The sequence below is a fragment of the Bacillus sp. DB-2 genome (assembly GCF_003315125.1).
Lineage (GTDB): Bacteria > Bacillota > Bacilli > Bacillales > Bacillaceae_G > Bacillus_A > Bacillus_A mycoides.
In genome coordinates this window covers 173,015-229,438 of sequence record NZ_QNRN01000004.1, presented here as the reverse complement: position 1 = coordinate 229,438, position 56,424 = coordinate 173,015, and the positions used below count along the sequence as shown (strand labels likewise).

Below are 56,424 nucleotides of genomic sequence, written 5' to 3'. Positions count from 1 at the left end.
ATATAAATTAAATTGTGACAATTATAAAGTTAGCATTCTCCATTTCTATTATTTAATTTAACAAATTTAATAATAGTAAGGTGACTTTTCTATATTTAATATAAGTATTTGATGGGGTATGCTCATAAAAAGTGTCATTTTCTATATATCCATGTAGCATTTAGCACTTGTATTGCGAAATATTTTGACATAAGTTAATTTAAATATTAGGTACAGAAACATTTTAAGGAAAAGAGTCAGTATAAAAGTACCCTGAAAAATGTTTCACCCTAAAAACGTTTTTCCTCAAGAGATTTTCTCAGGAGCACTAAAGGTTTTTAATTTGTTTCTGTGCCTTATTAGATAAAAATAATATAATAAGTTGTTTAAAAAAAGTGAAAAATTCCCCCATTATAAAATGAATTCATATCACTTAACGTCCGTATGTTCTAGTTAAAGTAGGAATTTAAAGAAAAAGAAAGGGAAAGGGCTAGCTCTAGTTATAATTAGTGCAATAAATAGGGGGCTACTCAAATTTTTTTGTTTGATTTGGTAGGAGTAATATTTACGTTTGTTGGACTAGGTGTATTAAAGTGCATACCCTTTTTGATTCAACCGATGAGGCGCTAATCAAGGGTTTAATCATCTAGAATTTAGAAAGGTTAAATATGAAACTGAATTTTCTGCTAAATTAGTAGAGACTAAAACAATCCCCTTAAATTGAACTATTCACTACTTAACGTCCTGATAGATTGTTTGAAGTGTTAGTAGGAAAATATAAAAATAAAAAAGGATATTCTACTCTTCTTTTATGTATATAAAACAAAGTGTAAGGTAAGTTCCAGATCCAAAGTGTTTTATTTAATATTCATTCAATCTCATGCGTACTACTTTTATTTTCTTAAGAGCATGTATTTGCGTGGATGCTCTTAAGAAAATAAAATGCCTAAAAAAATAAGTATAAACATACATTTTAAAAATTGATATATCGTATATTATAAAAAACTCCTTGTTCTTCAAATAACGAACAATACAATGTGAATGAAACTCTCAGCAGAATTTACATATAGAATTCACCTTAACTCAAAAATCCACATTTTATGCAAAATTATACTTGCTGCTATAGAAGGGTGGGGGTTAACATGACCAAAACTTGGTGTAGGTTCGTATTCCTTGTAAAATAAGTGATTCTTTACTGTTTTCTCTAGTTGTATCTATTAATGATTCATCAGGTTTCCTTCCAGTGGAAGGGACATAAGTTGTTACTACCCTTGGAAATATATTAATAAACACCCATTCAAATTTGTCGATATTTCTATTTCCAAATTCTAATGTTTCAATTGGCTTAATTGTATTTTCTCTATCAAAAAATTTTATTATGTAAAACCTTTTTGAGAGGTCACTACTATGTTCAATAGTCCAAATTAAATTTTCCATTTTCTTGATTTGCAACAAGTCCATTTCCAAAAATCCTTTCATACATAAATATAGCGAATGTTCCTATTCTATACTATATATTTTGAAATTTAAATAGTTATCTTATACGATAGGATAAAAAGAAGTTAATACTTTAAAATTTATCTTAGAAAAGGACACACCTACGCATACATATGCTATAGGTGTGTCCTTTTTTAGTTGTTTATAAGTTTCCTACAGAGTTATTGAAGTAACGTTTCAACAGTGTCTCCATAGTGAAGTGAGATTCATTATATAAGATTCATTTAAACCGTATATTAAGTTCATATGAATCGCATATTGGAATTGTACAATATGAGTGTAAGGCGTTTCTGGAATTATATTATTTTAAAAATATAAACTTCAATATACCAAAAAATAAGAATATTAAACCGTAATAATTTTAGAATATACTTCTAATTAAAAGACGTGCGGAAATGCACGGATAATAAAGGAGAATTTCTTATGACAATGTATAAAGGTGAAATGAAAAAGAGTGTAATAACTGAAGAGGATGTAGATATGTTAAAAATAATGGCACATCCAATTCGATTGCAAATTATAAACGAGTTAATTCAGTATAAAAAATGTAATGTTACACAATTGACGGAGCTTTTAAAAATTCCACAATCTATTGTCTCCCAACATTTATCGAAAATGAGAGGCAAGGTGCTAAAGGCTGAAAGAAAAGGCTTAGAGATGTACAATTATATTACTAATTTAAAGGCGAGTCAGATTGTAGGGATTTTAGGTTTGTAAATAAACAAAACTTCACACATATCATTATAAGTAAAGCACAGAATAATCCCCCCACAAATAAGTGGGGGATTTCTTTTATGACAAAATATCAGTTTTTTTGAGGAGTGTCACGATAGTCACCATGTTCTAATGTGTTAGTATATGAAAAATTTTGAAAGTGCTAAAATGCTTGATATTATTCACTAGAAGTTATGTCGCAAAAATCTTTTAATTTCATCAAAAGCTAAGTGACGATGACCAGCCTGACAATGTTGTTCACCACCAGTTTTCTTAGTGAAAACTACAGAAGTGATGGAGGCTGCATTACATAGCTCCGATTCGATTTGCGGTAATCGGCTAATTGGAACGTACTGATCGTCTTCACCAGCCAGGAGCAATACTTCTTGATTTATGAACTGACCGATTCCTGCCATCGTATGTTTTTCAAAGTTTTTAAGTAAGTTAAATGGCGTTTTTTCACCTGTATTTTCCATACCTTTTTTAACTTTCCAGTTCAGGTCGATGCTGGTGGCCATCATTTGTTTAAACATGGTATTAATTTTGTCAGCTTCATTAGTAGTCAGAAGCGTGGTCAATTTATTCCAGATATTATCCGGCATGCGCATCTTGAGTGCATCAAGGCCACTATAAAAAATATTAAAGGCGATGACTTTGTCGATTCGTTTTTCAAAAGCGGCGGCACGCATTGCCAAGTAGCCGCCCCAAGAAGCTCCGAGAATACTAACACGGTCAAGTTTGAAATAGTCAATGACTGTGGAAACGGGCTTCTCCCAGTTGTGGATGAATTTTAAGCCGTTTTTCAGTGCTGTTCCTTGTCCAGGTCCATCAAAAACTATAATATTATAATTGATTCCTATGAGGTAGTTCATCATCTTCATCATTTCCTCCATGTAGGAATCGTAGCCTCCAAAGAAAAGTAGTGTATTACATGCGCCTGGTGTCATGAATTTGATTGCAGGAAGATAGGAATCTTCATAAGGAATTTGATAGGTTTCATACTCAAAGTCATGAAAGCCCTTATAAAAAGTTTCACGGTATTTTTGGTACACTTTTTCTTTTTTTGGATCGGATGATTCCATATAAAACTCGGCAGCCTGATAATAAACCGAAGCCAGATCGAAGTCTTTCTGATGCTCCCGCATTGCTGCATATTCTATCCAAGTGTTATACCAGCTGTCCGTGTCTGTAAGTCTTGGGATGATGGCTTGCAAATCCTGATTTGCCCGCTCATCGTCTTGATAGAAATCGTTGAAAAAACGGTTAATTTGCAAATTGAACTGTTCGTTGTTTACATACTGTTTAAACATAAAATCCCTCCTTATATTTGACTACAAGGTAAGGATAAGAGAAGTATATTAAAGAAACAACAAGCAGGAAAGGGTAAGAAGTACGAAATCGAACCATAAGGATATAAATGGTTTGATAAGCAACTTTGGGAAGGAGATTGATTATTAATGGGAGAGGATGTTCGCGTTTATAAAACGAAGAAAAATATTTCTAATACACTTATTACCCTCTTGAACGAAAAAGAGTTTGGGCGAATTACAACTAAAGATATTTGCATACATGCTATGGTGAGTAAGTCCACATTTTACAGCCATTTTGCAGATAAATATGATCTTTTGGAAAAATTAGTGCAAAATTATGTCTGCTGGTTCAAGGAAGAAATTGAATTTCGTTTCGCATTAATAGAGAATGGAAATGTGGCTCAAGCTATTAATATGATAACCGATAAGATCTCAGCGCGAAAAAAAGAGGTTGCAACTTTACTCCATGTACGTGTTCCCTCAGCGGATTTACGTTTAGAATTAGAATCCATTTTATATAATGCCTGCTATTCCTATTTGAAAGAGCAGCAGGTTGAAGTAAGTGTGCCGATTGACTTTGTAGCTCAGTTGTATACAGCAAACGCAATGGTGTCAATTAATTGGTCGCTGAGCAACGATAAAAATCCAGATGTGGTTAAACTAATTGATAATATGCAGGGATATGTTTTTGATCTGATTTTGTCAGGTGGCGAGAGAATGTAATAAATCATGAAACCTGCTTAATAATGTAGTTATCGTGTGGGGTGTGGTTGTAAAAAATTAAGTAATCGATATTTGGATTTTTTGTGAATCTTTATTGTTTTTTTATAAACTCCTTACTACATAATGTTACAAAATAGAATTAATTTGCTTAATTTAGCCCCATATCAGGTTAATAAATAAACTAAATGTGTTTATGTTATTGAACTATTAATATATTAGTAGGTGATTTGTTCGTTTATCCCTATATTGCTATTATATTAGCGTAAACAATATATTGGGGGGACAAGTATGAATTTGAAATTAACATCTAAGTTAGAAAGATTAAGAAAAAGTAAAAAAGGAATTGGTGCTTGTGTTTTAGCTGCAGGGGTGACGGCAATTACAATGATTCCTCAAAGTGCATATGCACATGGGTTTGTTGAAAAGCCGAGTAGTCGTGCTGCTTTATGTAGTCAGAATTATGGAGCATTAAATTTAAATTGTGGAAATGTAATGTACGAACCTCAAAGTCTAGAAGCACCTAAAGGATTCCCAGATGGTGGACCGATTGATGGGAAAATTGCTTCGGCAGGAGGATTGTTTGGAGGGATTCTTGATCAACAAACATCAAATCGCTGGTTCAAAAACACAATAAAGGGGGGAGCAAATACATTTACATGGAAATACACAGCGGCACATTCTACAAGTAAATGGCATTATTACATTACAAAAAAGGGATGGGATCCTAATAAACCATTAACACGTGCTGAATTAGAACCAATTGGAACTGTGAATCATGACGGTTCGGCAGCATCAAATAATTTAACACATACAATTAATGTACCAACTGATCGCAATGGTTATCATGTTATTTTAGCTGTATGGGATGTAGCAGATACGTCAAATGCGTTTTATAACGTAATTGATGTGAATTTAGTAAATAATGAAACTCCCGACACAGTAGCTCCAAGTCAACCAACGGGATTAAATGCGTCTAAAGTTTCTGCCAATAGTGTTGAACTAACATGGAAGGCCTCTACTGATAATATAGGCGTAAAAGAATATCAAGTGTTACGTAATGGAGAAGTAATTGGTACGGTACCAGGTACAACTTTTACTGATAAAAAATTAAAAGCAAATACGGAATATACCTATACAATAAAGGCATTAGACGCTGCTGGAAACATATCAAAAGAAAGTGAAAAACTAAAGGCTAAGACAACAAATGAAATTCCAGATAAAGAGGCTCCGACTCAACCAAAAGGATTACATAGTATGGGTACAACAGCGACAACTGTTGATTTGATGTGGAGTCCGTCTGAAGATAATGTAGGTGTTGACCATTATGTTGTATATAGAGAAAACGCAGGGGTTATGAATAAAATTGGGACAACGGATAATACATCCTTTGTGGATAAAAATTTAAAGGCAAATACATCGTACAAATATGTAGTGACAGCGGTTGATTTAGCTAGAAATGAGTCTAGTAGAAGTGATGTTTTAACTGTAGCAACAAAACTAGAGGGGTCTACTTATGAAAAATGGGATGCAAGAAAAGCATACAATAAAGGTGATAAAGTAGTACATGAGGGAAAAGTGTATGAAGCGGTTCAAAGTTATCAAGGGAACGGCGATCCAAATTGGATTTTTGCACTATCGCTTTGGAAGCCAGTTTTAAATAAATGATAAGTGGAAAAGGGTAGTTATCACTTATTCTATGTGCAATACCGGAACAGGGGTGCAATTGTTACTCTTCATCCCAATATATACGAAATGAAATTATTAAAGAACCCCAATGGTATTCCATCAAAAAGGAATTCCATTGGGTTCTTTATTTTTTAATTTGTAATAGCGTATATTTTCACTGTAAATTTGTTAGTGGCACCAAGTGGGCTTGCAATATAATATTTAGTATTCGTATAAGCTTCAGTCCTAGATCCATGTGAAATATTTTTCCAACGAGTAGAATCTGTACCTAGGGAAACGTCAATCATTACATTGAAAGAGATAGAAGAAGGATGATCTTTTTCTGAAGGTTCAATAATCCATTTTAATTCCTTAGTACCTACAGGTAAACTATCAATTTTAAAGTTTTGACTGGATCGATTTTGTTGTCCGGATAAAGGGCTAGATTCGGATGAAGTTTGCGAAATTAATATTTCTTTTTCATTCGAATGTATACCATTTAATTTAATGATACTATCAATTAAACCTGGACCAGGAAAATCAGCTGCGATAATACCAGAATGTTTAATTCCACCTTGTTGCAAGAGTTCGGTCCCAAGTGTATTCATTCCACCATAAAATACTTGACCATTTATATCACGAGGGAAATCTTCCCACGCATTAGTTGTAGCTTTTTGAATCATCTTGGGGTTACTATCAGTATTTCTGCTCTCTTTACCACTTGCAACAAACCAAGGATAAACATTATTTAATAATGCAGCAGCACCACCTGTGCCACTAAAATGGTTAAGATAGATTTTATCATTGTTAAAATTATTATTTGCATTTTGAAGGTGGGTTCTCACCGCATTCCATTTTTCATACATTCCGTCTGGTCCGTTTTCAATTTCAAATGTATCTTGTATATTTAAGCTATCGTAATTAATACCATATTGCTGAGAGGCTGTAAAGTTTTGTAAGATTACAATTTTTCCTCGGATGTCTCCTAGAGTAGGATTATTTCTTTTTGAAGTTGGTACAGAACTCGGATCCCAAAAATAGGAAGAATTAAGGTCTTTGTATTTATTAAGTATTTCCTCGAATGATAGTGAGCCACTTTCAGGAGTAGTTTCTTCTTTTAAGCGCATTAAAATTGTTTCTGTAGGATGATCTTTTAAAAATTGAATTGCCTCTTTTAATACATCTTCAAACATTGCTTTTTGATTTACAATCCCATGGTACATTGCAAAAGAATCTTTTACACGTTTAACACGCATATCTACATATCGAATTCCGGAATTTAATTGTTGTGGTAGACTCATAGTTTGATTTCTTGTCAAATTTTCATCAAGAAAACTTGCTCCATGTAAAGCCATTGTACCGTGAGTCCCTGGAATAGATATTTCACTCAATTTTGTTGAATCTGCTACTTTCGACATCCATGCTGGGTTTTGATAGCCTATATTGGATTCATAGGAATAACCTGGATGACTATCAGCAAAAATAGTAGATGGTGTACTTAAACTTGCTAGTGTGAAACAAGTAAGGATACTAATTTTAAAAAAATTCCTCATTTTTATTTTGTTCATTTTATCTCTCCTGACTTTTAAACAATAGATATAATAAAACAAGATGATTTTTTACTACATCTATTGTTTTCATTCTTAAAGTAATGAATTTTTGTGTTTGAAAAAATCAAAATAGGGTAGGAAGTTATTTGAGATTTTAATAGTTTGTTGTAATAAATTGTATCTAATAGTCAAACGGATTCTTAAAGAATTGAAGCATAGATAGGTAAAAAACAAACTTTCCGCTGTACTGTATACAAACAAAACAGAAGTCTTAAAAAAGACTTCTATTTTGTGACATATAATGAATGATAAGGTGGTTAACAAATCAAGATAATGTGACTGAGTGGTAAAAATCTATTTATAGCTGTTTCAGAATTTCTTATAACAAGGCTACTTAGGAAAAGTGGATCTCTACAATGCTAATAAAAATTTAAAAATTCTATTCATTAAAACTTAAACTAACTACAGTTGCGATAGATTGGGCTGCATGTTCCCAGCTTCCATCTATAACTTTCCCAATTTGTTGACCAAGTGCATTTAAATCATTTGGATTTACTGGAATCCCATTATACGCAGCAAGAATTGATAAAAGTGGAGCAGCAAATGGTGTCCAACCACCTCTATCAATATTAAATACAGGCTTATCTATTACCTTTCCATCTTGCACTGTAAACTCATAATAAAATTGATCATCTGGACGAAAACTTAAATGATGAGAAATTTGTCCCTTAACATATGTTTTACCGCCACCTAAATTTACTACTTCAATTGGTTTTACATTAAATTCATGCTCAAATACTTTAATTTTTTTAACTTCTGGACCATTTAAGGCAGCTTTAACTGCTGTTTCCAGATTATTTTGTGCGAATGGTTGAATACTCATTTGTGCCTCTTTTTGTTGGATAGGAGCCTCTTTTTCTGCAGCAAACACCGATGTAGTCGGTAGTGCACCTGTAGCTAATGTAGCTGCAAGTGCTGTCGTCATCATGATTTTTCTTTTCATCTTCATAGTTTTCTTCCTCCCTTAAAGTTATGATATATAATTTTTTAAAGACTGACATGGGACAATATTTTATTTCATAATGCACGCAAAAACTAGGTTAAGAATTATGTGAAATTATGTCAGGAAATTAAAGTTAATTATATATGCACTTACAATGATAGCTATCTACACATGTTTTTTCAATTTTCTAACAAATAGTACAGTAATACCTTTTCATAAGGCAATTTAGTGTTTCAATTCTCTCTTTGTACGTTTTAAACAAATTAAAATCGTAGTGGTAATAATATATTTGTAATCAAATGTCGTATATACTTCGAGAAAAGTACACAATATTTTTATAAAAAACTATAGGAATTATCATGATATAGTTATCAAACTAAGTAAGATAAATGTTAATATTATGAAAAAATTCCAGTGATCTGCTATAAAATTACTGAAAAATGAGCATGACATCATACACGCATGCGATTGAAAAATTTTATAAGTGGCGTATAAAACTATAACAAATACTACAAATCAATTAAAAAATTTCAGTTATTCTGAATGCGAAGGGCACGTAATATTTATTGTGAACTGTAGTACTGATCAAGATTTTAGGAGGAAATATGAACAAGAAGACTAAAAGAATCATATTAATTATTGGTATATTAGTAGGCATTAGTATCTTTTTATATTTACAAAACAATTTAATAAGTATAACTGAGGTTAAAATAACCTCTAGTAAAATTCCCTCTTCTTTTAAAGGATATAAAATACTACAAATTTCAGATTTACATAATAAAAAATTTGGTGATAATCAAGACGTTTTAATTCAAAAAGTAAAAAGCATAAATCCAGATATTATTACTATTACGGGTGATTTAATAGACAGTAAATCGTACGATGCAGAAATTAGTATGCAAGTAATACGAGAACTTGTAAAGGAATATCCGGTATATTTTGTGACAGGAAATCATGAAAAATGGTCAGGAAAATATAACAGTTTAGAAAAAAAATTAAAGAAACAGCATGTCACTGTTTTAAGAAATGAACATGTAATAATACAAAAGGGAGGACACGAAATAAACTTGTTAGGAATTGATGATCCGGAATTTAATACTGGAGATATTGATGAAGGAAGTATTGTAAAAGATGCAATTGTAAAAGCAAAAATTGAAACGCAGCCAGATAGGTATAATGTATTATTATCCCATAGGCCTGAATTTTTAGAAGAGTATGCTGAGGAGAAAGTAGATTTAGTGTTATCGGGTCATGCACATGGGGGACAAGTTCGGTTACCTTTTATCGGGGGATTAGTTGCTCCTAATCAAGGAATACTGCCAAAATATACAGCGGGTTTATATGAACAACAAAATACGTCTATGATAGTTAGTAGAGGATTAGGCAATAGTATCATTCCGCAAAGAGTTTTTAATAGACCTGAGATTGTAGTCGTACAGTTAAATTAATCTGTACGGCTTTTTTGTTCAGGTGAATAATTTAAAGGTAGTTTTTCTTGAGTACAAGTTTCCATTACAATTTTGTTAAAATTTTTCAAGGTTACATAAAGTAACAAAATTTGACCTATTGAGTTTGTTATAGTGTAAATAATCAAAAAACTTAAAAATTAGTCGAGTTAAAATAGTTATTATTAAGCAATATTAAAAATATAAAGGGGTGTACAAATGCATAAAGAATTTGAAATTGAAGAATATACGGCGATTGAGGAGCAAATTCATTATTATAGTACGTCTTTATTAGTAAGTCATCCTGAGCAAATTGTAAAGTATTTAGAAAAACGGTTGGAAAAGTATGCAGAAACGTTACAATATGCACATTTATATCCGGAAACGGTTATATTACCAATACAGCAAATAGTTATCGAATATTCTTTAGATGTTGCTAGAATTAGAAGGTATTTAAATTTAAAAACATAACAAAAATCGAATAATTTACAATGAAACAGAGTCGACTTTAAGAAAAGATATTCTAATGTCGACTCTGTTTCATTGATTTAGTAAATAACAGAAAAAAATATATTTGAAAAGTTTGACATATAATAATTCGAGAGTAAAATAAAAGTGAGTACTCACTCATTTTAAAGAAAAGGGGGATTTTTAGTGCAGCAACCTTCAATTATTTTACGAGATGTATCAAAAAGTTTTGGGAAAAAAGAAGTTTTGCATAACCTTTCGCTGCAAGTAGAAAAAGCAGACATTTTTGGCTTGGTTGGACCTTCCGGATCAGGGAAAACAACACTCATTAAAATGATTGCAGGTATTAATGAGTCAACTACAGGGGATGTAATTGTTTTTAATACAAACATGCCTAATCTAAATGAAATGAAAAGAATTGGTTATATGGCTCAGGCTGATGCATTATACGAAGAACTATCGGCATATGAAAATGCAGATTTTATTGCAACGATGTATGGGTTAAAAGGTAAGCGTAAGAAAGAGAGAATCGTAGAAGTTTTTGAACTTGTGCAATTATCAGAGCATATGAAAAAGCAAGTACAGCATTTTTCAGGTGGAATGAAAAAACGTTTATCATTGGCGATAGCACTCCTTCATGAACCAGAAATATTAATTTTAGATGAGCCAACAGTTGGGATAGATCCTCTACTTCGAAAATCGATTTGGGAGAAGTTTTATGACCTTAAAAAGAAAGGAACAACTATTATTGTAACAACGCACATTATGGATGAAGCTGAGTTTTGCGAACGTCTAGGGCTAATTAGAGAAGGGAATTTAGTTGCGATTGGCACACCGGAGGAATTGAAAAAACAAACATCTTCTGGACGAATTGAAGATGTCTTTATGTTAGAAGGAGTGATTGAATCATGAGAGTTAATGGTGTAGTCATCCGTATCATTCGTCAATTTTTTCGAGATAAGCGTTCTTTAGCAATGATGTTTGGGGCACCAATGTTATTACTTTGGTTATTATCGCTAGTATTTACACAAAAAGACTATATACCGCATATTGCTGTAGTCGATGTACCTGCTCCTATAGTAAAAGCAATGAAAAATCAAGAAGCATCAATTTATGAATATAGTAAAGACAAAGCAATTTCGGAATTAGAAAAGCAAAAGGTAGATGCAGTAATTCATTTAGAAAATGGAAAAATGAATCTTCTATTAGAAGGCAGTGATTCATCAAAAAACCGTGCGGTACTTCAAGTATTGCAAAAGAGTACAGAGAAGAATGATGTATCAATGATGAAGCCTGAAGTGGATTATTTACATGGCTCTAAAGACATTACGATGTTCGATGGGCTTGGTCCCGTATTAATTGGTTTCTTTACATTTTTCTTTGTATTTATATTGTCCGGAGTATCTTTTGTAAGAGAACGTTTAAGTGGTACATTAGAGAGATTATTGTCCACACCAGTGAGAAGATGGGAAATAGTTTTAGGATATATTATTGGTTTTGGAATCTTTGCATTTATACAATCTATTATAATTGTAAGTTTTTCAGTTTATATTTTAGATTTATATGTAGCTGGCTCAATATGGCTAACGCTACTTATAACATGTATGCTTTCTTTAACTGCACTAACATTAGGCACATTTTTATCGGCATACGCAAATAATGAATTTCAAATGATTCAATTTATACCGCTTGTTATCGTGCCACAAGTCTTCTTTTCTGGGTTGTTTCCAATGGAATCCATGAATACATGGTTACAAATGTTAGGTAAATTATTTCCACTCACATATGGTGCTGACGCTATGAGACAAGTAATGATTCGGAATCAAGGGTTTACAGAGATTGCATTAGATCTTACTGTATTACTACTTTTTTCACTATTATTTGCAGTAGGAAATGTATTTGCATTAAAGAAACATCGCAAAATATAATGATGATAAAAAGGAGCACAATAAATGAAGAAGGATTGGCTGGAAGAATTAGTTGCCGCAACGAATACTGATAAACGTAATGAACGTCAAATGCGTATATTAGAGGCAGCTGTTGATATGTTTGGAAAAAAAGGGTACGCCTCAACTTCAACGAGTGAAATTGCAAAGCGAGCTGGTGTAGCGGAAGGAACAATCTTCCGCTACTATAAAACGAAAAAAGATTTATTGTTTGCAGTCGTGATGCCGACCTTAACAAAGTTTGCTGCACCATTTTTCGTACAAGCCTTTGCAAAAGAAATATTTAAAACAGAGTATGAATCGTATGAAGTGCTTTTAAGAGTAATAATTCAAAATAGATTTGAATTTGCTAAAAAGCACTTTCCAATGATAAAAATATTAATTCAAGAAGTACCATTTCAGCCGGAACTAAAAAGTGAAATACAACAATTAATAGAAACAGAACTGCTTGTACATTTTAAAAAGCTGATTGCAAAGTTTCAAGAAGAAGGGGAAATTATTGAACTTCCGCCATCTTCCGTATTACGTCTTACTTTATCAGCTGTATTAGGGTTGCTCTTAACGAGGTTTTTATTATTACCGGAAGAGAAATGGGACGATGAAGTGGAAATTGAAAATACGATTCAATTTATATTGTATGGACTAACGCCACGGAGGTAATGTGATGCGACAATTTGCTAAACCGATAATTGTTGTAAGTAAATGTTTAGAATTTGATGCCTGTCGTTATAATGGAGAGATGGTTCCAGATTTAACAATTCGAAACTTGCAGCCATTTGTTACATTTATACCTGTATGTCCTGAAGTAGAAATTGGTTTAGGGACTCCTCGTGAAACGATACGTATTGTAGAAAAAAATGGTGCGAATATGCTTGTACAACCGTCAATACGAGAAGATGTAACTGAAAAAATGAATGAATTTTCAAATGCGTTTTTACAAACATTACCTGAAGTTGACGGTTTTATTTTGAAGAATCGTTCGCCAAGTTGCGGAACTCGTGATGTGAAAATCTATTCTGGTTTTGAAAAAGGGCCAGTAAAAGGAAAAGGAACTGGATTATTTGGTGGAGCAGTAATAAAAAAATTTTCGCATCTTCCAATTGAAGAAGAAGGTAGATTGTCGAATTTTATTATTAGAGAGCATTTCTTTACAAGATTGTTTACAATCGCGCATTACAAAATGATTAAACATACTAAAAACATAAAAGAACTCGTAGCGTTTCAATCAGATTATAAGTATTTATTTATGGCATATAATCAGATGAAACAAAAAGAATTAGGGCGTATTATTGCAAATCAAAAAAATGAAACAATGGAAGTCATATTTGATAAATATGAGAAGACTTTATATGAATTATTTATGCGCGCGCCTCGCTATACATCGAATGTAAATGTATGTGAGCACATTTTCGGATATTTTAAAACAAAGCTAAAAAAACAAGAAAAAGATCATTTTCTAGAACTGATACAAAAATATGCAGAAAAGAAAATACCACTTAGTAGTTTGCTTACAATTTTAAAATCATGGGCCATTCGATTTGATGAAAAGTATTTATTAAGACAAACATATTTTGAGCCATACCCTGAAGGGTTAGTAGAAATTTCTGATTCGGGAAAAGGTAGAGATTATTAAACAATAAATTACATAATTCGACACAAAACCTCCTATGTTGTTGTAGAACAATGTAGGAATTTTTTTGTGCATTGGTACAGAATCTGTTTTAAAATTAAGTTATGACAGAATTATAGCAATTATCTAACTAATATTCGTGTCTTTTAAGAAGTAATGTTTGTAGTAGAAACTCGCACGCTGTCGAAACTCAATATTCGATAAGGGGTGTGTAGCGGAATGGAATTTACTCTAACTCGCGAAAAACAAATGATTAAAGAAATGGTACGTGATTTTGCTGAAAAGGAAATCGCACCGAAAGCTGTATATTATGACAAAACTGCGGAATTTCCATATGAAACATTTCAAAAAATGGGCGAACTAGGATTATTAGGTATCCCATTCCCGGAAGAGTATGGAGGTTCAGGTGGCGATACGTTATCGTACGCGTTAGCTGTTGAAGAAATTGGTCGTGCTTGTGGTGGAACAGGTTTAAGCTATGCTGCAACAATTTCATTAGGTGCTTCTCCAATTTATTATTTCGGTACAGAAGAACAAAAACAGAAATTTTTAGTTCCAATGGCGTCAGGTAAAACGTTAGGTGCTTTCGGATTAACGGAGCCAAATGCTGGATCTGATGCAGGGGGCACACAAACGAAAGCAATTTTAGATGGCGATGAATATGTTATTAGTGGTGAAAAGTGCTGGATTACAAACGCAGAGTATGCAAATACAATTATTGTAACCGCTATCAACGGTTTTGAAGACAATGGTAAAAAACGTATTTCTGCATTTATCGTACCGACTACTAGTGAAGGATTAACGATTTCAAGCCCTTACGATAAGATGGGTGTTCGTGCTTCTAATACTTGTGAAATCGTACTTGATGGTGTACGTGTACCGAAAGAAAATATTCTTGGTGATGTAAATAAAGGATTTAAACAATTCTTATATACACTTGATGGAGGACGTATTTCAATTGCAGCATTAGCAGTAGGTATTGCACAATCTGCATTTGAACGTGCATTGCAATATGCGAAAGAACGTCAACAATTTGGAAAACCGATTTCTAATTTCCAAGCGATTCAATTTAAATTGGCTGATATGGCGACTGAAGTAGAATTAGCGCGTAATTTAGTACATAAAGCAGCTTGGTTAAAAGATAACGATAAACCTTTCGGTAAAGAAGCGGCTATGGCAAAGTTGTTTGCATCTGAAGCTGCAAGTCGTATAGCAAATCATGCAGTACAAATTCATGGTGGATATGGCTATATGCGTGAATATGAAGTTGAACGATATATTCGTGATGCAAAACTTTTAGAAATTGGTGAAGGAACTTCTGAAATTCAACGTCTCGTAATTGCAAGACATTTAGGATGTAGATAAAAAGGAGGAATCACTATGTTTCAAAAAATATTAATTGCTAATCGCGGGGAAATCGCAGTTCGCATTATGAAAACTTGTCAAAAACTTGGCATTCGTACCGTTGCTATTTATTCTGAGGCTGATGAAAATGCCCTTCATGTAAAATTGGCAAATGAAGCTTACTTAGTAGGCGGTCCACGTGTCCAAGAAAGCTATTTAAACCTTGAAAAAATTATTGAAATAGCTAAGAAGACAAATGCTGAAGCAATCCATCCGGGGTACGGATTATTATCAGAGAATCCATCTTTTCCGATTCGCTGTAAAGAAGAAGGAATCGTATTTATCGGTCCTTCAGAAGAAATCATTACTAAGATGGGAAGTAAAATTGAGTCACGTATAGCAATGCAAGCAGCAGATGTACCAGTAGTTCCAGGCATTACTACAAATATCGAAACTGCTGAAGAAGCAATTGAAATTGCAAAACAAATTGGTTATCCATTAATGCTTAAGGCATCCGCGGGCGGCGGAGGCATTGGAATGCAGTTGATGGAAACTGAGCAAACGCTCACCAAAGCATTTGAAAGTAATAAAACAAGAGCGCAAAATTTCTTTGGTAACGGAGAAATGTATTTAGAGCGCTATATAGCAGATGCACATCATATTGAAATTCAGCTTTTAGCAGATACACATGGTAATACAGTGTATTTATGGGAACGCGAATGTTCAGTGCAGCGCCGAAATCAAAAAGTAATTGAAGAAGCACCTTCACCATTTTTAGATGAGGGTACACGAAAGGCTATGGGAGAAGTTGCTGTACAAGCTGCTAAAGCACTTGGTTATACAAATGCAGGTACAGTTGAGTTTCTTGTAGATGATCAAAAGAACTTTTATTTCTTAGAAATGAATACGAGATTACAAGTAGAACATCCAGTTACAGAAGAAATTACTGGGTTAGACTTAGTTGAACAACAATTACTTATCGCATATGGTGAGAAGCTATCATTTACACAGGATGATGTAAAACGTAGTGGTCATGCCATTGAGGCTCGTATTTATGCAGAAGATCCGAAAACATTCTTCCCATCACCTGGGAAAATTACAGATTTAACGTTACCGACAAATATACGTATTGATCACTTTTTGGAGAATCAAGTAACGATTACACCTTTCTATGATCCAATGATTGCGAAAGTAATCGCTCATGGTGAAACTCGTGAAGAAGCGATTTCAAAATTAAAAATTGCTCTAGAAGAGTTAAAAGTAGAAGGTATTAAAACAAACACACCAATGTTACTGCAAGTACTCGGAGACGATGTGTTCAAAAGTGGTATTTATACAACGGGTTTTGTAGCGAAACAACTTGTTAAAAAATAAGAGTTATGAATATTAAGGGGGAAAAAATGATGACGAAAGTATATGCATCGATGGCAGGAAATGTTTGGAAGATTGTTGTAGGAGTAGGAGATACAGTAGAGGAAGAGCAGGATGTCGTCATTTTGGAATCTATGAAAATGGAAATTCCAATCGTTTCAGAAGAAGCCGGAACTGTTATGAAAATTAACGTACAAGAAGGCGATTTTGTAAATGAAGGAGATGTATTACTAGAAATTGAATAGGGAGATATAGGGGGAAGCGAATTGAAACTACCTAATTTTGCTGTCATTAAAGAAGTCGGGCCGCGTGATGGCTTACAGAATGAAAAAAAGATTGTTGGCACAAAAGATAAAGTAAAATGGATTCAACTACTTACAGAAGCGGGATTGTCGTACGTTGAAGTTTCCTCATTCGTTCACCCTAAATGGGTTCCTGCATTAGCAGATGCAAGTGATGTATTTTCTGAGCTAAAAAGGGATCCAAATGTTACATATGCAGCGCTTGTTCCGAATCAAAATGGTTTGGAACGAGCTTTTTTGCAAAATGTAGATGAGGTGAATGTTTTTTTATCAGCAAGTGAATCTCACAATAAAAGTAATATTAATAAATCTATTAAAGAAGCATTAGCTGTAATTGAAGATATAACAAAACAGGCAATATTCGGAGGTAAAAAGGTAAGAGGCTATGTTTCTACTGTATTTGGATGTCCTTATGAAGGGGATATAAGTGCCACAGCAGTTGACGAAATATGTAATCAACTATTTTCATACGGCATTTATGAAGTTTCTCTCGGTGACACGATTGGTGTAGCGAATCCATTACAAGTAGAACAAGTATTAGAACATCTATTAAAGAAGTATGATGCTTCGCAGTTTGCAATGCATTTTCATAATACGTATGGAATGGCTCTGGCGAATGTAGTTAAGTCTTTAGAATATGGTATTACAACGTTTGATAGTTCTTGTGGTGGACTCGGAGGATGTCCTTATGCACCAGGAGCATCGGGTAATGTTGCTACTGATGACTTAGTGCATATGCTCCATAAGCTGGGAGTCCAAACTAATATTGATGAAGAAAAGTTATTGAGAGCTAGTCAGTTTATTCAAAGTAAGTTAAATATCCAATTACCGAGTCATGTGTATAGAGCGCTTCAACATAAAACGATAAGTAGGTGAGAAGATGCTACAATTACAAAACATTTCAGTTGACTATGTTACACCGCACGTTGTAAAGATTTCGTTAAATCGTGAAAGACAAGCAAACTCATTATCCTTGGCATTATTAGAAGAATTACAAACTATATTAACTCAAATAAACGAAGAATCAAATACGCGCGTTGTTATTTTAACAGGGGATGGCGAAAAAGCATTTTGCGCTGGTGCTGATCTAAAAGAGCGTGCCAACATGAGTGAAGAACAAGTTCGCCATGCTGTGGGTATGATTCGTTCTACTATGGAGATGGTGGAACAATTACCACAACCAGTTATTGCTGCTATTAATGGAATCGCACTTGGTGGAGGTACTGAATTAAGCTTAGCTTGTGATTTTAGAATTGCTTCTGACACTGCAAGTCTAGGTCTCACTGAAACTTCCCTTGCAATTATACCTGGGGCGGGTGGTACTCAGCGCTTACCTAGATTAATTGGAGTTGGTAGAGCGAAAGAATTAATTTATACTGGAAGACGTATTTCGGCGCAAGAAGCGAAAGAGTATGGTTTAGTAGAATTCGTAGTACCAGCTGATTTACTAGAAGAGAAAGCAATTGAAATTGCAGATCGAATTGCTAATAATGGTCCAATTGCCGTTCGATTAGCAAAAGAAGCAATTTCAAATGGTATTCAAGTAGATTTACATACCGGCTTACAAATGGAAAAACAGGCGTATGAGGGCGTAATCGATACGAAAGATAGATTAGAAGGATTACAGGCATTCAAGGAAAAACGCAAACCAATGTATAAGGGGGAGTAAATATGTTAGATCAAAAACAACAATCTAATTCATTTGAAGAACGGGTTGAAACAATTAAGCAAGGCGGGGCACCGAAATATCATGAACAAAACAAAGCAAAAGGGAAACTTTTTGTTCGAGATCGTTTAGCTCTTTTATTCGATAATGGTGAATATGTGGAAGATGCATTATTTGCAAATTGTGAACAAACTGGATTACCAGCTGATGGTGTTGTAACTGCGACTGGTAAAATACATGGTCGTACTGCGTGCGTAATGGCAAATGATTCGACTGTAAAAGCTGGATCATGGGGAGCACGTACAGTTGAAAAGATTTTACGTATTCAAGAAACGGCTGAGAAATTACGTGTACCGTTATTTTATTTAGTTGACTCTGCTGGGGCACGTATTACAGATCAAGTTGAAATGTTCCCTGGACGCCGCGGTGCAGGAAGGATCTTTTATAACCAAGTGAAATTATCTGGTAAAGTGCCACAAATTTGTTTATTATTTGGACCTTCAGCGGCTGGTGGTGCGTATATTCCAGCATTTTGTGACGTTGTTATGATGGTTGAAGGAAATGCTTCTATGTATTTAGGGTCTCCGCGTATGGCTGAAATGGTTATCGGTGAGAAGGTAACTTTAGAAGAAATGGGCGGAGCACGTATGCATTGCTCAGTATCAGGATGCGGAGATGTTTTATGTAAAACAGAAGAAGATGCAATTACGCAAGCAAGACAATATATTTCTTATTTTCCAAGTAACTATTTAGAAAAGACTCCTTTGATTACACCTCAAGAACCGAAACAGTTCGATAAAACGTTAGAAGAAATCATTCCAGAAAATCAAAATGCTCCTTTCAATATGAAAGATCTCATTAACAGAATTATTGATGAAAGTTCTTTCTTTGAAGTGAAAAAATTATTTGCTCAAGAACTAATTACAGGTTTAGCGCGTATTGATGGTAAGCCAATTGGCATTATTGCAAATCAGCCGCGTATGAAGGGCGGCGTTTTATTCCACGATTCAGCTGATAAAGCAGCGAAGTTTATAAATTTATGCGATGCATACCATATCCCATTATTATTCCTTGCAGATGTACCTGGATTTATGATTGGTACAAAAGTAGAACGTGCCGGAATTATTCGTCACGGTGCAAAAATGATCTCTGCAATGAGTGAAGCAACTGTACCGAAAATTTCTATCGTCGTTCGAAAAGCATATGGAGCTGGCTTATATGCAATGGCAGGTCCAGCGTTTGAACCAGATTGCTGCTTAGCATTACCGACAGCTTCTATTGCAGTAATGGGTCCAGAAGCAGCAGTCAATGCTGTATATGCAAATAAAATTGCAGCTTTACCAGAAGAAGAGCGTGCAAGCTTTATTGCTGAAAAACGAGAAGAGTATAAGAAAGATATTGATATTTACCGTTTAGCATCAGAGATGGTGATCGATGGTATTGTTCATCCAAATAATTTACGTGAAGAGTTAAAAGGACGATTCGAAATGTATATGAGTAAATATCAAGTATTCACGGATCGTAAACATCCTGTATATCCAGTTTAAAAGCCCTATTTAGGGCTTTCTTGCTCAAAAAGTCAAGGAGGGGAAAACATTGAAACAAGCAGTTTGGTTTCCAACAGAAGAATATAAAGAAAAAACGCGTTTATTTGGTTGGATGAAATCATTAGGCTATGAAGATTACGAAGCTTTTTATAATAAGTCAATTGAAGAAACAGCATGGTTTTGGGGAGAAGCTGAGAGAGCAGTTGGCTATCAGTGGATGAAACCATATACAGAAGTGTTAGATTTAGAAAATGGTACACCGTTTGCACAGTGGTATACTGAGGGAACTTGTAACGTTGTAGAATCTGCTTTATCTCGCTGGCTTGCAGACGATAAAATGAAAACACAAGCAGCACTTATGTATGAAGGGGAAAACGGAACTTCAAAATCATTTACATATGAAGAGCTTGATAGCTGGGTAAGCCGTGTTGCCAACGGTTTGAAACATGCTGGTATTGAAAAAGGTGATCGTGTAACAATTTACATGCCAATGATTCCTGAAACAGTTGTTGCTATGTTAGCGGTAATGAAAATTGGAGCGATTATTTCACCAATATTCTCAGGTTTTGCTGCTGATGCAGTAATGACACGTGTACAAGCAGCTGGTTCAAAAATGATTATTACCGCAGATGGCTTTTCACGCCGTGGGAAAATTGTTTCATTAAAAGATGAAGTAGATAAAGCTTGTGAACATTGTCCAACTGTTGAAAAGGTGGTAATTGTTCGTCATGCAGGAAATGATTTTACACCGCATAATTATGATTTTTCATGGAGTACGTTAGAAAAAGAAAAACCATTTAGACATGCTGAAGAAATGAACAGTGATGATCCATTAATGCTTATATATACATCTGGAACGACTGGTAAGCCGAAGGGGACAGTACACACACATGCTGGTTTCCCGCTAAAATCTGCATTTGATGCAGGATTTGGAATGAATATAAAGCAAGGCGACCGCGTATTATGGGTAACTGATATGGGCTGGATGATGGGACCATTTTTACTATTCGGCTCTTTAATTAATGGCGCAACAATGGTTATGTACGAAGGTGTTCCAGACTTCCCAGAAGCAGATCGCTTATGGGAGACAGTTGATAAATATGAAATTACTCATCTCGGTATTTCGCCAACGTTAATCCGTGCATTAATGGCAAAAGGTGATGAATATGTAAATAAACATTCGCTCAAGAGTTTAGAAGTATTCGCATCAACAGGAGAACCTTGGAATCCAGACCCATGGATGTGGTTATTTAATACAGTTGGTAAAGGTAAAGTACCAATTTGTAACTATTCAGGTGGAACTGAAATTTCAGGTGGGATTTTCGGGAATGTCCTAATTAAGCCGATCGCACCGATTAGTTTTAACGCATCTTTACCAGGAATGGCAGCGGTTGTACTTGATGATCGAGGTAAACCAATTCGAGATGAAGTCGGAGAATTATGTTTAGAAAAACCTTGGGTAGGTATGACGAAAAGTTTCTGGGAAGATGATGAACGTTATGTAAACACATATTGGTCACGCTTTGAAAATAAATGGGTTCATGGTGACTGGGTCATTTATGACGGTGAACAATATATCATTACAGGCCGTTCAGATGATACGTTAAACATTGCTGGAAAACGTATTGGACCTGCTGAATATGAATCTATTCTTGTGAAACATAATAATGTAATAGAAGCAGCTGCAATTGGTGTACCTGACGATGTTAAAGGTGAGGTTTGTCATTGCTTTGTAGTATTACGAGACGGTGTAATATTTACAGCAGAATTAAAGAAAGAATTAATGAGTTTAGTAAATTCTCATATCGGAAAAGCATTATGTCCAAAAGATATTCATGTTGTAGAAGATTTACCAAAAACACGTAATTCTAAAGTAATGCGACGTGTTATTAAAGCAGCTTACTTAGGAAAAGAGTTAGGCGATTTATCGTCACTAGTAAATCCTGAAGTAGTACCCTTCATTCAAGGACTACAGTCTAGCAAACTATAACATTACGAATGAGCTCTATGTAAATAGAGCTTATTTTTAATGTTCACAAAAAGTAATGAATAAAAGGAGAAATCCCTGGGGGACAGGGATTCGATAAGGGAGATAATATTGTCGTTCGATGTCGAAATTTGGCGTATCCGACAAATTAATATTATCACGAATTTTCAGGAGATTGTGATAGTGGATGTGTCAAAAATGTGTACGTGTTTCATATAAAAACATTATTTAAATAGGAAAAGGGAAAAGAATTAAGTTCACTCGTTCTTAAGATTTTTCCCTTTTAAATTTACTGTTTGTTCGTTGTTCTATATACATCTGAAATTGGTAAATCTTCGCCATGTAAAGCTTGAGTACTGTCCTTTTTATTTGAATCATGTGCCTCCTGAGATGCTTCTTGCAGTTGTTCTTGGGCCTTACTAGGAGTATTCAGCGCATCTAATGACACAGGATCAAGTTGTTGACTTAATAAATCTTTTTTATCCATGTTATGTAGCTCCTTTTTGAACTTAGATATAAAAACGAAGTGCTTTTAAATAGTTACGTGGGTATTATGTATCTTTGAATGGAATTATATACACAAACTATATTGAGAATTTAACTAATAATAAAAAGTACTTGTGATGACAAGCTTAAGAAATATAAAGATCATTAGTCCTTAATAAAAGCGTTATTTTAGTAGGGCGCAGATTAAATAGGACCTGTTGTACGGAACAAGTCCTTTCAAAAAGGACAACAGATAATGAATGGGGGTTACTTGAACATTTCTATTAGTGGTAACTAGATCCCATTCGTTGGATGCTACGAAATTTCATTTGAAAGGAACATCCCAATGATAAGATGAGCACTGTAAATCTGTGCTCATCTTATCAGAAATTGCTTAGTCCTTAAAAATAAAACCGTTACGGACAATTCACAATGGTAATAGTGACGTTTGCCATTGTTCCAGGAGAATCAAGAAGTGAAGCAGTAACGGTTACTGTTCCAGGCCCATTAGCGGCTAGAAATACAGCGGTAAAGTTACCTGAAGCATTGGTAATGACAGCAAGAGGAACCATGAAAGCAAGAGAAGGGTTACTAAATGAAAAACTGACTACTACTCCTGGAGTAGGACTACCGTTTACTAATACTTGACCCGAAAAAAATAAAGTATTATTTCCTTGAGTGGATACACATGCTGTGGTTTCGTTAGAAGTCAAGGTAATAGATGCAGGCCCAGCAGGAAGATTAAATCCAGTTGGTCCAGTTGGTCCGGTTGGTCCGGTTGGTCCGGTTGGCCCAGTTGGTCCAGTAGAACCGGTAGGGAATTGAAAGGGTGGAACAGGTGGAAGTGTAGGTCCAATAGAACCCGGATTAAGTGCAGCAAAAGATAAAAACTCGTCCATTATATATCACCTCTAAAAATCGTATTACTAATAGTAAATGTAATGATAGAGCAAAGTGAAATGGACAAGTGGCTGTATTTTAATAAATTAAACAAAATAGTTATTTGATAGAAAGAGAGATTAGTATGATTACTTTAGAAATTAAATATAAAAAGGCGATTATCTTCATATCGCCTTTTGGATAATACAGTGTAATTTTATTCAGTTATTTGAAATATAGTTTCATTCGGTTTGGAAAATCCATACAGCTTCCTTGCGAATTTTAAAACTTCTTCTTCACTACCTGTTAAAACTTTAACATCATTTTTAAGGGTATGACCATCTTTCTTTAAAGAAGATAATTTTTGTTGCTCCGTATTAACCGTGATTTGTTTTTCTTTAATCATTTCTTGCTGGTTATTAAGAGAATATTGAAGGACAAAAATTATAGGTAATATAAAAACTAAAGTAGTTATAATACGGCGTCTTGTTTTTTTATTATTACCTTGTTTGGTGTTAACGTTCACTTGCTGTGAGGGTATCTTAGGATTTGATTGTTGTGATGATATTTTTGGGATGTTTCCCATTAAAATGCCTCCATTACTGATTGTAGAATTTAAATCGTTTAAAAGTATTATAAATGTTCAATGGGAATTTTAGAAGATATTTTAATATAGGTGAGTTTTGTAAAGTTTAAACAAAATCCTTATTTAAATAAAAGGAACCCCGATTGTCTGCGGGGCTCCTAAGGGTAATCGTCAAGTAATGACGTACTCGACTAGTTAACGATATCATGAATTTTTTGGTAAATATACTGGTAAATGCGCCCAAATTAATGAGAGCATTATTTGAAACAAAAACGCTATTTTAATAGGGTGGGGAATAATGATGATTCCATGGGACAAACGAGTAAACGTTTTATCAAGGTGATTATTTTATTAAAGAGGGGACAGTTTTAGAGGTTAGTGAAAGGGTGAATAAATTATTAGGTTGGCTTCGGTGCATGTTAGCTCCAAACTATGAAAAAGTGTACGGCGATAGTACATAGCGACTTCGGTTGATTCGGGTAGATGATAATGAAGAATGATATAAAAATTTCATTTCGTAGAGAAATATGTTGATTAAGGATGGGCATTGAATATGCCATGTTTGTATGAATAAAGAGCAGAATTTGGCCTATATAAAGGTGTTGGAATTGTTCTAAAGGGGATCTACATAATTGCATATCCTGAATCCTCCAAGAAAACAGACTTTGAATTAAGGGTTCTATCTACGCGTATAGCGCTCGCTATCATTGGCGCCTTGGCTTTATGGATGCTTATAGTAATCTATATAAAATAATTCTTTTCTAATAAGAAATATACTAAAATATGAGAAAATGCTGTAATAATAATTATACATTTAGTCCTACTGGAAGAACCAGTGGACATCAAACTAAAAAGGGCGTTGTTATATTGCTCTGTAGTTTGGTGTCCGCTTTTTTATTTTTTATTAACAAAATAGATTAGTGGTGTTTTTATAAATGACGCAATTTCGTTTTTAGTATATAAAAAGAAGGTTTAGTACAAGTGTTTGTTTTTTTGTTTTTATGCTTTCGTCTCGTACACTTTTAAGCTAGTGGACATACTTTACTAATAGAAAGGATTAGGGGGTGAGGTTTTGGGATCTCGATTTAACAATTGTAAAAAGAAGTGTACATGTAAACAGGATGATTGTTGGGAGATATTCGAAGAGTGTAAAAAGGAAAAGCATGAGAAATGTGATAATTCTTGTGTACAAGGAATTAGAGATGAGCTTAAGAAATTAATTAATCAAACAGTTCAAATTAACACAGAGGGACGTACTTATGTAGGTACGGTGTCGTCTGTAAGCTGTGATGTTGTTAAGCTTGCAGCTATTCCTGGATCAGTTGGAGTAATTATCTCCATTTGTAAAATTGAAGCAATTTTCCCGCCTGTTACAACGGTTACTGCTGAGTTTGATTTTAATGGTGTTGACGTAGCAAACAAAGCTTAATAATACTGTTTTTTGTAAAGTCATTCTTATGAATGGCTTTATTTTAATTTGTTATAAAAGGAGAATATATTCTTTATATAGAATTAAGTTTGAGTTTATAAATAATGATGTACGAAAGGAGAATGAGAGTGATTAGACTAGAGCACTTTAAAAGAACGGATTTTAAGCAATTAATAAATTGGATTAATTCCGAACAATTTTTAATACAGTGGTCAGGAAATGCATTTACATATCCTTTAAATGAACAGCAATTAGATAAATATATAGAAAGTGCAAATACACTCGCTTTCAAAGTAATAGATGAAAAGTCTGAAGAAGTAATTGGTCATATTTCACTTGGGCAAATAGATAATATAAATAAGTCTGCTAGAGTTGGAAAAGTGTTAGTTGGTAATACGAAAATGAGAGGGCGTTCAATAGGAAAACATATGATGAAAGCAGTACTTTGTATTGCTTTTGAAGAATTAAAACTACATAGGGTAACTCTTGGTGTTTATGATTTTAATACGTCGGCCATTTCATGTTATAAAAAAATAGGATTTGTAAAAGAAGGGTTATTAAGAGATTCAAAAAAAGTAGGAGAAACGTATTGGAATTTATGGGAAATGAGTATGTTAGAATATGAATGGAACAATAAATAACAATAATATTTTATAATTATATTATGTTAACAAAAGGGGTTTGGTGGGAAATAATGAATAAAAAAACTAAAATAATTTCAATCGCAGCTGTTTCAGGGGGAGGTAAAACTACAATTACAGAAAGATTAACTCGTGAGTTGAAAAACTCAAAGGCTCTATATTTTGATAGTTATAAATTTGATAACTGTCCCGCAGATATTTGTAAATGGATTGATGATGGAGCAAATTATGATGAATGGGTACTTACACCATTAATTCATGATATTCAGCATCTTATACGAGATGGTAATGTAGATTATATTATTGTAGATTATCCTTTTGCATACTTAAATAGTGAAATGCGACAATTCATTGATGTAACTATATTTATCGATACACCTTTAGATATCGCAATGGCTAGAGGAATTTTGCGAGATTTTAAAGAAGGTACAATGGACGAAATACATAATGATTTAAAGCATTATATAACATATGCTAGAAAAGCTTATTTGGAGGCGATTCATACTGTAAAGCCAAATTCAGATATTGTTTTGGATGGATCTTTACCTGTCGGTGAAATAATTGATCAAATTGTAGAGGAACTTAATCTGAGAGAAGTGATCGTCAATGATTAAATGTATAGAAGAATATGTGCAAGTTGATGACTTTAAAATATATACGAAAATATTCCAAGGAAAGAAGCTGCAGCCTGTTATTATAATGGAAGCAGGTTATGGTGATTATTCAAAGGCATGGGATCGTATTGCGGAAGGGCTGACGGAATATGGGAAGGTACTTACATATGATAGAGCTGGATTAGGAAAAAGCGGGAAGAGTTCCAAGCGGCGTATTAGTTCTGAAATGGTAAAAGAATTAAGAGCTTACTTAAAACAATTACAACTTAAGCCACCCTATATTTTTGTAGGACATTCCTTTGGGGGTATAAATATACGTTTATTTACAACTTTTTATCCTGAAGATACGATGGGAGTAGTTTTAGTTGATGCGACACCAGAAAATTATAAAGAAGATTTTTTGCCAATAATGTCTCCAGAATTTCAAGAAGCTTACTACAAACAATTTGTATATGAAAGTTCATATGAAGAGTTTATGTTTAGTCTAGGTGAAGCAGATCGACATTGTAAGTCAATGAGAGATATTCCACTTGTCGTGTTAGCTGCTGGAAAAAAAGATTTTTATTCAGCAGATGCACAACTGAAATGGTTACAATTGCAAGAAGAATTATTACAATTATCAACCAATAATAAATTTATTATTGCAGAAAATAGCGGTCACTATATTCAAAAAGATGAGCCACATTATGTAATAGATGCTGTTAAGCGGATCCTTGGGGTAGGGGAGAGATAAATGTGTACACTTTATTTCAATATAATTGGCAAGTAAGAGATGATTGGTTTAAGTGGTGTGAACAGCTTACAGAGGAGGAATTGCTTCGCAAACGTGTTGGAGGTGTTGGGAGTATTTTAGAAACAATTTTCCATATTGTAGATGTTGAGTATAGCTGGATTAGTGCGCTTCAAGAAAAAGAGGATAACGAACCACAGTTTAAAGGTTATCAATCAATCAAAAAAGTGAAAGCATTATCTGATTTATATAGACGAGAATTAGATAACTTTTTGCAGTCATGGTCTGGCGACTTCGAATCAAAAATATTGAAAGCTTCATGGACAGATAAATCATATAAATACGGTGAAGTTTTAAGGCATGTAATTGCACATGAAATTCATCATATTGGTCAGATATCTATATGGGCAAGAGAATTAAATCTTCAGCCCGTTTCAGCGAATTTAATTGGAAGAGGATTGTAGATTTAGAAACCGACTTGCAGTGTAAACGCAAGTCGGTTTTTATATATAAGAAGATTTCTTAATTAAAATCCTCGGCTTTTTTTTGACGTATATATAAAAACATTAAGATTGTAATGATGAAAAAGATCATAATCGTTTGTATGATTAAATTTTTAAACTGAAACAATATTGTCCAAGATGTAACAGCATCTTTAAAAGCTTGGAGTGCAGAGTACGAGGAAGGATCAAAACCGTACTGAAGTAACTTTTTTGTTTCAATAAAAGTACTGTTTTCATCACCGGCGTCTAATATTACTGAAATAAGTCTAGTATCTCCTCGTGTGGCTGTACTGACAAAACTATAATTACCATTAGTTGAAAAACTAGTTTGTAAGCCGTCAACACCTTGGAGTTTAATGTTTTTATTAAGGGAATATATCATTTTATTTGTATTGAAAACTTTTGAATCTTTGAAGGTAAATTGGTAAGAAGTTAGTTTCGTAACATTCAATACATCTGGAAAGTCTTTTACTAATTGTGTTGCTAGTTTAGCGACGTCTATCGATGTTGTAGTTGATTGTTTATTCGTATCGTTATTAATTCCAGTAGCATTTAGAAACGGGGATGGTTGTGATAACTTTAGTTGTTTTGCTTTGTCATTCATTAAAAGTGTAAAGTTATCTTCGTTTCCAGCAATGTGTTCTGCAAGGGCAAGTGCGGAACGATTATTCCCTGTCAAAAACAATGCATGAAGTAAATCACGAACCGTCGTTTTATCTTTCGAAGTTACTTGTATAGGACTCGTTTCTGCTCGGAAAACTTCGTTACTTATTTTTACTAATTCATCTAACTGTATTTTTCCTTCATTCAGTTGTTCCAGTGCGATATACTCTGTCATTAATTTAGATAAAGTAGCTGATTGTATAGGAGTTTCTTCATTTTTTTTATAAACAATCTCACCAGAATTAGTATCTATTAAAGTAGCTGATTTAGCTTGAATAATTGGACCATTTACATAAAGATAAAAATATAAAACGATAAGTGCAGTAATAAGAAAAGATAATAATAAAACTGTTATTTTTTTTAAGAATTGCATTAGCGATCCTCCTACTATTACATCAATAATATTATTGTAAAAAGGAATGCTTAATTAGGAAGAAAGAAAAGGTAAAGAATTTCTAAAGAATTTTAAGGAATTCTTTAATTTTGGATATTGATGGAATATAAAAGGTTCAATTTCTGATATGATAAAAAATTGAACCTATAAATATGTGGTATTAAGCTTTATAAGGGAGTAATTTTACAGTGAAAGTTGTTTTTTTATCATCGCTATATACTTCAATTGTTCCTTTATGCAATTCAACAATACTTTTTGCAATTGCTAATCCGAGCCCAGATCCACCAGTGTTTGTTGAACGTGATTTTTCAACACGATAAAAACGTTCAAAAATATGAGGTAAATCAGTACTAGGGATAGGTTGTCCGTAATTTGTTATATCAATTGTAATCATGTTATTGCTTTCGTAAGCGGTAATATCAATATGATCTCCATCATTTCCATAAGTAATAGCGTTTATGATTAGATTTTCAAACACACGTACTAATTTATCCCCATCAGCTAGTACCATTAGCTTTTGAGATGGGAAAGAAGGGCGACATTCAATATTAGCTTCTTGAAGCTGTATCCGAAATTGGACAGTTAATTGTCCAAGCAATTCTACAATATCAATGGGAGCAGAATATAAACTTAACTCTTTATTTTGAACGCGTGTATATTCAAACAAGTCATTCATTAATGCATTAAGACGAGTTACTTTATCGTAAATGACTTGAATATAGTAACGTAATTCTACTTCATCTCTATAATTATCATGATGGATTAAATTTACGTATCCAACTATAGATGTAAGAGGGGTTCGTAAATCATGTGATACATTTGTAATAAGTTCGCTTTTTGCTTGTTCTGCCTGTCTTTCTTCATCAATTGATACTTTTAATTGCTCAATAATTTGATTGACCCCAGTTGCCAGTTCTTCTAAATAATTATGGTGTACGATGGAAACTTTATGATTAAAGTTTCCACTTGCAATATACCGAATCTCTTCAATCATTTTTTTTATACAAGTTTCATAGTAAACCTTTCTTTCATGACGATAAAAAATGTATAAATAGGATGAGAAAATAGAAAATAAAAACAAATAAGATACAATCATCATCCATAAAGACTCTTTTAATCCAATATATTTTTCATGACCAAAAATTCTAATGAATTCTTTTCCTAGTTCGCTTAGAGTAAGTGAACTCTCAATTACACTCGTTACGAGGCGAAATATAATTAATTCGGTAATTGGTGTAAGAGTGATAGCTAATAAAAGCCAAAAAATAAGCTTCCACTTTGGTATATCTTTTAATATATCAAATGCTTCATTTCTCAATTTTATATCCTACTCCCCAAACCGTATGAATTAGTTTTTCACCATTCATTACGGTTTCAAGTTTATCGCGTAAATTACTAATATGGACCATTACCGTTTTATTAGAACCATAACCATCTTCATTCCAAACTCGTTCGAATATCTCTTCAGAGCTAAATACTCTTCCAGTATTACTCGCTAGTAAATATAAAATATCAAATTCGATAGAGGTGAGTTTAATATATTCTCCATTTACTTTAACAGTATGATTATGTTTATGTATTTCAACAGAACGAATACGAATAATACCATCTTCATTCTTTTGGGAAGTAGCATTTTGGAAAGAGGATCTTCGTAATAAAGCTTTCACTCTAGCCACTAATTCTAGTGGATTAAACGGTTTAATCATATAATCATCTGCGCCGGTCATAAGTCCTAAAATTTTATCCATATCTTCAGCCTTTGCACTAAGCATAAGGATAGGTACAGTATTATTTTCACGCACTTCTTGACAAACTTCCAATCCGTTTCGTTTTGGCATCATAATATCTAAAAGCATAAGGTCAACTTCATATGTACATATCATTTGTAATGCTTCATCACCATCATAAGCTTTATAAATGTTATAGCCTTCATTTCGTAAATAAACAGCCAGTAATTCTACAATATCTTTATCATCATCAATAATTAATATGTTTTTATTCATCATATAGTTCCTTTCCTTGCGAATCATCAATATTACTATAATATCAAACATTTATGTATTTTGTAGTAATGTTTCTACATTAAATTTCACGTAACGTATTAAAAAGGAATTAATACAATTATAACGAATACAAAATAAGAAGGATATTTAAATTTCATATTATATTGAAAGTTAGTTATAAGGGGGACTTGCTATGTTATATAATGATATATATTCATTTACTCCAACTGGAAAAATAGAAAATGATATTAAAGCTTTTCTATTAAAATACAATAAAGAATTTACATATAAACATTCAATTCGTGTGGCAAATGAGGCGAGAAAAATTGCGGGAATATTTTATGAAGATGAAGAAAAAGCAGCGATTGCAGGGTGTTTACATGATATTAGTGCAATCTTTCCGAACGAGGAGCGGATTGCAGTTGCTGAAAAATTTGGAATAGAAATATTACAAGAAGAACGAGAATTTCCAATGATTATTCATCAAAAATTATCGAGAGTAATTGCAAAAGAGATATTTAAAATAGAGGATGAAGAAGCTTTAAATGCTATCTGTTGCCACACTACTTTGCGTAAACATGCTACAAAGATGGATTTAGTACTATTTGTTGCTGATAAATTAGAATGGGATCAAATAGGGACACCTCCATATTTAATAAATGTAAAAAAAGCTTTAGGAAACTCTTTAGAACATGCTGCTTTTGTATATATTTCATATTTGTGGGAAAGAAAAGATACATTAAAAGTCATACACCCGTGGTTAGAAGAAGCATATTGGTATTTAAAAGAAATTGTAGAGTAGAAAGGGTATAAAAATGCAATTAAAAGAATATATGAATCAAACATTCCCAGGAGTTACATTAGTACCGTCCATATACTTTCAGTGGGAAAATCATCTTCATTTTGATTTTGGGAAAGATAAATATCAATTCAAAGAAGATGGTAACACGTATAATATGGAATATTTCACACAACTATATAGGTATAATAAAAGTCTATTTAAAGATATATTTTCAAAAGAAGATACCGTCTTTTTAGTCACAAATGTTTATCGATTTAAACAGGAAAATATAAAAAATGCGCAGAAAATAAATGTATACAATAGGTTTATTAAAAAGAGGGATTTAAAGTTTCATATAAGACAAGAAACATTCCCTTTTCTATTTGAAGATGAAGAAGCTGACTTATATTGTACATATCAATTTTCTTTACAATGTTTTGCAGAAGATATTAAATATGAACGGCTCATTGAAGCTGTTAATCATGAAGATTTCCCTGACCTACGTCCACGCTTAGGACGAAAAAAAGAAATTTCATATCCAGATGTATTTTTTATAAATGTAACAAAGGATATTATCATGTTTATTTATGGTGATAGAGGATGTGAAGTAATTGCGAAGAATAAAGAAAAGATACGGGATTTATATGAGAAGTATAAAGAGTGGATACCAGAATATGAACGAGAGAGTATAGATGACTTATTTACATGAAAATAGGAGGAAGTGAAGTGTGTAATGAAAAGGATCGCAATTGTATCTGCATGGGAACCAGAGCTTACGTATTTGCATCAACATTATCCAAGTGAGCGTGTAGAAAAAATAGCAGCTTGGGAATTTCATTTTCATTCTATTAATGAATTAGAAGTTATTTCAGTTGTAACTGGTGTCGGTAAAGTAAGTTGTGCTAGTTGTGTACAACTATTAATAAGTGAATTCCAACCAGACCAGTTATTTATGACAGGGATTTGCGGGAGTTTATCAGATAAGGTGAAAAATGGACACATCGTTGTAGCTCTTAATACTTTACAGCATGATGTTGCAGCGGCTGGTTCAGGAGAAGATAGTTTTAATCTATATGATGGTAGAACAGCACCTATTGAAACAACTAAATCACTCGTAAAACGAATGAAGAAATTACGTTCGTATGACCCGGTCCATTTTGGTACATTTCTATCTGGAGATCAACGTATTCGAAGTTCAGAAATGAGGTATTTACTTCATACTGTATACGGTGCTTTAGCTGTTGATCAAGAAGTGGCAGCATTTGCTTATGTATGTCATGTAAATAAAAAACCATTCCTATGTTTAAAAGCTGCCTCAGATCAAGCGAATGACAAAACGAAAGAAGAACAAAAGGTTTTTAAAATGTTAGCATGTGAACGAGCATGTGAGCATTTAATTACTTTTTTACGTGTTTATGAGATTACTGTAGTAAATAATAGATAGTTAGAGGGTTTTAATATTGGAAACTATAAATAAAATAGCAATTCTTGGTGCGAATGGTAAAGCTGGAAAATTCATCGTAAATCATGCGTTAGAAAAGGGATATCAAGCAAAAATATTAACGAGAACTTCTAAAAATATGACGATAACTAATGAAAATATAGAGACTATCAGTGGGGATGCCCGCGATTTTTCAGTCATACAGGAATTACTTCAAGGGTGTAAAGCTGTGATTAATGCGGTGGGTCAGCCGAAAAATGAACCTTATATTTTTAGCACAGTTACGAAGCATATTTTAAAAGTAATGAAGGAATATGAAATGAAGCGCTATATTCTTATTTCTGGAGGCTCCTTAAATGTAGAAGGAGATCAGAAGGGAATTGTAAATAAAATAGGGGCTAATTTGTTTCGATTATTTCTTTCAAAGATGATGAGGGATAAATATAAAGAATTGGAAATTATACAAAGTAGTGATGTAGATTGGACAATTGTTAGATTACCATTTGTTATAGAGGGAAATGACATTAAAAATATAAAAGAGAGTCTAGTAGATATGCCAGGAATGAAAATCCAAAATGGAGATATTGCACCGTTTGTTTTAAAACAAATAAATAGTAAGACATATGTAGCGAAATGTCCATTTATTTCAAATTAAGAGGTGAAATAACATTGATTACGTATTATGGAGAGCTTTGTACAAAAATATATGAAAGTGATAAATCAATTGCTGTTGGAAAAGAATTAGATTTCTATCTTTCGTTTGCAAAAGACAAAAACATGGCAGTGTTAGAACCGATGTGTGGAAATGGTAGAATGTTAATTCCCTTTATGCAAAATGGTGTGAATATAGAAGGGTTCGATATTTCGAAAGATATGCTTAACGTTTGTAAAGATAAAGCAGAAAAATTAAACTTAAAACCGGTTGTGTCACAAGGAAGAATAGAAGAATATCATAGTGATAAAAAATACGATCTTATTATGATTCCTATCGGTTCATTTTCACTTTTACCAAATAATTTAGTAGACGTTAGTCTTCAAAATATGAAAAATAACTTAAAGGAAAATGGAAAATTACTTCTTACAGTTGTACAAGGTGGAAGTGAGACAGAACAAATTTTAGATTGGATAGAGACAAATAGAAAAGAAATTAACAATGAATTAATTGTTGAGTATAGAAAAGTTTCATATGATAAGGCGCAAAAACTTTTAAATATTATACTGAAATATGAAATCATTCATGATGAGAAAATAGTAGAAACAGAGATTATGGATTTTCCTATAAGACTATATGATTTAAAAGAATTTGAAAATATACTTATTACTAATGGGTTTAGTCAAATTGTTGTTCATGAAATAAAAGATGGATATGGTGAAGGTAATTCATTTCATGTATTTGAATGCAGTTTATAACAAGTCAAAGCGGGGGATTATACTTATATGATTCAATACAAAAGATGTAGTGAAGTAAGTATAGATTTAGTGTATAAAGCTTTTAAGGATGGATTTTCAGATTACATTATTAAAATGGAAGTTTCAAAAGAAGATTTTATTAAAAGATTTTTTGGACCAGAAGGGAATATGCTAGAACACTCCTTTCTTGCTTTAGACAGTGACAAATGTGTTGGTGTAATACTTGGTGGTATTAAGGTATATGAAAGTATAAAAACAATGCGCTGCGGAACATTAGCTGTTCATCCAGAGTTTCGAGGCATTGGTGTAAGTCAAAATTTATTTGAGTTACATAAAGAAGAAGCGACACAAAATAAATGTAAGCAGCTTTTTCTTGAAGTTATTGTAGGAAACGATCGGGCGATTCATTTTTATAACAAATTAGGTTATGAAAAAGTATATGATCTTTCTTATTATAATTTAAATGATTTAACTAAAATAATGAATAAAGGTAATAAAAATATTGAAGTAAAACAATTAGAATTTCCAACATTTAAAGTTGAAATTCAGAAATGGTTAAACTTCCATATAAATTGGCAAAATGATATTGATTATATCGAAAAAACAAATCATACATTTTACGGTGCATATGTTGATAGTGATATAAAAGGCTCTGTATGTGTAAATGAACAAGGAAAAATTAGTTTTATTTTCATAGACAAAGACTATAGAAATATTGGTGTTGGGACGAAATTATTACAGGTAGCAAGTGAAGAATTAAAGTTATCAAGTTTATCAATTGGGTTTCCAAACAACAATTTACTGGAAGGGTTTTTAAAGAAATTTGGATTTGAAAAGAATTCTTTAGCGCAATATGAAATGTATTTATTGCTATAAAAGCGGAAGGAATTATTCTTTTCGCTTTTTATTTTGCACTATAAACGTTTTTGCTGTATGTGGGAGGATAAGTAAAAACAACAGAAGTTTTGTCACCTATCTTATTGAGCTAACTGGCACTTTAGTTGAAAAAGGAAAATATATGGTAAACATAGAATATATTAATACATTAAAAGATTTATGGGGTGAAAGTGATGGCAATTAAGCAAGACGAAATTAAAGTAGTAGTCGGAGCTGGAGTGTTTAATAATAATCCAGGTTGGGTTCAAACTCAAGAAGATGAACTTAATTTACTAGAGAATACCACTTGGGAAGAAAGATTTGAATACAATTCCATTTCAGCTATTTTAGCTGAGCATGTATGGGAACACCTTACGTTTGAAGAAGGTGTAAAAGCAGCTGAAATTTGTTATAAATTTTTAAAACCAGCAGGGCATATTCGGTGTGGTGTTCCTGATGCGTTTTTCCGAGATGAAGCATATCAAAATATAGTTCAAATAGGCGGGCCTGGTCCGAAAGATCACCCAGCAGCAAGTCATAAAATTGTTCATAATTATAAAACATTAACGAAAATGTTTGAAATTGCTGGATTTGAGGTAGTTTTACTTGAATATTGTGATGAAAATGGTCAATTTTATTACACAGAATGGGATGCGAATGACGGCGTTATTTTCCGTTCAAAAAGGTATGATTCTAGAAATCAAGGAGATAAACTAGGATTTCCATCTTTAATTGTTGATGCAATTAAACGTTAAGTCATTCAACTAAAGCAGGTGTTAGTTATATCAGTTCATTAGTCGCAAATGCGGCTTTTTTTATTTGTGCTGTAATCCTAAGTTTAACATGGAAGCAAACATACATAATAAGTGATTTTGAACATTACATAACTTGATTTGAATACTATATTAGCCCTTATTAACACCATTTATCTTAAAGGAAATTGCTTTTAAATATTTAATGGAAATATCATGTAAAATAAATAAATCAACGTTTTCTCATGTTGAATTTTTTTGTGGAAATGTTGAGGTACGCCTATTGTAATAAACATATGGAGAGAATATATAATAAATCAATGTTCAAATTACCAATCACACATTAAATTAATATTTCATTGCCATAGAGATTTCTTTTATACATAAATTCGTGTAAAATAAAATAAGAACATACATTCCGTATACAAGTAGGAGGCAATAAATATGTTGGCTGAAATAGAGAAACAAACTGACGGCTATATTGTGAAATTTGAACGTCAATTTTCTTATACAATAGAAGAAGTTTGGTCTGTTTTAACTGAAAACAGCAAGGTTAAAAAATGGATGTCTAATTTACAGATTGAAAACCTTAAAACAGGTGGAATTATAAAGTTCGACATGATGGATGGTTCATTTTTAAATATTGATATTTTGGAGTGCCAACTAAATTCAGTACTTGAATTCACATGGGATAAAGATCGTGTCCGATTTGAAATACATAAAGAGGAAAATGGTTCTCTTTTACTACTTAAAGAATACATTCATGAATTAACTGACCATACACCGAAAGATATAGCTGGTTGGCATATTTGTCTTGACCTTTTTTCTTCAGTTTTAGAAGGAGAAGAGAAGGTGTTTTCAAAAGATGAGTGGGAATATTGGTTTGATAATTATAATAAGGTTGATGAGTTGAAAGATTAGGGATTAAATTCATGGTATTTATTATATAATTATTATATTATAAAAATGATTTTGTGGAAAAATAAGAATAGAGGTTAATATGAAAGTAAATCAATTAATTGCTAATAACATAAATAAACTTGATACTGTTATTCCGTTTAATAAATCACTTGGTATTGCTGGTTTATCTGGATCTGGAAAAACAACTCTTTGTCAAACAATTGGTGAAGAATCAAAGAAGCGTCTAGTTTCCTTATTGCCAAAGGCTGAATATCAATATTTATTTCCTAATATTATGGAAACTAATTTTAGTGCCATTAAGATGGAGGAAATACCTTTAGTACTTTTTTTAGGGAAATCATCAATTTCTTCCAATCCGCGTTCGACGATTGGTACTCATACAGGTGTTTTTAAAGAGATTCGTGAAAAACTAGCGGAAGAATTTAATCTTTCTCCTGAAGTCTTTTCATTTAATAATCAATTAGGTTGGTGTGCTGGCTGTAAAGGGCGTGGTACTACTAAAAATATTGAGTGTAAAAAATGTAAGGGGAAACGTTATAGTGAAGAAGTTGAACAACGTACTATTGAGTTATTTGCTAAATCACATACAATTTCGGATATTAACGATTTAAGTGTTGAATCTATTCTTTCATTAGCAGAAGAATTAAATATTAGTGAAGCAAAACAACATATATTGCAAAATATTATCAATATGAACATTGGTTATTTAACATTAAATCGAATTATGGGTACGTTGTCAGGTGGAGAATTAACACGACTTTACTTAGCTGAATTCATGGCAGTTAGTGAAAATACTGTAATTATTATTGATGAGATTTCAGTTGGACTTGATAATGAAACATTGTTACAAATATTAGAAGAGATCAAGCAATTAGGGTGTAAAAATCAAATCTGGCTCATTGATCATTCAGATACAGTACTGGATACAACAGATGAGCAATTGTTCTTCGGACCTGGTAGCGGAAAATATGGTGGACAAATCGTGAAAGAATCACCAAGACCAAAACCAATACTATCGGAACGAAATTACGAAATGCCAACAGAATATTATACATTCCATGAATTATATTGCCGAAATATCCAAATGACTGAGTTTCAGATTCCTAAAAATAGACTTGTAACTGTTACGGGAGAGTCTGGATGCGGGAAATCTACACTTGTCAATGAGTGTTTAGCTACAGATTTCTTGAAACGATATCCAAAAGATAAACTAGTTATGGTAGGGCAAGATCGAAACCAATCGATTACAAGTCGATCAACTGTAGCAACTTTCCTAGATGTTAAAAAGAAACTGACAAAGTATAGTGAAGAAATTGATGATATTTTTGAGCGCTCAATTGAGGATATTATTGATGAAATTCCAAATGAAGATATTGCGTATAAACGCTTGAGCCTACTAATCAAAGTAGGACTGGGATATTTAACATTAGAACGAAAAACACAAACATTATCAACGGGTGAGTTTCAATGTGTTCATTTAGTTTCTGAGTTATTTGCAAAAACAAGAAATCCACATACATTGTTTATTTTTGATGAGCCTTCAAAAGGTTTATCGCAAAATATTTTAAATCAATTTATAGATAGTGTTAGAGGGATATTGCAAGATGAATCAGTCTCTATCATAATGATTGAGCATAACAGTTACATGCTAGAAAGCTCTGATTATATTGTCGATTTTGGAAAAAGACAGGTTGAATCTATAGAGCATCTTGATGTAGTAAGTCATGAGGATTATTATCGTCAAAAAAGCAGTGTGAATAATGCTGAACAAATACACATTTCTTCAACGCTTAAGCGTAAAGAAGGAGTTCACTATTTAAAAGAAAATCATATTAACTATTTTAAAAATGCTGAAAACGTTTATAAGGGTGGTATTTTAAAAAGCTTATCATCAATGGCACGATTAATTTATGGTGAATATGAATCTGATACAATGGCACCTGTTGTTGCTATTGATCTCGAAAGACATTTGTATAGTCAATATAGTTTCTTATATGAAATTGGTGGATTGATCAATCATATTGTAGCTGCTCATCCGACTAATAAAGATACGAGAAGTTTCGATTTCTATTCTCAGGATAATCATTGCCCATCTTGTTCTGGACGTCTTCAAATTGAAGTTTTTGATAAAGAAATTACAATTCAAGATAAAAACGTTCCATTTTGGGATGGTCTATTCGATCCGGAAATCATGAAAGTATTAAAATTTTATCAATATGAAAAAATAGAATTTCTATTTGAAGAAATTAAAAATGAGCTTGGTCATGATTTGACGAAAAGCTATAATGGTATGTCTGAGGAAGAGAAACATACATTTTGGTACGGCTATTTTGATAAGTCCTTTTATGATAAGAAAGGAAAGACACGTAGAACATGGGTAGGATTTAATACGATTATTGGCGGGTATATTGTTATTTCAAAAGCAGCTATTAAAGAAGATATTAAGACTTCTAAAGAAATGATGACATGTCCAATTTGTAAGGGGACTTTATTAAATCACCATAAACCACTTAATTTTGGAGATACAGATATTCGTGAAATTATTAATCAGCCGCTTAACGAAGTATTAAAATTTGTAGGAGATTTGCCTGTACTCGTCAAATTGAAATCTATCGTAGGTGACGATATGATTATGACAGAAGATGTTTCTTTATTACCTAGAAATATACAAGTCGCACTGAAAATGTTTGAATTAGAACAAGCAAGCTTTTCAAACTATGAAATGGTATTACAAAATGTATTACCATTCTGGGGCGAAATTAAAGGTAATGTCGAATCAATCAGCAATAATAATAAGGTGACTATTTGTGATTTCCAAAATATCAATGAAACAAGAGAAACCATTATAGATAAGTATTTCACAAATGGAAAATATAAAAAACTAACATATGTGTATGAAGCATTTGGTTACAAAAAATTAGTTACCCAAATTAATAAAATTAAAAAAAGTAACCCATGTCCATTCTGTAACGGAAAAAAAGTAATAACAGAAGATAACCTGCATGACGGCGTGTTCAAATTAACAATTCCGTGTGTAACTTGTAATGCAAGTGGTATTAACGATGAAGGACGTAAAGAAATTGTCGATGGCATAGACGTAGAAACATGGTTAACTGGAAAAGTTAGTGATGTTGTGGATGAAAGCTTACGAACTGAGGATGTTGCAGACATTCTAATATTTAATCGAATTCGTGAGTTGAATAAGCGAGAAATGATGGCAGTTTATGAATGTCTTGAGAAAAATAATTAAATTAAGAAGAATAAAAAATAGTGGTCAGTTAGGGATTAAAAACTCATTTGCAATAATCTGCAAATGAGTTTTTATGTTGAAGAAGAGTTTCTTTAAACGTGTTAAGGTAGATAAATAATAGAGCAAGAAAAATCTATTTGTAATACCAATATAAATTATTCTTAAATTTTAAACTGAAAGATATTACAGGTTGGCATTTATGTTTAAGTTTTGTTAGTCTTTCTAAGATGTAAATACATTTATCTGTTAGAGTTAGTTTTAAATCATTAATTATGATCATTTATTATATAATTATTGACGTATAAAAATGTTTTTTGGGGATAACAATTTAGGTTATTTGGATAATAAACAAAAGGAATATGCTACATGGTTAGTGATTGTATAATTATTAGAATTTTTAAATTTAACAGAAATATATACTTGAATGAAGTATATATTTCTGTTAAATTTATCCTATGGATAGAACAAGTTTAATTAAAGGGAATTTAGAAATGTGTGTATTGTCTATTTTGTCTACAAAGAAAAGTTATGGTTATGAAATTATGAAAGAACTTGAAGTACATAATTTAAAATTGAAAGGAGTAGGAAGTATTTATCCCATTTTAACTAAACTGAAAAATCAAGAGTGGGTTAATACTTATCAAGAAGTAACAGACAGTGGTAAAGTTAGGATTTATTACGAAATTAATGAAAATGGAAAATTACGTCTTGAGAAGAAAGTTAATGAATGGTTAGAGTTGCAATCTGATATTAAAATATTATTAAAGAGTGGTTTGAAAGGAGACCTTCTGAAATGAGGAATGAATTAAAAGATAAAGAACAGCAATTTTTAACTGGCGTACTTAAGGAATTAAAGCAATACGATATAAGTTTAGAAGAAAGGGAAAATATTAAACAACAAATTTTAGAGCATATCCAAGAATGTCGTGAAAATGGGGAGGATAGTATAAATGATCTAGGTACGCCTCAATTATTTGTTCAAGATTTTTTAGAAATAAATGAAATTGACCTACAAGTTAAAATGAGACAACTTCAAAATGAAAAGGGAAATTCGAGCACATTTATCTTAGGTGGCATATTCATCGCAGTTATTACTTACCTCATCTCACAAACTACACTTTCACTATTTTTAACTGAATCATTTAACGGAACTAATAGCAAAAATACATTTAATTATAATCTTTTATATCGTATAGCAGAGAATCAATGGTGGAACTATGTATTAATAATGTTTAGTTTTACGCTCTCTATATTAGTATTTATTAGCCTAGTAAGTTATAAAAAAAGAAAGCTATCTAAAGTATAATGAAGAAAACTATCTATAAACTATTTCAAATTTGTATACTTTGTAATGTATTAATATTATGTATCGTACATCCAAAAGTTTATGCTCAGCAAAATATTAAAGTTACATTAGATAAGTATATTGAAAAATTTATAAAGGAACAGAACATTCCTGGAGCTTCCGTTGCAATTGTACATCATAAAGATGTATTCTTTACAAAAACATGGGGGATTACTGGGGAGTCTGAAAAAAAGGTAACTAGTAAAACCCCATTTGCGATTGGCTCAATAAGTAAATCTTTAACAGCTTTAGCTATAGTCAAGTTAATAGAAGATAAAAAAATAAAATTAGAGGATTCAGTTCAACAACATCTTCCTTCGTTTAAACTAAAAGATACACAATCAACTTCAAATATAACAATCCAACATCTACTAACTCATACAAGTGGAATAAACACATATGAAGGCTTAGCATTATCAGATAAACAATTGAAGAGTTCTAAAGCATTAAAGGAAAATGTAATGAAACTTTCAAAAGTAAAATTAAATGCCCCACCAGGTGAAAAATATCAATATAGTAATGCAAATTATATGATACTTGGTGCCCTTATTGAGGCAGTCACAAATGAAACATATTCTTCATATATAGAAAAGTATGTTTTTCAGCCTTTAAAAATGAATGGCGCAGCGGCAAATAAAGAAAGTGCATATGAAAAAGGCTATTTGATAGGTTATCAGTCGTTGTTTGGTATACCAAGAAAAAGTGTAGTGTCTTATGATAATGCTGGAGCACCGTATGGTTATATTACCGCGAATTTGGAAGATATGATTCAATTTATAATGTTTTTGAATCACCAAGACCACACTCAATTTTTAAAGAAAGAAAGCATGGATCTTTATCTATCACCGCTTTATAAAATAAATTCAGAAAAAAGTTATGGGTTTGGATTAAGAACAACAAATATAAATGTAAGCGAAACGATGGTTTGGCATTCAGGATCAACGCCTGATGCTCGTGCAGAAATGTTTACTTTAAATAAAAGTGGCTGGGCTGGTGTGATTTTAACGAATAAAAATCATGTATTAGAAGAAACAGCACTAACGGTATTGAAAAAGGGGATTATTAGTATTTTGAATGGGGAAAAACCTGGTGATATCCCTAAAAACATACCATTCACACAAATTGTTATGTCGATAGTCACACTCTCACTCATTACTACATCAATTATGTTAATGAAAAAGTATAAACGTAAGAAAACTTGTAAAACACAAACTTGGCTGTTCGTTGGGAGTATATTTCTACTATTATCTAGTATTTTGATCCCACTTCTTATTTATTGCACAAATTCACCGTGGCATACGATTAAATTGTTTGCAGCAGATGTAGCTTTACTCGCTAGTATTACAGTAATATTATTAGCTGTGAACGGACTAATATCAATATTTATAGCCCTGAGGAGCAAGAAAGTATAAGGGTAAATAATTGAAGAAATATAATTTAAGTTGTTAAAAATAGTTGACTCTCACACAATGTCAATATTTAAGATAAAGTTGAGTTTCGAAGTAGATGTAAATCCCAAAATCTAAAAATTGCATTCCTTTTAAAGGTTGCAACAGACCATAAATTAAACTTAGTAGACATGCAAATCTAAATAGTAGTGTTTCATAATGTTTTAATGATTTGGAGGGGGAATTTTGATAGATATTAATAGAGACGTAAGAACATCTGGCGCGTATGTTCTTTATAATAATCTATTTATTTTTCAAGTTGGTCCAACAAGAAAAGGCGATACATTAGGTGTAGTAAGGCTGGGAGGCCATAAAGAAAACAATGAGACAGCAGTAGAAACCGCTAAAAGAGAAGTGAAAGAAGAAGCTGCTATTGATATTACTATATTGAGTTCACCAAGTACATACTACAAAGAGAATTGGAATGCACAATCAAAGAAAATAAAAGTAGAAAATGAAGTCGCTCCAATATTAATTATTGATAGTCCATATGAAACTTTATCTATTATGTATATTGCACATTCAGAAAATGAACCAAATCCATCTTCTGAAACAAACGGACTATTATTACTTTCAGTAAGTGATATTAGGCTAATTTGTAGTAAGGAAATAACACTAAACGATTATATTAAGCAAGGTGGAATGGCTATATTGAAAGAAAAAGTGGATAAGGAGTTAATCTTACAACCTTTTCCTCAACTTTTGTTTTTAGCAGAACTTTTAAAAAAGGATCCTTTATTACTTCAGCAGTTTCTAAATTAGCAACAAAAGCCACCTTAATAAGGGGCTTTTGTTTTAAATAATTTAATGATATGTGTATCCTCCATCAGGAAATAATACATTACCTGTAGTAAAACCATTTTGCATTAAATACAGGACAGTATGTGCAATTTCATCATTATACCCAGGTCTCTGTACAAGAGAAAGAGATTTATAATCTTCATAAGCAGCTAGTCTTTTCTCATTTTGTTCATTCTCTCTTCGTATCGTTCCAGGAGAAACAACATTAACTCTAATTGGAGCTAATTCAACAGCTAAAGCTTTTCCTAAACTTTCAATAGCGCCATTACAAGCGCCATAAGCAGGTGCACCTTTAAGTGGTCTTTGACTAAATGCACCGGACATTAACACGATGGATCCAGAGTTTGAAAGAAAAGGAATCGCATATTTTACGGCGTAATATTGTGGCCAAAACTTTCCGATAAAGCTACTTTCAGCAATTTCCTCTGTAGCGGTTATTGGTCCAAGTGTGTAAGAGGCTCCCGGTGTGAATAAATGATCAAAATTCCCAACTGTCTTGAAAAAATCTTGTAATTGCTCTTTATTTTGATTATCCAATACATAAGTTTGAAGATGGTTGTTATTTATTAATTCTCGAGAAATTTTTAATTTTTCTTCCGAGCGTCCTGCAATAATAACATGTGCGCCTTGTTCGATTGCTTGTTTTGCTGTTGCTAATCCAATACCAGAACTCCCGCCGATGATAACGATATGTTTATCTTTTAATACAGTAATAGACATGATTAAACATCTCCCTTAATATAAGATTTAAAATAAGTTGTGTTAATTTTATTATTCGTTAAAAAATGACTACTGAAAAGTACGCACTTTATATGTACTTAGTCGCGAATTTCGTACTAATCGCTTGTTATATGGATACATAATATAAAAAATTAATCATTATAATTTATGATTTGAGGGGAGTGGTGAGGAAAATGAATTTAGAGGAACCGAAATTAAAAGGAGTAATAGCGACATTACAAATAATCGGTGGGAAATGGAAACCACTTATTTTATTTATTTTGCTAACAGATGGAACGAAACGGTTTGGTGAATTAAAGCGATTAATACCAGGCATTTCTCAAGGAACATTAGCGAAGCAGCTTCGTGAATTAGAGCACGATCAATTAATAAAACGCGAAATTTATCAAGAAATACCACCTAAAGTGGAATATAGCTTAACTGAGCATGGAAAAACAGTCAGTATTGTTTTGGATAGTATGTGTGGTTGGGGAAGAGGACATTTAGAATATATCGATAAAAACAAACTATAATATTATTATGTAAACTAAAGGGGGTTTGTCGAAACATATCGTTTTAGTAATTTGTATTTTATAATATATAATTAAATAGTGTTATAGGTTATTATATATGCAGTCTTCCAGATGAAGTGATATAGATGAAATGCTGTATCGTTCGAAGTAACTAGTTGTTTGGGGCTGAAAAAATGCGTAGCAGATATAAAAGAAGACGTAGGCCCTTTCACGATAATATCAACTATGAGTCTATTTCGAGAATCATCTAAACAGTTAATGCATTTTTACAAAGGGGAAATAATAAAATGAATGAATTAGAGTATAAAAGTTTTTATGATAAAGTGGGACGATTAAATGGGTGGGACTTTAGTAAGCTAAAGTGTGAAACTGTAGGTGACACTTGGGACTTTTATGGCGAAGTGCAAGAAAGATGTAAACCATCAGATATTCTACTTGATGTTGGCACAGGTGGAGGAGAGAATATATTAAAAATAGCATCTTCAACTGCATTACTGATTGGAATAGATAATTCTAATGGAATGATCAAAACAGCACATTCCAATTTGAATAAAGCAGGTGTACAAAATGTTGAATTTCTTCAAATGGATTCGGAATTTTTAACGTTTCCGCATGCTCATTTCGATATTACTTCAAGTTGTCATGCGCCGTTTGTAGCATCTGAATTGGCAAAAGTAATGAAAAAGGGTGCTTTTTTCTTAACACAACAAGTTAGTGAACATGATAAATTAAACCTTAAAGAAGCATTTGGCAGAGGACAATGCTTAGGTGAAAGAGATGGAACTTTAAAAGAAAAGTATATGGGTGAACTTATTAGTGCGGGATTTGAACTCGTGCAAGTGCGTGAATACGATGTCACCGATTATTACAGTACTCCTGAAGATCTCATTTTCTTATTAAAACATACGCCTATTATTCCTAGATTTGGAGAAGAGGAAGAGGATTTTAATATTTTACAAAAGTTCATTGACGCTAATAGTTCCGAAAAAGGTATTCGTACGAATTCAAAAAGGTTTATGATTATTGCTGTTAAATCATAGTGTATTTTAACGTAAAAGCTGATTTTCTTTAAAAGAAAATCAGCTTTTTTTGTGGAAAAGAATGCAGGGAAAACTTAAAAATCATAGAAATAGGTAAAGTAGTAATCTAAAAATTGAAATATAGGGGATAATTATTTTGAAACGTTACTATATTAACAACGAAAAAATAAACGCACATATTACTGAGTGGGGAAATAATGAAAAGCCCGTTATCTTTTGTTTACATGGGTTAGGTAGTACGAGTTTAAGTTTTATAGAAATTGCAGAAGAATTAAAGGAAGAGTATAGATTTATCTCCATTGATGCACCTGGGCATGGTAAAACACCGCCTTTTGAAAGAACGGAAGATTATGAGATGCTGAATTTAGCAAACTGGTTAAATGAAATAATAAATGAACTGAGAATTGAACATTTCTATTTTTTATCACATTCGTGGGGAAGTTTTGTAGCACTATTTTATTTATTAAATAATCCAGAAAAAGTACTAGGAAGCATTCTTATTGATGGAGGATATCAAACAAAAAGGCTTAAAGAAGAAACGCTTGAAGAGGAAATCGCGTATTACGAAAAGGATTTTGAAGAATATATTTTTAATAATTGGGATGGATTTTTCAAAAGTGAAAAAGAAGCCTATACTAGGTGGTCTCCATTATTAGAAATTGCTGTAAAAGACCTAGGGATTGAAATGGATAATGAAGTATGTTGGCATGCGAGAGGTACAACAGCTGGTAATATAATAAGAGGTATGCATAAAGATGAAACGATAGATATTTACGAGAAGTTACCATCTAATATTATATTGCTTCGAGCTACACTACCGCAGATATGGGATGAATATAGAGATAAAACAGTGGAAATTTTTAAGTTAAAAACTGGCGCGAAAGTAAAATTAATCTCTGATACTACACATTTATTACACTGGGATAAACCAGAAGTTGTTATAGAGGAAATAAAAAGTAATTGGAGCTAACATATTCATACTAAAGTTGTAGTTTTTACACGAAAAATCCACCCTTCGGTTTGATTTTATCTATTTATAAGTGTAATACAATAAGAATAGATAATAAGAAACAAGGGGGAATGTAAAGTGATTACACATATATCAGATATAAAACTACAAACGGTTTCTATAGAAGGGGTAAAACAAGTTTATAAAGACATATTATCTTTTCCAATAAAAAAAGAAACCGCATCATATATTCAATTTGAAGTAACACCGTATACAACAATTAGTTTTCAAGAAGTATATGAACCAATTGCACCTGCGCATTTCGCTTTTGAGATCCCATATTCAAAATTTCATGAAACAGTAAGATGGCTTGAAGGTTCTGGATTACTCATTGTGAAATGGAAAGATGGTCATACAATTGATGAGGAAAACGGTCGATTCAATTTATACTTTAAAGATGGTGATGGAAATCTTCTCGAAATTATCGCACATAGTTATGTTAAAGAAGAGGTATTAGTCCCGCATTCACCGTTAAACATTTTATACGTAAGGGAAATTGGTCTTCCGGTTAAAAGTGTACCTGTATTTACGGAATGGTTGAAATCAAATCTAGACATGAAAACGAAGGAAGATGGGGATATTTTCAACTTTGTTATAGGTGGCACTGCATATATCATCGCAACCTGGTGGCAGCGACCTTGGATTCCCATTGCGATGAAAGCTTTACCACCGAAAGTACATGTTTCATTCGGAACACCGGATCATGCGTTTTTACAACAAATCCAAAATAACTTTAAGAAAAATAGTGTTCCATTTGAAAGTAAACATATTGAAGTATTGTTTATTCAACAAGGGTATTCATTTTCTGTTTTGCATACACCGGAGTTTCATTCCGATATTCCTAGAAAATTAAACTTACCACTTTCTATATAATTATAGGGAGGGGTAAGTTTTTTTCATTTTCATGAAGAAGGGTTTCAATATAATTACACTGAATTTATAGAGGACTATAAAGCGTTATTCTAATTTACTGTAAGGAGAGAAATGAATTGAATCTAGGAAATCCGATAGCCAAAGGAAATACGGCTGAAATTTATCTTTGTGATAATAAAGTTGTGAAATTGTTTAAAGAATACCTCCCTAATACAGAATCTCTATACGAAGCACGAAAACAAAAGTATGCATATTCATGTGGTTTACACGTTCCTAAAGTATTTGAAGTTACAGAGATACAAGGTAGACAAGCTATTATTATGGAATATGTAGAAGGGGAAAGTGTTGGTGAGCTTTTGCTTAATAATTTGAGTAAAGCGGAGCATTATATAAGTATATGTGTTAGTGTACAACAAAAGATTCATGCGATCTGTGTGAGATCGGATGAAATAGAGCTGATGGAAAAGAGGCTTTATCGTCAAATTAATTCTGTTCATAATCTGGATGAAAAACAAAAGGGAAATATATTAAAAAAGTTAGATTCAATCACATTTGAACCTAGATTATGTCATGGTGATTTACATCCGTTTAATTTAATTATGAGTAATGGTGATGTAAAAATTATAGATTGGGTTGATGCTAGTTCAGGTGATATTCGTGCAGATGTGTTCCGGACATACTTATTGTATTCACAGAATTCAGTGGAATTAGCTGAAATGTATTTACATATATATTGCAAAAAAACAGGTTTATTAAGAGATGAAATTTTCCAGTGGGCTCCTATTATTAGCGCAGCTAGATTGGCAGAGAGTACACCTCTGTAAATAAAAGATGTTTTCAAGTATTTATTTTGATCCCTATTAAAATAGTGAATCATTTATTTTTTTACTCATTGATTCTCTCCGTTATTTTTCTTGCTAATTCTTTTCGGTTTGTCATATACTTAAAAGAGACCAAACGTTTTCTTTTAGGAGGACACAATGCGTAAAGGTGAATTAACAAAAAGAATGATTCTTGATCGTTCCTCTGCTCTGTTTAATGTAAAGGGGTATAGTGGTTCTTCAATTTCTGATATTATGCGAGAGACTGGGCTAGAGAAGGGTGGTATTTATCGTCACTTTAAAAATAAAGATGACTTGGCTGTTCAAGCCTTTCAGCACGCAACTTCACAAATGGGAGTACGTTATGCCGAAGAGATAAAAAAAGCATCCAATACGTTGGATAAGTTAAAAACTTTTATTTCAGTTTTTACATCTCTCATTCATAATGATCCTCTTCCTGGAGGGTGTCCAATCATGAACGTAATGTTAGAAGCAGATGATTCCCATCCTCTCATGGCAGTACAAGCACAGATAGCGATGAATCAATTACTTGGAATAATTGAAAAGATTATTACGTATGGAATTGAGCAAGGAGATTTAAAACCAGATACTCAAGCAAAGCAGGTTGCTATCATCTGGATTTCTTCTCTTGAAGGAGCACTTGCCTTGTCACGCTTATACCAAGATACAGTCTATATTGATACAGTATCGTCACGACTTTTAGATGAATTGGAAAAACAAATTACGGCCAAGTAAGCCGTAATTTTTATCGCTAAAAAGAGACTGTTCGGTTTCTTTTTTGGGGGTGATCACTTAATAGAAATTCCATGATGGAACTATGAAAGAACGGATGAGAGAAGAATGGTACTAATACAAAATAGTAAATTGAAAAATGTGTAGAATATGAACGATTTCGGCCTACCTGTTTCTAATTTTTGGAGGAGTGTGAAAAAGGATATGAGAGAAATAGAAACAATCGTAATTGGCTCTGGACCTGGAGGATATGTTGCTGCAATAAGAGCTTCACAATTAGGGCAACAAGTGGCAATTATAGAAAGAGAGAATCTTGGTGGCGTATGTGCTAACGTTGGCTGTATTCCATCTAAGGCACTTATTTCTGTAGGTCATCGCTTTGAGGAAACAAAGCATTCAGAAAATATGGGTATTTTTTCTTCTGGTGTAAATGTTGATTTTGCAAAAGTACAAGAATTTAAAAACAACGTTGTAAAGAAATTAGTAGGTGGTGTAGAAGGGTTATTAAAAAGCAATAAAGTAGAAGTGATAAAAGGTGAAGCTTATTTCATGGATGCTAACATTATACGAGTAACCAATAAAGATGCAGCTCAAACATATACATTTAAAAATGCAATTATAGCTACTGGATCACGCCCAGTTGAAATTCCAACATTTAAATTTACAAAACGTGTGATTAACTCTACAGGTGCACTTAGTTTAACTGAAGTTCCAAGTAAATTGGTTGTAATCGGTGGTGGTTACATTGGTACTGAATTGGGCTCTGCTTACGCTTCCCTCGGTTCTATAGTAACAATTATTGAAGGAGGTAAAGATATTTTAACTGGCTTCGATAAACAAATGACTCAAATTGTGAAAGAAGACCTTATAAACAAAGGTGTTACAGTAATAGTAGATGCATCCGCTAAAGGTGTAGAAGAAGTTGAAAATGGTGTAATTGTTACCTACGAAATTGGTGGTGAAGAAAAGAAAGTTGACGCTGATTACGTATTAGTAACGGTTGGCCGTCGTCCTAATACTGAAAATATGGGTTTTGAAAAAATCGGTATTGAGTTTTCTGACCGCGGTTTATTAAAAGTTGATCAACAATGCCGTACTAACCTTCCGAACATTTTTGCTATAGGAGATATCATTGCTGGTCCACAGTTTGCACATAAAGCATTTTACGAAGGGAAAGTAGCTGCCGAAGCTATCTCTGGTGAACTATCATTTGTTGATTACTTGGCAATTCCAGCAGTTTGTTTCACAAATCCTGAATTAGCTACAGTTGGTTATACTGAAGAGCGAGCAAAGGCAGAAGGCATGGAAGTAAAAGTGATTCAATCCCCATTTTCAGCAAACAGTCGTGCACTTGTATCAAATGAAGGAAAAGGGTTCTTGAGGCTATTGGTGCGTAAAGAAGATGGTGTATTAGTAGGTGCTCAAATCGTGGGAAATGGTGCATCAGAAATAATTGCCGAAATGGGTTTAGCAATTGAATCAGGCATGACAGTTGAGGATATTGCATTAACACCACATGCTCAACTAACTTTAAGTGAGATTGTGATGGAAGCTGCTGAGGCCATAATTTACAATTTTAAATAAATATTAATTAATAAAAATTGGATTGCTTCGTTTTTTAGAAATTCTAAATAAAATAAATGTAGAGATAAATAAATATGTAAAAAACAATCTTTACTAATAAACTTCTTAATAATATATTATGGCTAATTGAGCCGTTTTTTTACCGCAAAAAAGAGACTATTCGGTTTCATTTTGTGAGAGGATTTATTCATTTATTAGAGAATAAAAAGTGAAATTATGGAAAATGAATATGAGAGGAGAATACAAATGAGTCAATTTGTTAATTCAACAATGGAAGGTAAAAATTTTAGTGCTGTTCAAGTAGGAAAGTGGGAGGATCTGCTTCAATATAAAAATGGAAATCCATTTAAAGCTCCTGGAAAGGTATTTCTTAAAGATGACTTACAATGTACAGGGATGGAAGCTTCACTAAATGTTTTCCCTCCAGGTATTTCAATGCCCTTTTATCATAAGCATAGAGAAAATGAAGAGCTGTATATCTTCGTCAAAGGACAAGGGGAATTCAAGATTGATGATGAAATCCTTGAAATCAAAGAGGGTACTGTCATAAGGGTGGCACAAGAGGGGGAAAGAATTTGGCGTAACAATTCAAGTGAACCTCTTTATTTTATTTGTATTCAAGCTAGGGCAAATACTTTGGAAGAAAGTAATATCGAGGATGGTATTAAGCTAGATAAATCCTTTGAATGGATTGAAAAATAGGTGCCACTGTACGATTAAATATCGTTTCGCTCCTTGTATTTTGTTTTTTGAAGAAAACTTATCTATAGAAAAGTACACCCAATTGTTAAACTGAATGTAACAATTGGGTGTACTTCATAGGAAACCAACTGTGTTTAAAGAATGAGTTTTTTCAATCTTTATTCTATAAAGGTTCATTATCCGTACTTGCTCCTCAGTTAACTCTTCTTTATTCCAATACATATGCATTAAACTATATTCGAATATCTCCTTTAATTTAATAAATAATGGAAGCTGCTCTATCATTTCTTTAGGTAGATCATTTTCCTCCTGGTATCCGTCGATTATTGCTTTTGTAATAGAATTCTCATAGTCGACTATGTTGCCATTCCCAACGAAAGAATATTCTATCGCGCTATAGACTGGAACAGCTAAATCGAATATGTAAAAATGTTTTTCACAGTCTTGAAAATCAATCATTGTTAAATTTAAATCATTGTCCACTAATATGTTTTCTAACCATAAATCTCCATGAATTAAGCCGTAATTTGAAGTGGACTTTGGCAGCTCCTTTATAGAAGTTAAAACGTCAGATGCAATTTCTCTTATAGTAGTTTCTTCTTTAGGGATATAGTTAAGAAAATTATACTCTTCATTTTCATACCAGTCGTTTATATGATTTACCGGTTGAATTCTTTCAAAGTCTTTAGATATACGATGTAATTTTCCAATTTGTTGACCGATCTTTTTAAATACATTAGAATTCCATTCGTTTCTTGGTAAATGTATACCAGGAGCAGCTTTATATAATACAGCAAAAACTTCTTTGTCTAAGGTTATTTTCTCTACTAAATTCGCCTTTAAAGAAGGTATTATTGGAGGGACTCCTAAGCCCTTTTGATATAAAAAGTTCGTATATGTAACTTCTTCTAATTGCTCTTCATATGTTTTATAGTTTGTAATTCTAACGAAGTAAGTACCTTGTGCTGTGAGACATTGATACATTTCATTTGTTATTGGTGTCATTTCAATAAAATCCAATGGATATAGTTTATTAATTAGTTTAAGTATCTCTTTTTCTATATTATTCATTTTAACTTCCTTTCCAAACATAAATTTTCCACTCACAACACTACTAGTTCCTTAACTTACAAATTTCGTGCTTTATTTGGTAGAATCCTTTAAAAAAGATTTATCCCGTAAAAACCCGATTAGTATGGGATAATAATCAGTGGGGAGGAAGAAACTCCCCACTGATTAAAGTTTCACTTTATTGGAAAGTTAAGTAAATGTATGACAAAATAAGATAGCTGAAAAAATATGAAATGAGTAATTACATATGATATTTAAAGGTTCTAGAGAGTGGTTAATGTTATAAACCACAAGAAATATCAAAAGAAAGAAGTGGATACTTCTTATAATTTTTAGTGAGGAGGGGGATAAATGAATGAACATATACAGCTAATGATTGAATGGATTGAGGGTAATTTAAAAAAGAAGTTTTCATTAGATAAATTATCTAATTATATGGGATATTCTCCTTACTTCTGTTCGTTTAAATTTCATCAAGTAACAGGGATAAGTATTAGACGATATATTCTTCTTAGAAGATTGTATTTATCAACGGAAGATTTGACGAATGATAGAAAGATAATTGATATCGCATTTGATTACGATTACTCTTCGCAAGAGGCTTATAGTAGAGCATTTAAAACTGTTTTTGGTATAACCCCAGGAAAATTCCAACTTAACAAAATACCGGTTCAATCATTTATTAAACTCTCAATCAATGATGGCAAGGAGTGGGATAGAATGAATTTTTCTAGAAAAATTGAAGTTGATCAGTTACGAAATGCGAAGAGTGAGCTGTTTGATAAAGATGTACTAAATATATTAAATGGTCAATTTATGTATGAAGAATTTAAAAGTGAAAAACTAATGGGGGAGTCTGATTACGCTCCATTTAATGAAGCTATGTGTGTAAATACGACTACTGCACAGATTTTTGATGATGAGTTTATTAAAACAAGGGCAGAAGGACATCAAGGTACTGTAGAAAATTATACGAAAAAGGTTATTCATCCTTTAGAGAATCTTTTTAAGAAAGAGTATAAATGTATTGTTTTATGGTTCGGTGAAGATATGTTTTGCCAAATGAATCTACTTACAGTACTTTCTTACCTTGAACAGTCTGGTTATAAGGGAAAAGTATACTTAAATAGCTTCAGAGAGGATGAATTTAAAGTTAGTCAAATTGAACTTGAATTAGGGAACTATTTTTCTGTTTACAATGAAGTTCTAGTAAATCATAAAAAGCCATCTCATGAGGTACTACCTGTAATGTATCAGGCGATAGATTTATATTTAGAAATGCTAAAAGAAAATAATGTAGTAGTAAAGTATATCTCCAAAAATAAAGATTTACCAACACAAGAGTTATTAAAAAGGTTATTTAATCTTTTTCCAACAATAGGATATGGGGACCTACAATATATAGAGCTTATTAATAAAGCGAGATAAAAATTGAAACTAATTAGATGAGAATACAGTACAAAAAAGATGCACCTAAAAGGATAGGTGCATCTTTTGTACTTATATTTGTTCAAGTAAATTTAATTCTTCTTCTACAAATGCCATTAATTCTTTTATTGTCTCACTAGAAAAATCAAAACGAATTCCAGCTGCTTCATATACCTCTGGTAAGGATTCAGAGCTACCTAGAGATAATGCTTGTTTGTAATTTTGTAGTGCTTGTTTAGGATTCTCTTTATATTGTTTATACATTTGCAATGCACCAAGTTGCGCGATTGCATATTCGATATAATAGAATGGTATTTCGAATATGTGTAGTACAGGTAACCAGCCAGTTGCTATCCAGTTTTCATAACCTTCAATATTTACCACATTCGATTGGTAAGTGTTATGTAATTCTAAATATTTTTCATTTCTTTCTTTAGCAGTATGATTTGGATTTTCATACATCCAATGTTGGAATTGATCAACGATAAGCATTTGTGGTAAATACTTAACAATATCTTTAAAGAAATCTAATTTTGCTTTTATAAATTCTTCTGTATTCTCATAAAATGTATCCCAATACTCCATCGAAAACAATTCCATTGTCATGCTGGCTAGCTCAGCTGATTCTGAAGGGATTTCTAAATATTTTTGTAGCTTTAGCTGCTTCATACATTCATTATGAATACTATGGCCCATTTCATGGAGGAAAGTAGTAACATCATAATGTGTATGATTGAGATTCATAAAAATAAAAGATAATTGAGAAGCAGGTAAGTGTTCGCAAAATCCTCCAGGTGCTTTTCCTTTACGACTTTCTAAATCTAAGCAATCATTTTTATGCATACGGCTCAATAATGCAGAAAATTCTGGGTCTAGTTTTTGTAAAATATGAGAACTTTTTTCGATTAAATCACTCTCGTCTTCAGTGGGTTTTAATACTTTTTGATTTGGTGCGGCTGCTTTTAGATCCCACGGACGAAGTGTATCTACTTGAAGTTCAGCTTTTTTCTCATTTAATATATTATCAATAAGTGGCACAACGTATTTACGAACGGATTCTGCAAGTTCATAGCAATCATCAGCCGTATAATCAAAACGTTCATGTTTTTTAAACATATAATCACGATAATTATCTAATTGAATGTTTTTTGCCTTTTGGTGGCGAATTTCAATCAATTTATTTAAGATGTTTTGGAGTTCTTTTTCAACAGATAAGTACTGTTCAGAGATAAGCGTTTTTGCTTTTTTTCGTATATCACGATTCGGATTTTGTAAGTAAGACTGTAGTTCAGTAATTGTTTTTTCTTCGCCATCCCATAGTGCAGTCAAACTGCCTGTAATTTCGAAGTACTCGGTTACTAATTTGTCTTCTTTTACTTCTAAATCAATGTTCTTTTCACAAAATAATGTTTGCGCATTTTTTATTTTTTTATCTAGTAAGCTATAAGTTTTTGGATCAAGTTGCATTCGAAATGGTGACTCTAAATATTTATTATCAAAGGAATTTTGATAACGTTTCAAAAGAGGCCTTACATATTGTTGATCATATTCAAACGTATCTTTTATTTCTTTGTTATCTGTATTACATTGAAAGTCAATATAGTGTGATCTCAATTGTTCTTCGATTTCCCATATTAATTTCGACTGTATTTTTAGCCAATTTTCTAAATCTTCTCCTGAAGAAATGGGTTTACTTAATGAAGTAGATAATTCGTTCTCTAGCTCATGTATATTACGGATATCGATCGTATTAGAGTTCTGCATTATTTACCTCTCACTTTTTATTTACT

Annotated in this window: 57 protein-coding genes (1 of these 57 running past the window's edge); 43 read left to right on the top strand and 14 right to left on the bottom strand. The window is 32.6% G+C overall.

What is annotated here, in order from left to right:
• Positions 1–1,116: 1,116 nt before the first annotated feature.
• The gene (locus DET63_RS08935) at positions 1,117–1,440 is read right to left on the bottom strand and encodes a hypothetical protein (protein ID WP_002127477.1); all 324 of its coding nucleotides are present in this window, start codon (positions 1,438–1,440) and stop codon (positions 1,117–1,119) included.
• 459 nt (positions 1,441–1,899) lie between these two features.
• Between DET63_RS08935 and DET63_RS08930 the strand changes: the two genes are divergently transcribed.
• Positions 1,900–2,193: an ArsR/SmtB family transcription factor gene (locus DET63_RS08930; protein ID WP_113936477.1), complete on the top strand. Its 294-nt coding sequence runs from the start codon at positions 1,900–1,902 to the stop codon at positions 2,191–2,193.
• 182 nt (positions 2,194–2,375) lie between these two features.
• On the opposite strand, the gene DET63_RS08925 is transcribed toward DET63_RS08930, so the two are convergent.
• The gene (locus tag DET63_RS08925; protein WP_113936476.1) at positions 2,376–3,500 is read right to left on the bottom strand and encodes an alpha/beta fold hydrolase; all 1,125 of its coding nucleotides are present in this window, start codon (positions 3,498–3,500) and stop codon (positions 2,376–2,378) included.
• Positions 3,501–3,647: 147 nt separating this feature from the next.
• Between DET63_RS08925 and DET63_RS08920 the strand changes: the two genes are divergently transcribed.
• Entirely contained in the window at positions 3,648–4,223 is a 576-nt protein-coding gene (locus DET63_RS08920) for a TetR/AcrR family transcriptional regulator (protein WP_002136431.1), read from the top strand.
• A gap of 288 nt (positions 4,224–4,511) precedes the next feature.
• Positions 4,512–5,888: a lytic polysaccharide monooxygenase gene (locus tag DET63_RS08915; RefSeq protein ID WP_063218804.1), complete on the top strand. Its 1,377-nt coding sequence runs from the start codon at positions 4,512–4,514 to the stop codon at positions 5,886–5,888.
• A gap of 152 nt (positions 5,889–6,040) precedes the next feature.
• Here the strand turns inward: DET63_RS08915 and DET63_RS08910 are convergent, their stop codons facing one another.
• Both DET63_RS08910 and DET63_RS08905 read right to left on the bottom strand, forming a co-directional pair.
• Complete coding sequence (locus tag DET63_RS08910; RefSeq protein ID WP_113936475.1) at positions 6,041–7,456, bottom strand: phosphatidylinositol-specific phospholipase C; 1,416 nt, start codon at positions 7,454–7,456, stop codon at positions 6,041–6,043.
• A gap of 421 nt (positions 7,457–7,877) precedes the next feature.
• Positions 7,878–8,447, bottom strand: a complete 570-nt coding sequence (locus tag DET63_RS08905) for a hypothetical protein (RefSeq protein WP_002065511.1) — start codon at positions 8,445–8,447, stop codon at positions 7,878–7,880.
• A gap of 599 nt (positions 8,448–9,046) precedes the next feature.
• Here DET63_RS08905 and DET63_RS08900 point away from each other — a divergent pair.
• The 13 genes from DET63_RS08900 to DET63_RS08840 all read left to right on the top strand — a co-directional run bounded on the left by DET63_RS08900 (position 9,047) and on the right by DET63_RS08840 (position 22,150).
• Entirely contained in the window at positions 9,047–9,889 is an 843-nt protein-coding gene (locus DET63_RS08900; protein WP_113936474.1) for a metallophosphoesterase, read from the top strand.
• 216 nt (positions 9,890–10,105) lie between these two features.
• Positions 10,106–10,357, top strand: coding sequence for a hypothetical protein (locus DET63_RS08895; protein WP_002017002.1), 252 nt, complete (start codon positions 10,106–10,108; stop codon positions 10,355–10,357).
• A 183-nt stretch (positions 10,358–10,540) separates the two neighbouring features.
• Entirely contained in the window at positions 10,541–11,266 is a 726-nt protein-coding gene (locus tag DET63_RS08890; protein WP_113936473.1) for an ABC transporter ATP-binding protein, read from the top strand.
• On the top strand, positions 11,263–12,282 hold the full coding sequence (locus DET63_RS08885; RefSeq protein ID WP_113936472.1) for an ABC transporter permease: 1,020 nt from the start codon (positions 11,263–11,265) through the stop codon (positions 12,280–12,282). Before DET63_RS08890 ends, DET63_RS08885 begins: the two co-directional genes overlap by 4 nt.
• A gap of 24 nt (positions 12,283–12,306) precedes the next feature.
• Positions 12,307–12,960, top strand: coding sequence for a TetR/AcrR family transcriptional regulator (locus DET63_RS08880; protein ID WP_113936471.1), 654 nt, complete (start codon positions 12,307–12,309; stop codon positions 12,958–12,960).
• A 4-nt stretch (positions 12,961–12,964) separates the two neighbouring features.
• Positions 12,965–13,933: a YbgA family protein gene (locus tag DET63_RS08875; RefSeq protein WP_113936470.1), complete on the top strand. Its 969-nt coding sequence runs from the start codon at positions 12,965–12,967 to the stop codon at positions 13,931–13,933.
• Positions 13,934–14,149: 216 nt separating this feature from the next.
• Positions 14,150–15,295 carry an acyl-CoA dehydrogenase gene (locus DET63_RS08870; RefSeq protein ID WP_002032227.1) on the top strand — a complete coding sequence of 382 codons (1,146 nt, stop codon included), beginning with the start codon at positions 14,150–14,152 and terminating at the stop codon, positions 15,293–15,295.
• Positions 15,296–15,310: 15 nt separating this feature from the next.
• Entirely contained in the window at positions 15,311–16,648 is a 1,338-nt protein-coding gene (locus DET63_RS08865) for an acetyl-CoA carboxylase biotin carboxylase subunit (RefSeq protein ID WP_113936469.1), read from the top strand.
• Positions 16,649–16,674: 26 nt separating this feature from the next.
• On the top strand, positions 16,675–16,890 hold the full coding sequence (locus tag DET63_RS08860; RefSeq protein WP_001985297.1) for an acetyl-CoA carboxylase biotin carboxyl carrier protein subunit: 216 nt from the start codon (positions 16,675–16,677) through the stop codon (positions 16,888–16,890).
• A gap of 21 nt (positions 16,891–16,911) precedes the next feature.
• A complete protein-coding gene (gene mvaB, locus DET63_RS08855) occupies positions 16,912–17,823 on the top strand; it encodes a hydroxymethylglutaryl-CoA lyase (protein ID WP_113936468.1) in 912 nt (303 codons plus the stop codon).
• A 4-nt stretch (positions 17,824–17,827) separates the two neighbouring features.
• Positions 17,828–18,616 (top strand): enoyl-CoA hydratase, encoded by a 789-nt coding sequence (locus DET63_RS08850; protein WP_113936467.1) that lies wholly within the window; start codon positions 17,828–17,830, stop codon positions 18,614–18,616.
• A gap of 2 nt (positions 18,617–18,618) precedes the next feature.
• Positions 18,619–20,160, top strand: coding sequence for an acyl-CoA carboxylase subunit beta (locus tag DET63_RS08845; protein WP_113936466.1), 1,542 nt, complete (start codon positions 18,619–18,621; stop codon positions 20,158–20,160).
• 49 nt (positions 20,161–20,209) lie between these two features.
• On the top strand, positions 20,210–22,150 hold the full coding sequence (locus DET63_RS08840) for an AMP-binding protein (protein ID WP_113936465.1): 1,941 nt from the start codon (positions 20,210–20,212) through the stop codon (positions 22,148–22,150).
• Between the two features lie 286 nt (positions 22,151–22,436).
• On the opposite strand, the gene DET63_RS08835 is transcribed toward DET63_RS08840, so the two are convergent.
• The 3 genes from DET63_RS08835 to DET63_RS08825 form a co-directional block, all read right to left on the bottom strand.
• A complete protein-coding gene (locus DET63_RS08835; protein WP_113936464.1) occupies positions 22,437–22,634 on the bottom strand; it encodes a hypothetical protein in 198 nt (65 codons plus the stop codon).
• A 415-nt stretch (positions 22,635–23,049) separates the two neighbouring features.
• Positions 23,050–23,532, bottom strand: coding sequence for an exosporium leader peptide-containing protein (locus tag DET63_RS30905; RefSeq protein WP_113936463.1), 483 nt, complete (start codon positions 23,530–23,532; stop codon positions 23,050–23,052).
• A gap of 197 nt (positions 23,533–23,729) precedes the next feature.
• On the bottom strand, positions 23,730–24,098 hold the full coding sequence (locus DET63_RS08825) for an FtsB family cell division protein (protein ID WP_113936462.1): 369 nt from the start codon (positions 24,096–24,098) through the stop codon (positions 23,730–23,732).
• 1,072 nt (positions 24,099–25,170) lie between these two features.
• On the opposite strand from DET63_RS08825, the gene DET63_RS08820 reads away from it, so the two are divergent.
• From DET63_RS08820 to DET63_RS08800, 5 genes are all read left to right on the top strand, one after another.
• A complete protein-coding gene (locus DET63_RS08820; RefSeq protein WP_002136449.1) occupies positions 25,171–25,527 on the top strand; it encodes a hypothetical protein in 357 nt (118 codons plus the stop codon).
• A 104-nt stretch (positions 25,528–25,631) separates the two neighbouring features.
• Complete coding sequence (locus DET63_RS08815; RefSeq protein WP_113936461.1) at positions 25,632–26,168, top strand: GNAT family N-acetyltransferase; 537 nt, start codon at positions 25,632–25,634, stop codon at positions 26,166–26,168.
• Positions 26,169–26,221: 53 nt separating this feature from the next.
• Entirely contained in the window at positions 26,222–26,782 is a 561-nt protein-coding gene (locus DET63_RS08810; RefSeq protein ID WP_113936460.1) for a nucleoside/nucleotide kinase family protein, read from the top strand.
• Positions 26,775–27,515, top strand: a complete 741-nt coding sequence (locus tag DET63_RS08805) for an alpha/beta fold hydrolase (protein WP_113936459.1) — start codon at positions 26,775–26,777, stop codon at positions 27,513–27,515. Before DET63_RS08810 ends, DET63_RS08805 begins: the two co-directional genes overlap by 8 nt.
• Before the next feature lie 2 nt (positions 27,516–27,517).
• Positions 27,518–27,976, top strand: coding sequence for a DinB family protein (locus DET63_RS08800; RefSeq protein WP_002136455.1), 459 nt, complete (start codon positions 27,518–27,520; stop codon positions 27,974–27,976).
• Positions 27,977–28,034: 58 nt separating this feature from the next.
• Here the strand turns inward: DET63_RS08800 and DET63_RS08795 are convergent, their stop codons facing one another.
• The 3 genes from DET63_RS08795 to DET63_RS08785 form a co-directional block, all read right to left on the bottom strand.
• Complete coding sequence (locus DET63_RS08795) at positions 28,035–29,051, bottom strand: D-alanyl-D-alanine carboxypeptidase family protein (RefSeq protein ID WP_002136457.1); 1,017 nt, start codon at positions 29,049–29,051, stop codon at positions 28,035–28,037.
• Between the two features lie 181 nt (positions 29,052–29,232).
• Positions 29,233–30,390 (bottom strand): sensor histidine kinase, encoded by a 1,158-nt coding sequence (locus DET63_RS08790; protein ID WP_002085430.1) that lies wholly within the window; start codon positions 30,388–30,390, stop codon positions 29,233–29,235.
• On the bottom strand, positions 30,380–31,075 hold the full coding sequence (locus DET63_RS08785; protein WP_002016575.1) for a response regulator transcription factor: 696 nt from the start codon (positions 31,073–31,075) through the stop codon (positions 30,380–30,382). Before DET63_RS08785 ends, DET63_RS08790 begins: the two co-directional genes overlap by 11 nt.
• A 193-nt stretch (positions 31,076–31,268) precedes the next feature.
• On the opposite strand from DET63_RS08785, the gene yqeK reads away from it, so the two are divergent.
• The 13 genes from yqeK to DET63_RS08715 all read left to right on the top strand — a co-directional run bounded on the left by yqeK (position 31,269) and on the right by DET63_RS08715 (position 44,061).
• Positions 31,269–31,877: a bis(5'-nucleosyl)-tetraphosphatase (symmetrical) YqeK gene (gene yqeK, locus DET63_RS08780; protein ID WP_113936458.1), complete on the top strand. Its 609-nt coding sequence runs from the start codon at positions 31,269–31,271 to the stop codon at positions 31,875–31,877.
• A 13-nt stretch (positions 31,878–31,890) separates the two neighbouring features.
• The gene (locus DET63_RS08775) at positions 31,891–32,565 is read left to right on the top strand and encodes a DUF3885 domain-containing protein (protein ID WP_016091378.1); all 675 of its coding nucleotides are present in this window, start codon (positions 31,891–31,893) and stop codon (positions 32,563–32,565) included.
• Between the two features lie 24 nt (positions 32,566–32,589).
• Positions 32,590–33,300 carry a 5'-methylthioadenosine/S-adenosylhomocysteine nucleosidase gene (gene mtnN / locus DET63_RS08770; protein ID WP_113936457.1) on the top strand — a complete coding sequence of 237 codons (711 nt, stop codon included), beginning with the start codon at positions 32,590–32,592 and terminating at the stop codon, positions 33,298–33,300.
• Positions 33,301–33,316: 16 nt separating this feature from the next.
• Positions 33,317–33,952 (top strand): SDR family oxidoreductase, encoded by a 636-nt coding sequence (locus DET63_RS08765; protein ID WP_113936456.1) that lies wholly within the window; start codon positions 33,317–33,319, stop codon positions 33,950–33,952.
• 14 nt (positions 33,953–33,966) lie between these two features.
• Positions 33,967–34,707 (top strand): class I SAM-dependent methyltransferase, encoded by a 741-nt coding sequence (locus tag DET63_RS08760; RefSeq protein ID WP_113936455.1) that lies wholly within the window; start codon positions 33,967–33,969, stop codon positions 34,705–34,707.
• Positions 34,708–34,734: 27 nt separating this feature from the next.
• Positions 34,735–35,583, top strand: coding sequence for a GNAT family N-acetyltransferase (locus DET63_RS08755; RefSeq protein ID WP_113936454.1), 849 nt, complete (start codon positions 34,735–34,737; stop codon positions 35,581–35,583).
• Positions 35,584–35,774: 191 nt separating this feature from the next.
• Entirely contained in the window at positions 35,775–36,338 is a 564-nt protein-coding gene (locus tag DET63_RS08745; protein ID WP_113936452.1) for a class I SAM-dependent methyltransferase, read from the top strand.
• Between the two features lie 441 nt (positions 36,339–36,779).
• Positions 36,780–37,256: an SRPBCC family protein gene (locus DET63_RS08740; RefSeq protein ID WP_113936451.1), complete on the top strand. Its 477-nt coding sequence runs from the start codon at positions 36,780–36,782 to the stop codon at positions 37,254–37,256.
• Between the two features lie 79 nt (positions 37,257–37,335).
• On the top strand, positions 37,336–40,506 hold the full coding sequence (locus DET63_RS08735; protein WP_113936450.1) for an ATP-binding cassette domain-containing protein: 3,171 nt from the start codon (positions 37,336–37,338) through the stop codon (positions 40,504–40,506).
• 455 nt (positions 40,507–40,961) lie between these two features.
• The gene (locus DET63_RS08730; RefSeq protein ID WP_002085418.1) at positions 40,962–41,303 is read left to right on the top strand and encodes a PadR family transcriptional regulator; all 342 of its coding nucleotides are present in this window, start codon (positions 40,962–40,964) and stop codon (positions 41,301–41,303) included.
• Entirely contained in the window at positions 41,300–41,812 is a 513-nt protein-coding gene (locus DET63_RS08725) for a DUF1129 domain-containing protein (RefSeq protein ID WP_113936449.1), read from the top strand. The genes DET63_RS08730 and DET63_RS08725 overlap by 4 nt, the downstream gene beginning before the upstream one ends.
• Complete coding sequence (locus DET63_RS08720) at positions 41,812–43,263, top strand: serine hydrolase domain-containing protein (protein WP_113936448.1); 1,452 nt, start codon at positions 41,812–41,814, stop codon at positions 43,261–43,263. Before DET63_RS08725 ends, DET63_RS08720 begins: the two co-directional genes overlap by 1 nt.
• Positions 43,264–43,485: 222 nt before the next feature.
• The gene (locus DET63_RS08715) at positions 43,486–44,061 is read left to right on the top strand and encodes an NUDIX hydrolase (RefSeq protein WP_113936447.1); all 576 of its coding nucleotides are present in this window, start codon (positions 43,486–43,488) and stop codon (positions 44,059–44,061) included.
• A gap of 42 nt (positions 44,062–44,103) precedes the next feature.
• Here the strand turns inward: DET63_RS08715 and DET63_RS08710 are convergent, their stop codons facing one another.
• Complete coding sequence (locus DET63_RS08710) at positions 44,104–44,820, bottom strand: SDR family oxidoreductase (protein ID WP_113936446.1); 717 nt, start codon at positions 44,818–44,820, stop codon at positions 44,104–44,106.
• Positions 44,821–45,014: 194 nt separating this feature from the next.
• Between DET63_RS08710 and DET63_RS08705 the strand changes: the two genes are divergently transcribed.
• The 8 genes from DET63_RS08705 to DET63_RS08670 all read left to right on the top strand — a co-directional run bounded on the left by DET63_RS08705 (position 45,015) and on the right by DET63_RS08670 (position 52,135).
• A complete protein-coding gene (locus DET63_RS08705; protein WP_002013343.1) occupies positions 45,015–45,353 on the top strand; it encodes a winged helix-turn-helix transcriptional regulator in 339 nt (112 codons plus the stop codon).
• A 287-nt stretch (positions 45,354–45,640) separates the two neighbouring features.
• Positions 45,641–46,393, top strand: a complete 753-nt coding sequence (locus DET63_RS08700) for a class I SAM-dependent methyltransferase (protein WP_113936445.1) — start codon at positions 45,641–45,643, stop codon at positions 46,391–46,393.
• A 136-nt stretch (positions 46,394–46,529) separates the two neighbouring features.
• A complete protein-coding gene (locus DET63_RS08695) occupies positions 46,530–47,363 on the top strand; it encodes an alpha/beta hydrolase (protein ID WP_113936444.1) in 834 nt (277 codons plus the stop codon).
• Positions 47,364–47,480: 117 nt separating this feature from the next.
• Positions 47,481–48,275: a VOC family protein gene (locus DET63_RS08690; RefSeq protein ID WP_113936443.1), complete on the top strand. Its 795-nt coding sequence runs from the start codon at positions 47,481–47,483 to the stop codon at positions 48,273–48,275.
• Between the two features lie 116 nt (positions 48,276–48,391).
• Positions 48,392–49,099 (top strand): phosphotransferase family protein, encoded by a 708-nt coding sequence (locus DET63_RS08685; RefSeq protein ID WP_113936442.1) that lies wholly within the window; start codon positions 48,392–48,394, stop codon positions 49,097–49,099.
• Between the two features lie 156 nt (positions 49,100–49,255).
• Positions 49,256–49,852: a TetR/AcrR family transcriptional regulator gene (locus DET63_RS08680; RefSeq protein WP_113936441.1), complete on the top strand. Its 597-nt coding sequence runs from the start codon at positions 49,256–49,258 to the stop codon at positions 49,850–49,852.
• 201 nt (positions 49,853–50,053) lie between these two features.
• Positions 50,054–51,433 (top strand): dihydrolipoyl dehydrogenase, encoded by a 1,380-nt coding sequence (gene lpdA, locus DET63_RS08675; RefSeq protein ID WP_113936440.1) that lies wholly within the window; start codon positions 50,054–50,056, stop codon positions 51,431–51,433.
• A gap of 246 nt (positions 51,434–51,679) precedes the next feature.
• Positions 51,680–52,135 (top strand): cupin domain-containing protein, encoded by a 456-nt coding sequence (locus DET63_RS08670; protein WP_113936439.1) that lies wholly within the window; start codon positions 51,680–51,682, stop codon positions 52,133–52,135.
• A gap of 114 nt (positions 52,136–52,249) precedes the next feature.
• On the opposite strand, the gene DET63_RS08665 is transcribed toward DET63_RS08670, so the two are convergent.
• Positions 52,250–53,227: a phosphotransferase enzyme family protein gene (locus DET63_RS08665; RefSeq protein WP_113936438.1), complete on the bottom strand. Its 978-nt coding sequence runs from the start codon at positions 53,225–53,227 to the stop codon at positions 52,250–52,252.
• Positions 53,228–53,557: 330 nt separating this feature from the next.
• Here DET63_RS08665 and DET63_RS08660 point away from each other — a divergent pair, with 330 nt between their 5' ends.
• Complete coding sequence (locus DET63_RS08660) at positions 53,558–54,634, top strand: helix-turn-helix domain-containing protein (RefSeq protein ID WP_016091399.1); 1,077 nt, start codon at positions 53,558–53,560, stop codon at positions 54,632–54,634.
• 72 nt (positions 54,635–54,706) lie between these two features.
• On the opposite strand, the gene DET63_RS08655 is transcribed toward DET63_RS08660, so the two are convergent.
• Both DET63_RS08655 and DET63_RS08650 read right to left on the bottom strand, forming a co-directional pair.
• Complete coding sequence (locus DET63_RS08655; RefSeq protein WP_113936437.1) at positions 54,707–56,398, bottom strand: M3 family oligoendopeptidase; 1,692 nt, start codon at positions 56,396–56,398, stop codon at positions 54,707–54,709.
• A gap of 17 nt (positions 56,399–56,415) precedes the next feature.
• Positions 56,416–56,424, bottom strand: the 3' end of a protein-coding gene (locus DET63_RS08650; RefSeq protein ID WP_002136490.1) for a DMT family transporter. 930 nt of this gene lie beyond the right edge of the window; the window shows 9 of its 939 coding nt (coding positions 931–939); the start codon falls outside the window, past its right edge — the gene reads right to left on this strand; its stop codon occupies positions 56,416–56,418.

Coding starts and splice junctions, on each gene's coding strand:
- DET63_RS08810 (WP_113936460.1), top strand. CDS start 26,222: ATGAATAAAAAAACTAAAATAATTTCAATCGCAGCTGTTTCAGGGGGA.
- DET63_RS08860 (WP_001985297.1), top strand. CDS start 16,675: ATGATGACGAAAGTATATGCATCGATGGCAGGAAATGTTTGGAAGATT.
- DET63_RS08740 (WP_113936451.1), top strand. CDS start 36,780: ATGTTGGCTGAAATAGAGAAACAAACTGACGGCTATATTGTGAAATTT.
- DET63_RS08735 (WP_113936450.1), top strand. CDS start 37,336: ATGAAAGTAAATCAATTAATTGCTAATAACATAAATAAACTTGATACT.
- DET63_RS08795 (WP_002136457.1), bottom strand. CDS start 29,051: ATGCAATTCTTAAAAAAAATAACAGTTTTATTATTATCTTTTCTTATT.
- DET63_RS08915 (WP_063218804.1), top strand. CDS start 4,512: ATGAATTTGAAATTAACATCTAAGTTAGAAAGATTAAGAAAAAGTAAA.
- DET63_RS08930 (WP_113936477.1), top strand. CDS start 1,900: ATGACAATGTATAAAGGTGAAATGAAAAAGAGTGTAATAACTGAAGAG.
- DET63_RS08895 (WP_002017002.1), top strand. CDS start 10,106: ATGCATAAAGAATTTGAAATTGAAGAATATACGGCGATTGAGGAGCAA.
- DET63_RS08875 (WP_113936470.1), top strand. CDS start 12,965: ATGCGACAATTTGCTAAACCGATAATTGTTGTAAGTAAATGTTTAGAA.
- DET63_RS08845 (WP_113936466.1), top strand. CDS start 18,619: ATGTTAGATCAAAAACAACAATCTAATTCATTTGAAGAACGGGTTGAA.
- DET63_RS08885 (WP_113936472.1), top strand. CDS start 11,263: ATGAGAGTTAATGGTGTAGTCATCCGTATCATTCGTCAATTTTTTCGA.
- DET63_RS08785 (WP_002016575.1), bottom strand. CDS start 31,075: ATGAATAAAAACATATTAATTATTGATGATGATAAAGATATTGTAGAA.
- DET63_RS08865 (WP_113936469.1), top strand. CDS start 15,311: ATGTTTCAAAAAATATTAATTGCTAATCGCGGGGAAATCGCAGTTCGC.
- DET63_RS08825 (WP_113936462.1), bottom strand. CDS start 24,098: ATGGGAAACATCCCAAAAATATCATCACAACAATCAAATCCTAAGATA.
- DET63_RS08880 (WP_113936471.1), top strand. CDS start 12,307: ATGAAGAAGGATTGGCTGGAAGAATTAGTTGCCGCAACGAATACTGAT.
- DET63_RS08835 (WP_113936464.1), bottom strand. CDS start 22,634: ATGGATAAAAAAGATTTATTAAGTCAACAACTTGATCCTGTGTCATTA.
- DET63_RS08670 (WP_113936439.1), top strand. CDS start 51,680: ATGAGTCAATTTGTTAATTCAACAATGGAAGGTAAAAATTTTAGTGCT.
- DET63_RS30905 (WP_113936463.1), bottom strand. CDS start 23,532: ATGGACGAGTTTTTATCTTTTGCTGCACTTAATCCGGGTTCTATTGGA.
- DET63_RS08900 (WP_113936474.1), top strand. CDS start 9,047: ATGAACAAGAAGACTAAAAGAATCATATTAATTATTGGTATATTAGTA.
- DET63_RS08700 (WP_113936445.1), top strand. CDS start 45,641: ATGAATGAATTAGAGTATAAAAGTTTTTATGATAAAGTGGGACGATTA.
- DET63_RS08710 (WP_113936446.1), bottom strand. CDS start 44,820: ATGTCTATTACTGTATTAAAAGATAAACATATCGTTATCATCGGCGGG.
- DET63_RS08730 (WP_002085418.1), top strand. CDS start 40,962: ATGGATAGAACAAGTTTAATTAAAGGGAATTTAGAAATGTGTGTATTG.
- DET63_RS08935 (WP_002127477.1), bottom strand. CDS start 1,440: ATGGACTTGTTGCAAATCAAGAAAATGGAAAATTTAATTTGGACTATT.
- DET63_RS08905 (WP_002065511.1), bottom strand. CDS start 8,447: ATGAAGATGAAAAGAAAAATCATGATGACGACAGCACTTGCAGCTACA.
- DET63_RS08680 (WP_113936441.1), top strand. CDS start 49,256: ATGCGTAAAGGTGAATTAACAAAAAGAATGATTCTTGATCGTTCCTCT.
- DET63_RS08910 (WP_113936475.1), bottom strand. CDS start 7,456: ATGAACAAAATAAAAATGAGGAATTTTTTTAAAATTAGTATCCTTACT.
- DET63_RS08725 (WP_113936449.1), top strand. CDS start 41,300: ATGAGGAATGAATTAAAAGATAAAGAACAGCAATTTTTAACTGGCGTA.
- DET63_RS08850 (WP_113936467.1), top strand. CDS start 17,828: ATGCTACAATTACAAAACATTTCAGTTGACTATGTTACACCGCACGTT.
- DET63_RS08805 (WP_113936459.1), top strand. CDS start 26,775: ATGATTAAATGTATAGAAGAATATGTGCAAGTTGATGACTTTAAAATA.
- DET63_RS08925 (WP_113936476.1), bottom strand. CDS start 3,500: ATGTTTAAACAGTATGTAAACAACGAACAGTTCAATTTGCAAATTAAC.
- mtnN (WP_113936457.1), top strand. CDS start 32,590: ATGAAAAGGATCGCAATTGTATCTGCATGGGAACCAGAGCTTACGTAT.
- yqeK (WP_113936458.1), top strand. CDS start 31,269: ATGTTATATAATGATATATATTCATTTACTCCAACTGGAAAAATAGAA.
- DET63_RS08815 (WP_113936461.1), top strand. CDS start 25,632: ATGATGTACGAAAGGAGAATGAGAGTGATTAGACTAGAGCACTTTAAA.
- DET63_RS08870 (WP_002032227.1), top strand. CDS start 14,150: ATGGAATTTACTCTAACTCGCGAAAAACAAATGATTAAAGAAATGGTA.
- DET63_RS08920 (WP_002136431.1), top strand. CDS start 3,648: ATGGGAGAGGATGTTCGCGTTTATAAAACGAAGAAAAATATTTCTAAT.
- DET63_RS08720 (WP_113936448.1), top strand. CDS start 41,812: ATGAAGAAAACTATCTATAAACTATTTCAAATTTGTATACTTTGTAAT.
- DET63_RS08755 (WP_113936454.1), top strand. CDS start 34,735: ATGATTCAATACAAAAGATGTAGTGAAGTAAGTATAGATTTAGTGTAT.
- DET63_RS08705 (WP_002013343.1), top strand. CDS start 45,015: ATGAATTTAGAGGAACCGAAATTAAAAGGAGTAATAGCGACATTACAA.
- DET63_RS08775 (WP_016091378.1), top strand. CDS start 31,891: ATGCAATTAAAAGAATATATGAATCAAACATTCCCAGGAGTTACATTA.
- DET63_RS08660 (WP_016091399.1), top strand. CDS start 53,558: ATGAATGAACATATACAGCTAATGATTGAATGGATTGAGGGTAATTTA.
- DET63_RS08655 (WP_113936437.1), bottom strand. CDS start 56,398: ATGCAGAACTCTAATACGATCGATATCCGTAATATACATGAGCTAGAG.
- DET63_RS08665 (WP_113936438.1), bottom strand. CDS start 53,227: ATGTTTGGAAAGGAAGTTAAAATGAATAATATAGAAAAAGAGATACTT.
- lpdA (WP_113936440.1), top strand. CDS start 50,054: ATGAGAGAAATAGAAACAATCGTAATTGGCTCTGGACCTGGAGGATAT.